This window comes from Methylobacterium sp. JK268, assembly GCF_054052225.1.
This window is the reverse complement of the sequence record NZ_JBSVZN010000002.1, coordinates 163543-220365: the sequence shown is the minus strand read 5'-3', so window position 1 is coordinate 220365 and position 56823 is coordinate 163543. Positions and strand designations below refer to the sequence as shown.

Here is a 56823-nt window from a genome sequence, read left to right as displayed (position 1 = left end):
GATCCCCTGGGCCTCGGCTCCGACCGGCATGTCGCCGAGCGCGGACAGCGACAGGCGGGCGGCGTTGAGCGGCTGGAGCAGGTCGTGGCTCGCGGCGGTGAGGAAGCGCGTCTTCGACCGGTTGGCCCGCTCCGCCTCCTCCTTGGCGGCGATCAGCGCCTGGTTCGAGCGCTCGAGGCTGCGCATCAGCGCCGTCAGCTCCTCGGTCCGGGCCCGCACCTGGCCCTCGAGGGTGATCGCCGTCTGGAACAGCGAGTAGGCGGTGCCCTGCTGGTCCATCGAGCGCTCGACCTGGGACATCAGGGCGGCGTTGATCCGCTCCAGCTTGCCGATGCGGCGCTTGAGGGCCGGCACGTCCTCGTCCGCCCCGGCGTCGAGCGTGTCGGCGCTCACGACAGCCCCCACCGCCCGCCCGCCCTGGGCGTCTCGCCGGGTGCGCCGGTCCGGACCGTCGGGATGCCGCAGGTCTGCGAGCAGGAACGCGGGCCCTGCGCCACGATGTGTCTCCCAGGGCCCGCCGCCGGAACGCCGCGGCGGGCGCGCCGAGTATGGCGACGGGCTCCGCGCGAGGCAAATGCGGCAGGGTGCGCAGGCGCAGCCGGTGCGGCGGCCGCGCCTGCGCTGGGGACGGGGCGGCGATCGCCCCCGCGATCGGCCGGCACGCCCCGAGGAGCGCGCCCGCCAGGATGCCGGCCCTCGTCCCGCCCGCGTCGCGGCGACGTTTCCCTCGACCGCTGATGGCGAGACGATACGGCCCGCCCGTCTCCGGCGGCCATTGGACCAAGGTGCGGGAGAGACCGCCGCCGCGGCCAGCGGCGCCGTTTCCGTACCAAAGCACAGTGTTGGAAGATCAATCTGCGTGGTATTTCTCCGTCAGTTCTTCAATTCGTCCCTCCGTAAAGTATAAACCCTTGGCATGGCGCGGCGAGCGCGACCGCTCCACGCACAGATCGGGAAAGTCGCGGTCCGATGGTGGGATTGACCGGTACGGGCAACCAAGTGTCTCCTCGCGAGGGCAGAGCTCCGGACGCGATGCCGGTGCCCAGCGAGAAGGGTTCGGGCATGCACCTGCTGATCGTCGACGATCACCCGCTGTTCCGCGAGGCGCTCACGAGCGCCGTGCGGCTGGCCTTCCCGGCGGCGGCGGTGGAGGAGGCCGACGGGATCGAGGCGGCCTGCGGAACGCTCACGCGGCTGCCGTCGGTCGATCTCACGCTCCTCGACCTCTCGATGCGCGGCGTCAACGGCTTCGACGGCCTGCTGGCGATCCGCACCCGCTTCCCGCGCATCCCGATCCTGGTCGTGTCGGGCCTCGACGATCCGCGCATCGTGCGCGAGGCGCTGGGCCACGGCGCGGCCGGCTTCGTGCCGAAGGCGGCCGGCAAGGCCGTGCTGACGCGGGCCATCACGGACGTGCTCAACGGGGCGATCTTCGTGCCCGACGGGGTCGGCGCCCAGGAGGGCGAGGCGCCGCGCAGCGGCAAGCGCCCGATCACCCAGCGCATCGCCGAGCTGACGCCCCAGCAGGTGCGCGTGCTGCTGATGATCCGGCAGGGCAAGCTCAACAAGCAGATCGCGCACGAACTCGGCGTCGGCGACTCGACCGTGAAGGCGCACGTCTCCGAGATCCTGCGCAAGCTCGGCGTCATCAGTCGGACGCAGATCGTGATCGAGACCGCCAACCTCGACTACGAGCACATCCTGGCCGACAGCGCGGCGGGGTGAGGGACCCGGTCCGGCGACCGCCTGCCGAATGCGCCGTCGCCCGCCCGACACCCGGCTCCGGCGACGCCGGATGTCCGATCGCACTCCCGCCGCGCCGCGCAGGCAAACCCGGCCTGCGCGTTTTCGTCTTATCCTAAGGTCTAAAAGCGGCTATTATCCCGAGCAACTAAACGGCCGGTCTTCGCCGGACTGGGCTTCGGGAGAAACGCCAGAATGACAGCCATCCAGAAACACGGGCCGTGGGCCCTCGTCGGCGCGCTCGGTGCCGCCGCTCTCGCCGTCGTCGCGACGAATCGCGGCGAGACGGTCAACGCTCTCTGGATCGTCGTCGCAGCCGTCTCGGTCTACCTCATCGCCTATCGCTACTACTCGTTATTCATCGCCGAGCGGGTGATGCAACTCGACCCCGCCCGCGCGACGCCGGCCGTCCGCCACAACGACGGGCTCGATTACGTCCCGACCGACAAGTACGTCCTGTTCGGCCACCATTTCGCGGCGATCGCGGGCGCCGGTCCGCTGGTCGGGCCCGTCCTCGCCGCGCAGATGGGCTACCTGCCGGGCCTGCTCTGGATCCTCGCCGGCGTGGTGCTCGCGGGCGCCGTCCAGGACTTCATCGTCCTGTTCGTGTCGATGCGCCGCGACGGCCGCTCCCTCGGCGAGTTGATCCGGGCCGAACTCGGCACCATCCCGGGCATCGTCGCGCTGTTCGGCACCTTCCTGATCATGGTCATCATCCTGGCGGTGCTCGCCCTCATCGTCGTGAAGGCGCTGGCCGAGAGCCCCTGGGGCACCTTCACGGTGATGGCGACGATCCCGATCGCGCTCCTGATGGGCGTCTACTCGCGCTGGATCCGGCCGGGCCGGATCGGCGAGGTCTCGATCCTCGGCTTCGTGCTGCTGATGCTGGCGATCGTCTTCGGCCAGACCGTCGCCGCCGATCCGACCCTGTCGGGGCTGTTCACCTTCACGGGCACGCAGCTCTGCTGGATGCTGATCGGCTACGGCTTCGTCGCCTCGATCCTGCCGGTCTGGCTGCTGCTCGCCCCGCGCGACTACCTCTCGACCTTCCTCAAGATCGGCACGATCGTGGCGCTGGCGCTCGGCATCCTGGTGCTCGCCCCGCATCTCCAGATGCCCGCGGTGACGAAGTTCGTCGACGGCACCGGCCCGGTCTGGTCGGGCTCGCTGTTCCCGTTCCTGTTCATCACCATCGCCTGCGGCTCGGTCTCGGGTTTCCACAGCCTGATCTCGTCGGGCACGACCCCGAAGCTCATCGACAACGAGGTCAATGCCCGCTTCATCGGCTACGGCGGCATGCTGATGGAATCCTTCGTCGCCGTGATGGCGCTGGTCTCGGCGAGCGTCATCGATCCGGGCGTCTACTTCAGCATGAACGCGCCCGCCGCGGTGGTCGGAACCACGCCGGAGACCGCCTCGGCGGCCGTCACCAAGATGGGCTTCGCGATCACCCCCGAGGCGATCCAGCAGACCGCCGCGGATGTCGGCGAGCACACGGTGATCTCGCGGGCCGGCGGCGCCCCGACGCTCGCCGTCGGGATGGCGCACATCATCTCCAGCGCCGTGGGCGGCAAGGCGATGATGGCCTTCTGGTACCATTTCGCGATCCTGTTCGAGGCGCTGTTCATCCTCACGGCCGTCGATGCCGGCACGCGGGCGGGGCGGTTCATGCTGCAGGACCTGATCGGCGTGGCGGTGCCGGCCTTCAAGGACACCGCCTCCTGGGGCCCGAGCATCGCGGCGACCGCGCTCTGCGTCGCCTTCTGGGGCTTCTTCCTCTACCAGGGCGTCACGGACCCGCTGGGCGGCGTCAACACCCTGTGGCCGCTCTTCGGCATCTCGAACCAGATGCTGGCGGCGATCGCGCTGACGCTCTGCACGGTCGTGATCTTCAAGATGAAGCGCGAGCGCTACGCCTTCGTCACCATCGTGCCGACGGTCTGGCTCGTGGCCTGCACGCTCACGGCGGGTCTCCAGAAGGTGTTCTCGGCGGATCCGCGCATCGGGTTCCTCTCGCACGCGGACCGCTACGCGAGCGCCGCCGCGGAGGGGAAGGTGCTCGCCCCGGCGAAGTCCCTCGACCAGATGAGCCAGATCGTCTTCAACGACCGCATCGACGCGGTGCTGGCGCTGCTCTTCGTGGCGGTGGTGGTGGCGATCGTGGCCTTCGGGGTGAAGTCCTGCGTGGCGGCCTACCGGGCTTCGACTTGGACGGCTCTCGAAAGCGACCCGGGCGTCATGCCCGCCCCGGCGGAGTAAGCCCTCGATGGCGGCGCAGAGCGAGGTCCTGCGGGAGCGCTGGGCGGCCCTCACCCGCTGCGTCTGCGACGGCGCGCGGCTGATGGTCGGCCAGGGCAACTACGACGCCTACGTGGCGCATATCCGCAGGACCCATCCCGACCAGCAGCCCATGAGCCAGACGGAGTTCTTCCGCGATCGCCAGAACGCCCGCTTCGGCGTCGGCAGCCGCGGCGGGTTCCGGTGCTGCTGAGTGGGACGGGATCCGCTTGATCGAAGCGGATCCCGTCCCACGACCTCGTGGGCGGAGCTCCGCTCCGCCATTCCGGGAGGAATGAAGCGGATTAGGGTTGATTTTCACCGGCGCGGCGGCCCCTGGCAAATGATACCAGGATTTCCCTCTGATGATGCCCCCCATTTCCCGGACGACTGCAGCGTCAGCGGAAGGAGATCCGGAAACCAGATGATGAAGCGCCACGAAGCGGCTCCGAATGTCAGCACCGTTGCAGACATAAGGACGCTTCGCGGATTCTAGCGCTGGTTTCCGGGTCGCATTCCGCCGACGCTGCATGCGCCCGGAAAAGGGGGAGACGCAACCCGGTTTCCATCCACGCGTGGGCTCGCGCCCCGAACCGTCAGCCCTCCCCTGCCGGGCAGCGCGAGGATGGCGCGCTGCAAGCAGAGCCATCCCCATCATCCGGCCTCCGTTCGGTCACGATTTCGTAAATCCGGCCTTAACCAGGGCTGAGCCGACAGCATGGCCGTACCGCGGGATCGTCACGGCTAGTTCGGGTGCAGCAATGCTAGGTTGATCGGGTCTTCCTCAGACCCGATTGCGTCCCGTGGCCACGCTCGCCCCCAGTCTTCCCGTCCTCGTCCCGTCGCGTCCTGCTCGGTCCCTGATCGGCGATCAGCCGCTGCGCGGCATCGTGCTGGTGATCCTGTCGACGGTCTTCCTGTCGAGCTCCGACGCGACCGCGAAGTACCTCGCGGGAGAGCTTCCGGCGATTGAGATCGCGTGGCTGCGCTACGCGGGGTTCATGGGCGTGATGCTCGCGGCGAACCTCCTGACCCGCGCCCGCGGCCGCTCGCCCTTCCGCAGCGCCCGGCCGGGACTGCAGGTGCTGCGCGGCGCCGCCCTCGTCGGCTCCGCGCTGCTGTTCCTCAGCGGCCTGCGCTATCTCCCGGTCGCCGAGGCCACGGCGATCAGCTTCGTGTCGCCGATCTTCGTGACCGCTCTGTCGATCCCGCTGCTGCGCGAGACTATCGGCCTGCGCCGATGGCTCGCCGCCCTGGTCGGACTCGTCGGCGTGCTGATCATCCTGCGGCCGGGGACCAGCGCGTTCCAGGCCGCCGCCCTGCTGCCGGTGGCCTCGGCCCTGTTCTGGGCGCTGGCCCTGGTGGCGACCCGCAAGATCAACGGCTACGACGCGCCCCAGACCACGATGACGTGGTCCGCCCTCACCGGCTTCGCGCTCCTGACCGTCCTGGTGCCGGCGGTCTGGGTGATGCCGGACCCGCATCAGATCGCGATCGGCGCGGCGATCGGCCTGGTCTCCACCACGGGCCACTGGATCGTGACGCTCGCCTACCGGCACGCGCCCGCCTCGACCCTGGTGCCCTTCTCCTACAGCCAGATCATCTGGGCCACCCTCATCGGCGCCCTTGCCTTCGGGTCGGTGCCGGACGCCTTCGTGGGCGCGGGCGTCCTTGTGATCGCGGCGAGCGGGCTCTACACCGCGCACCGCGAGCGGCTGCGGGGCGCCCGCGCGGCCTGACGCGTCCGGCGGCGCGGCCTCGCCCGCGCCGCACCCGGACAGCGTGAGGACATGGCGAGCATCATCCAGCGCATCGCGGCCGAACTCGGCGCGCAGGACTGGCAGGTCAAGGCGGCGGTGGACCTGCTCGACGGCGGATCCACGGTGCCGTTCATCGCGCGCTACCGCAAGGAAGCGACCGGCACCCTCGACGACGCGCAGCTGCGCACCCTGGAGGAGCGCCTGCGCTACCTGCGCGAGCTGGAGGAGCGCCGCCGGGCGATCCTCGACAGCGTGGAGGGCCAGGGCAAGCTCGACGACGCGCTGCGCGCGCAGATCCTCGCGGCCGAGACCAAGGCACGCCTGGAAGACCTCTACCTTCCTTACAAGCCCAAGCGCCGCACCAAGGCGCAGATCGCGCGCGAGGCCGGACTCGCGCCGCTGGCCGAGGCGCTGCTGACCGATCCCCGCCGCCCGCCCCTCGACCGCGCCGCGTCCTTCGTCGACCCCGACAAGGGCGTGCCCACGGCGGAGGCGGCGCTGGAGGGGGCTCGCGCGATCCTGGTCGAGCGCTTCGCCGAGGATGCGGAGCTGGTCGGTGTGCTCCGCGAGTTGGTCTGGAGCCGCGGGCGGCTCGTCTCCTCCCTGCGCGAGGGCAAGGGCGAGGCCGGCGCGAAGTTCGCCGACTATTTCGACTTCTCCGAACCCCTGACCCGCCTCCCCTCCCACCGGGTGCTCGCCCTGTTCCGGGGGGAGAAGGAGGAGGTGCTGGATCTGCGCCTCGACGAGAACCCGGCCGGTGCCCAGCCCGGCCAGCCGAGCCCCTGCGAGGGCCGCATCGCGCAGCGCCACGGCATCCGGGACGAGGGACGGCCCGGCGACCGCTGGCTCGCCGAGACGGTGCGCTTCGCGTGGCGCACCAAGCTGCGGCTCTCCATCGAGCTCGACCTGCGGGCGAGGCTCTGGGACGCGGCCGAGACGGAGGCGGTGCGCGTCTTCGCCGGCAACCTGCGCGACCTGCTGCTCGCCGCCCCGGCGGGCGCCCGCCCGACGCTCGGCCTCGATCCCGGCTTCCGCACCGGCGTCAAGGTCGCGGTGGTCGACGGGACCGGCAAGGTCGTCGCCACGGACACCATCTACCCGCACGAGCCGCGGCGCGACTGGGACCGGTCCCTCGCGACCTTGGCCCGGCTGTGCAAGGCGCACAGCGTCGACCTCGTGGCGATCGGGAACGGCACCGCCTCGCGCGAGACCGATCGGCTGGCGGGGGACCTGATCAAGGCGCATCCGGAGCTGCGCCTCACTAAGGCCATGGTGTCGGAGGCCGGCGCCTCGGTCTACTCGGCCTCCGCCTATGCGAGCCAGGAACTGCCGGGCCTCGACGTCTCCCTGCGCGGGGCGGTGTCGATCGCCCGCCGGCTGCAGGATCCGCTCGCCGAACTGGTCAAGATCGAGCCGCGCTCGATCGGCGTCGGCCAGTACCAGCACGACCTCGCCGAGGGGAAGCTGTCGCGCTCCCTCGACGCGGTGGTCGAGGATTGCGTGAACGGCGTCGGCGTCGACGTGAACACCGCCTCGGCGCCGCTCCTCGCCCGGGTCTCGGGCCTGACCGAGCGCGTGGCGCAGAACATCGTCGTCCACCGGGACGCGAACGGTCCCTTCCCCAGCCGCACCGCGCTGAAGAAGGTGGCGGGGCTCGGTCCCAAGGCCTTCGAGCTGTCGGCGGGTTTCCTGCGCATCACCGGGGGCGCCGATCCCCTCGACGCCTCGGGCGTGCACCCGGAGGCCTACCCGGTGGTACGCCGGATTCTTCAGGCGACGAGGAGCGACATCAAGGCGGTTATCGGCAACGGCGCGGTCTTGCGCGCCCTCGACCCCAAGGTCTTCACGGACGCGACCTTCGGCGTCCCTACCGTCACCGACATCCTGGCCGAATTGGAGAAGCCGGGCCGCGACCCGCGCCCGAGCTTCCGGACGGCGACCTTCCAGGAGGGCGTCGAGACGATCGGCGATCTCCGACCCGGGATGCTGCTGGAGGGCGTGGTGACGAACGTCGCGGCCTTCGGCGCCTTCGTGGACGTGGGCGTCCACCAGGACGGGCTCGTCCACATCTCGGCCCTGTCGACAAGCTTCGTGAAGGACCCGCGCGCCATGGTGAAGCCGGGCGACGTGGTGCGGGTGAAGGTGCTGGATGTCGACGTGCCGCGCAAGCGGATCGCCCTGACGATGCGCCTCGACGACCCGCTGGAGGCGCGGCCCTCCCGGGAGGGCGGCCGTCGCGACCAGCCGGTGCCGAAGGCGCCGCGCCCGGCGGCCCCGCCCGCGGGCGACGGGGCCCTGGCCGATGCGCTGCGGCGGGCGGGGCTCGACCGCACGCGGCGGTGAGGATCCCGGCCCAAATGCGTCGTCCTCGGCCGCACGCCCTCGGGCTCACCACCCGAGTTCGGCGTGAGATCCGAGGCGGACGAGCTGCAGGGTCTCCGGATCCGTCCTGCGATAGATCAGGACCGGATCGGGTTTGATGTGACAGTCCCGGTGATCCTTCCAGTCACCGGTCAGAGCATGATCGCGGAGGCGCGCCGGAAGCTTCGCGTCGTTCGCCAGTGCCTCGATGACGGGGAGGAGATCGGCGTCGAGCGTCGACCGATATCGGCCCCGCGCTTCCCTCTTCAGATCGCGGCGGAACTGGCCGGTTTGCTCAATCCGCCTCACGGATCGCCGCGCGGAGCTGGTCGAGAGTCACCGCTTCGAGATGGCCAGCCCGGGCGTCCCGCATTGCCGCGATCGTGGCCTCATTGGGCGCGAGGGGGTCGAACGGTAGGGCCTTCTCGCGCGCCACACGGGTGAGCAGCATGCGCACCGCATCGGACACGGTCAGTCCCATGGCAGCCAGAACGGCCGCAGCTTCATCCTTGACGACAGGGTCGATTCGCGTCTGAACCAGGGCGTTGGCGGGCATCGGGACGTCCTCGGCGTGCATGACATTGTAATGCACGCCGATCCCGGGAGCCAAGATGCCTCAGCGTCCGTCGCGCAGGTGCGCGGCGCGGCCGCGACGGCCGACCTTAGGGCAGCACCACCACCTTCGTGCCGACCTTGACCCGGCCGAAGAGGTCGATCACGTCCCGGTTGGTCATGCGGATGCAGCCCGACGAGACCGCCGCGCCGATCGTCTCCGGCTCGTTCGAGCCGTGGATCCGGTACAGCGAGGACCCGAGATAGAGGGCGCGGGCGCCGAGCGGGTTGTCCACGCCGCCGGCCATGAAGCGCGGCAGGTCGGGGCGGCGCCGGAGCATCTGCTCGGGCGGGCGCCAGGATGGCCATTCCTTCTTCATGGTCACGGTCTTGGTCCCCGACCAGGAGAAGCCGTCGCGGCCGACTCCGACCCCGTACTGGATCGCCTCCTGGTTCGGCAGGATGTAGTAGAGCCGGCGCTGGCTCGTGGAGATCACGACGGTTCCGGGCTTGTAGGGGCTGTTCCAGCCGATCGTCTGGCGCGGCACGGCCTGCTGGCGGAACACCGTCAGGAAGTCGGCGATCGGTCCGCTGTCCAGCAGGGTCGCGGCCCGTCCGGGCGCGGTGCCGGCCAGGGCCAGCAGGGCGGCGCCGCAGAGCGGCGCCAGGATGCGAGGCGTCATCGTCCCCCTCCCGTTGCGAGAGCGCCGCCGGAGCGGCGCGGATGGCCCCGGGGATGGCCGAGGGGAGTCGGCACGGTCAACCCGCCCAACGGCGACGCCCCGGCTTGTGACGCTTTCGCGCCACAGCCTCACGCCGCGCCGCCCGGCTCCGTCAGGAAGGCGACGAGGTCGCGGTTCACCGCCTCGGCCTCCTCGTGCTGGATCCAGTGCGTCGCCTCCGGGAAGGTCCGGATCCGGCCCGCGGCGCATCGCGCGAGGCTCAGGCGCGCGAGCTCCGGCTCGAGGGCCGTGTCGCGCTCGCCCCACAGGATCAGCACCGGCGGCTGCACCAGGGAGGGCGCCGGGCGGCGCGGCAGGCGCAGGGCGCGGTACCAGTTGAGCATGCCGGTCACGGCCCCGGGCTCGCCCCAGGCGCGGGCGTAGCGGTCGAGGGTGGCGTCATCGAACGTGCCGGGCCGGCTCGACGACACCAGGGCCCGCCGCAGCGGCGCGAAGTCCCCCGCGCGGAGCAGCGCCTCCGGCAGCCAGGGCAGCTGGAAGAAGCCCATGTAGCTGCTGCGCAGGATCTGGCTCGGCCGACGGCGCGCATAGGCGAAGAAGCTGTCGGGATGCGGCGCGTTCAGGATGGCGACGCGCTCGATGCGCTCCGGGTACTGGGCGGCCGCCCGCCACGCGACGATTCCCCCCCAATCGTGCCCCACCAGGCGCACGCGCGGACGGTCGAAGGCGTCCGCGAGCCCGATCACGTCGGCGGCGAGTTCGTCCACGTGGTAGGCGTCGAGCGGTCGGGGTTTCCCGCTCCCTCCGTAGCCGCGCTGGTCCGGGGCGACGACCTTCAGGCCCGCCGCCGCGAGCGGGCCGATCTGGCGGCGCCAGCCGTACCAGAACTCGGGGAATCCGTGCAGCAGCAGGGTGAGCGGACCGTCCGAGGGTCCCGCTTCCGCCAGATTCATCACGAGTCCGCGAACCCGGATCGTCCGGGTCGTCGCCTCCGGCAGATCTGTCAGCACCCCACCCTCCTCTGTGGCCACGCACCTTCTGCGGAACGATGCCTGAAGCATCCGGATCCGTCGCGCCGAACCCGCGCGCCCCTGCCCGAAGGCTGCTTGCGGGTCGTTCCAGCCGAATTTTGCCGCTGCATGGACCCGCATCCGCCGCGACGCTACCGAATGTTCATCACATCGCGTGTCTTCTCTGCATCATTGATCCCGAAAGACACGACGAGTGTTTCTGCGCACTTGCTTGACCAGCGGACGCTGCCGTATATCCAATCTTGCAAGCCGGCGATGGCGTCGCCGTCCTGCAGCCCTGTTTGGGCGTTTCCTCCCTAGACTTGGGCCACACCTTGGGTGTGGCCTTTTTTCTTGGCGGGGCTGCCGGACGGGGCGGAGCCGGACGCGCACGGGGCGCCCCTTGCGCCTTCATTCGAACAAAGGTAGAACATTCAAGGTCCCGCCGGCTGTGTGTTCCGGGTACAGGAGCGTCCCGGACCTTGCCGGCGCGGGCCCGCTCGGAGGACGGTCGCGGCTTGCCCCGGAGGCGCCGCGCGGTCAGGCCGAGCGCGGCAGCCCGAGAGAGATGGACGGCAAGGAGAGCGTGATGGCGGGCAGCGTGAACAAGGTGATCCTGGTGGGGAATCTCGGGCGCGACCCCGAGGTGCGGCGGCTGGCCTCCGGCGACCCGGTGGTCAATCTCCGGCTGGCCACCTCCGAATCCTGGAAGGACAAGGCGTCCGGAGAGCGCAAGGAGAAGACCGAGTGGCACTCGGTCGTCATCTACAACGAGAACCTGGCTCGCGTGGCCGAGCAGTACCTGCGCAAGGGCTCGAAGGTCTACGTCGAGGGCCAGCTGCAGACGCGCAAGTGGCAGGACCAGTCGGGCGTCGAGAAGTACACGACCGAGGTGGTGCTGCAGCGCTTCCGCGGCGAGCTGACGATCCTCGACGGCCGCGGCGGCGGCGAGGCGGGAGCCTCCGACGAGATGGGCGGCGGACAGGTCAGCCGCGGCGGCGATTTCGGGGGCAACGGCGGCGGCCGCTTCTCGGGCGGCGAGCGCCGTCCCGCCCCGGCCTCGTCCGGCGGCGGCCAGAAGCGCTACGACGACCTCGACGACGACATCCCGTTCTAGCCGCGGAAGGCCGGTGGCCGACCCTCCCCCCTCCGCGGGGGAGGGTTCATCCTGCGCGAGGGCCCGAACTCCGCCCCCACCCGGGTTGCGCGGAGCCGCGCCGACCCCCATCTAATATCCTGATTTTCCACGGTTTCCGGTGAGCCTTCCGCGGGTGGCGGCAGGGCCGGAAATCGGCTATTCCGAGGGCGGCCCTGTCGGCCCCGCGAGAGTGTGACCTTGGCAGAGAACGACGAGACCGGCGCGCCTCCGCCCGCCAGCGACATCAAGCCCGTTTCCATCACCGACGAGATGCGCCGCTCCTACCTCGATTACGCAATGAGCGTGATCGTGAGTCGGGCGCTGCCGGATGCCCGGGACGGGCTCAAGCCCGTGCACCGGCGCATCCTGTACTCGATGTACGAGAACGGCTACCTGCCGGACCGCAAGTACGTGAAGTCGGCGCGCATCGTCGGCGACGTGATGGGTCAGTACCACCCGCACGGCGACCAGTCGATCTACGACGCGCTGGTGCGCATGGCGCAGGACTTCGCCATGCGGATCATGCTCGTCGACGGGCAGGGCAATTTCGGCTCGGTCGACGGCGATCCCCCGGCGGCGATGCGCTATACGGAATCGCGCCTCGCCAAGCCCGCCATGGCGCTGCTCGAGGACATCGACAAGAACACCGTCGACTTCAACCCGAACTACGACGAGTCGAAGGACGAGCCGGCGGTCCTGCCCGCCCGCTTTCCTAACCTCCTCGTCAACGGCGCCGGCGGCATCGCGGTCGGCATGGCCACCAACATCCCGCCGCACAATCTGGGCGAGGTGATCGACGGCTGCATCGCCCTGATCGACGATCCCGCCCTGACGATCGAGGGGCTGAACGAGATCATCCCGGGACCGGACTTCCCGACCGGCGGCCTGATCCTCGGCCGCGCCGGGACCCGCGCCGCCTACCTGACCGGGCGCGGCTCCGTCGTGATGCGCGCCAAGTCGCACGTGGAGGAACTCCGCAAGGAGCGCGAGGCCCTGATCTTCACCGAGATCCCCTACCAGGTGAACAAGGCCTCCCTCGTCGAGAAGATCGCCGAACTGGTGCGCGACAAGCGCATCGAGGGCATCGCCGACCTGCGCGACGAATCCGACCGCGACGGCATGCGCATCGTGGTGGAGTTGAAGCGCGACGCCATGGCGGACGTCGTCCTCAACCAGCTCTACCGCTACACGCCGCTCCAGACCTCGTTCGGCTGCAACATGGTGGCGCTGAACGGGGGGCGGCCCGAACTCCTGAACCTCAAGGACCTGATCCAGGCCTTCATCGACTTCCGCGAGGAGGTCGTCTCCCGGCGCACCAAGTACCTGCTGCGCAAGGCCCGCGAGCGTGCCCACGTGCTGTGCGGCCTCGCCATCGCGGTCGCCAACATCGACGAGGTGATCCGGCTGATCCGGACGTCGCCGGACCCGAACAGCGCCCGCGAGGCGCTGATGGACCGCGACTGGCCGGCCTCCGAGATCGCGCCCCTGATCGCCCTCGTCGACGATCCGCGCCACCGGGTGGCCGATGACGGCACCTACCGGCTGTCCGAGGCGCAGGCCCGCGCCATCCTCGACCTGCGCCTGCAGCGCCTCACCGCCCTCGGGCGCGACGAGGTCGGCGACGAGCTGAAGCAGCTCGCCGACGAGATCGCCGATTACCTCGACATCCTGCGCTCGCGCGCCCGCATCATGGGCATCGTCAAGACCGAGCTCGCCGAGGTGAAGGCCGAGTTCGCCACCCCGCGCAAGACCGCGATCCAGGACTGGGACTCGAACGTCGAGGACGAGGACCTGATCCAGCGCGAGGACATGGTGGTGACCGTGTCCCATGCGGGCTACATCAAGCGCGTGCCGCTCTCGACCTACCGGGCGCAGCGCCGCGGCGGCAAGGGCCGCGCCGGGATGACGACCCGCGACGAGGATTTCGTCACCCGGCTGTTCGTGGCCAACACCCATACGCCGGTGCTGTTCTTCTCCTCGCAGGGACAGGCCTACAAGGAGAAGGTGTGGCGGCTGCCGCTCGCGGCGCCGAACGCCCGCGGCAAGGCGCTCGTCAACATCCTGCCCCTCGACGCCAACGGCGAGCGGATCACCACGATCATGCCGCTGCCCGAGGACGAGGCGTCCTGGGAAACCCTGGACGTGATGTTCGCGACGGCGAGCGGGAACGTGCGCCGGAACAAGCTCTCCGACTTCGTGCAGGTCAACCGCAACGGCAAGATCGCCATGAAGCTCGACGAGGGCGACCACATCGTCCACGTGGAGATCTGCACCGAGGCGGACGACGTCCTCCTCACCACGGCCGCCGGCCAGTGCATCCGCTTCCCCACCACGGATGTGCGCGTGTTCAAGGGCCGCGATTCGACTGGGGTGCGCGGGATCAATCTCGGATCCGGCGACCGGGTCATCTCGATGACGATCCTGCGCCACTTCGAGGCGACGCCGGAGGAGCGCCAGGCCTATCTGCGCCGCGCCAATGCCGACCGCCGCGCCACCGGGGAGGCGATCGAGCTGCCGGCCGCGCCGGAGGCCGATGCCGAGGAGACCGCGGCCTCGATCGACCTCGACCAGGACCGCTACATCGCCATGGGGGCGGCCGAGCAGTTCGTGCTGACCCTGTCCGAGCGCGGCTTCGGCAAGCGGACCTCGTCCTTCGAGTACCGGACCTCCGGCCGTGGGGGCAAGGGCATCAAGGCCATGGAGGTCAATGCCCGAAACGGCAGCCTCGTCGCCTCCTTCCCGGTCGAGCCCAGCGACCAGATCATGCTGGTGACCAATGGCGGCCAGCTGATCCGCGTGCCCGTCGACGACATCCGCATCGTCGGTCGCGCCTCGCAGGGCGTGACGGTGTTCAACACCGCCAAGGACGAGCGCGTCGTCTCGGTCGAGCACATCGAGGGTGAAGGAGAGGGCGAAGGTGAGGAGGAGGGCGAGGGGAACTAATCCCCTCGACTCTCCCATCCGGCCGATCAGCGCCGGGTCCGGGCTTCGCGGGAGCCCTGGCCCGGCGCTCGTCGTTCATGGGGCAGGCGCGTCGCGGGAAATGGTGCGGGCGAGCCGCCGGATCGAAATCGGCTCGCGGCACTGTCGGTCGGCCGGCGGAACCACGTCGGACGCAGCCTCTTCCGGGGCGCATACAGCGAGAGCGGAATGCGATCCGGAAACCCGCGCTCGACTCCGCGAAGCGACCGCCTGACAGCCACGTCTCTGGGAAACGGAGCCGCATTTCCTTCCGCTGACGCTGCCGTCGTCCGGAAAACGGGAGCCCGCCATGAAGCGGGGACTTCTCGGTTGCTTTCGACAGGGTCGACGGCGCCTGTGAAAACTCAACCCGTCGGCCCCGGATGCCGCCGCATCGCATCGATCTCGGGCAGGCCCGAGATCGATGGAGCCGTCGGCCATCTCGGCCGCGATGCCACGTCCAAGATCCGAGATCCCGGTCGTGGCGACCATTCAAGACTCGACTCACCCGTCATTGGAAATGACCGGTGGTGTTATGCCCCCTCCCCCGCCTTGCCGACGACCGCGAGTGCGAAGGCGTAGATCAGCGCCACCTCCTCCAGCCGGTCGAAGCGGCCCGCCGCGCCGCCGTGGCCCGCCTCCATGTTGATGCGCAGGAGCACCGGCCCGCCGCCGGTCATCGTGGCACGCAGCCGCGCAACCCATTTCGCCGGCTCCCAGTAGGTCACGCGCGGGTCGGTCAGGCCGCCCAGCGCCAGGATCGCCGGATAGGCCGTCGCCCGCAGGTTGTCGTAGGGCGAGTAGGCGAGGATGGTCTCGAAGGCCTTCGGGTCGGCGCCCGGATTGCCCCATTCGGGCCATTCGGGCGGGGTCAGCGGCAGGTCGCCGTCGAGCATCGTGTTCAGGACGTCGACGAAGGGCACGTCGGCGACGATGCCGGCGAACAGCTCCGGCGCCAAGTTGGCGACCGCCCCCATCAGCATGCCGCCGGCGCTGCCGCCATGGGCGACGATGCGGCCGGCCGCCGTGTAGCGGGCCTCGATCAGGGCGCGCGCGCAGGCGACGAAATCGGTGAAGGTGTTCGGCTTCTTCTCGCGCTTGCCGTCGAGGTACCAGCGCCAGCCCTTCTCGGTGCCGCCCCGGACATGGGCGATCGCGTAGACGAAGCCGCGGTCGATCAGGGAGAGCGGGTTGGTGCGGAAGCTCGCCGACATCAGCGTGCCGTAGGAGCCGTAGCCGTAGAGGAGCAGCGGCGCCGTCCCGTCGAGGGGCAGGTCGCGGCGATGCACGAGCGAGATCGGCACGCTCTCGCCGTCCGGCGCCGTCGCGAACAGCCGCCGCGTGACGTAGGACGCCGGATCGTGGCCGCTCGGCACCTCCTGACGCTTGCGCAGGCGCCGCGCCCGGGTGGTGACGTCGTAGTCGTAGGTCTCGGCCGGCGTGGTCAGCGACGAGTAGACGAAGCGGATCTCCGTCGTGTCGAAGGCGTGGCCCGGCAGCAGGCCGAGGGAATAGGCCTCCTCCGCGAAGGCGACGACGTGCTCCTCGCCGGAGGCCGCATCGCGTACGACCAGCCGCGGCCGGGCATTCTCCAGTTCGAGCCGCACGAGGTGATGCGCCAGCACGTGCTGGAAGCGGATCATCACGCCCGGACAATACGGGATGAGGTCGCGCCACTGCGTCCGGCCCGAATCGGCCAGCGGCGCGACCACGATCTTGAAGTCCTCCGCCCCGTCGGCGTTGGTGAGGATGAACAGTTCGTCGCCGCGATGCTCGACCGAGTAGATCAGCTTGTCGGTCCGAGTCTCGACGGTGCGGTAGGCGATGCCCGGCCGCGTCCGATCGACCAAGTGGACCTCGGAGGTCTCGTGATCGTTCGCCGTGATGGTCAGGAAGGCGCCCGACTGGGTCTGGTCGATCCCGACGAAGAAGCCCGGATCCGCCTCCTCGTAGACGGTCTGGTCCTCGCTCTGCGGGGTCCCGAGCCGGTGGAGCATGACCTTGGCCGGGCGGTGGTTCTCGTCCACGGCCACGTACCAGAAGCCCGCGCCGTCCGCGCTCCACACCGCCTCGCCGGTGGTGGCGATCACCGCCTCGTCGCGGTCCCGGCCCGTGGCGAGGTCGCGCAGGCGGATCGTGTAGAGTTCCGAGCCCTTGGTGTCGGCGCTCCAGGCCAGGAGCGCGTGGTCGTCGGAGTGGTCGGCCCCCGCGAGGTCGAAGAAGGCGTGCCCCTCCCCCTCCCGGTCGCCGTCGATCAGGATCTCCTCGCCCTCCCCGCCCAGGCGGTCGACCGGCATCGCCTCAATCCCGGAGGCGGGCCGGCGGCAGACCAGCGGGTGCTGTCCGCCCTCGCGGTGGCGGGTGTAGTAAGCGAACGGGCCGTCGATGTCGGGAACCGAGCCGTCATCCTCGCGGATGCGGCCGCGCATTTCGGCGACGAGGGCCTTGCGCAGGGCGGCGGTGCCGGCGAGCGCGGCCTGCGAATAGGCGTTCTCGGCCTCCAGATAGGCGCGGATATCCGCCGGCAGCGCGCCCGGGTCCTTCAGCACGTCCCGCCAGTTCTCGGCCTTCAGCCACGCGTAGGGATCGGTGACGGCGCGGCCGTGGACGGTGAAGTCGTGGGGCCGCGCGGGCGCCGCGGGGACGGGGAGCGTCGGGCGAAGGGAAGATGTCATGCAGGCCACCGGAAGGTCGCGTATTCCCGCCATGTGACGCCCCGCGGCGTCCGGGGCAAGGCGTGCGATGCCTGGGGAGTGGGCTAGTTTCATTTCCTAGCGAAGCGCCTCCAACCCAAACAAACAGCGAGGACGACCCCCCGGATCACAGCTGCCGAGATAAAGCAAAAGGTGACTAGTGCATTAAATGGAACGGCGAGATAGAACCACGGCGGCGCCACCGCGACGAAGAAGGCCTCTGGTGGGATGTCAGACGGAACCGTCTCTGTGATTCGAAGTGCGACTGGGATCGCCAACCAGAGTGCAATTACGATGACAAGGGCCGTGAGCCACGCGAGCGCCTCTGCCATCTTTGAACAACCTCTTACCTCTTGTAAGGCCCGCGCCTTCCTGTCTTTGCGTCTGCAGCTTCGACTAACACCACGACGTTCGACATTTTTGACAGTCAATCCACGAAGCCCACAGCCCTAGCCGGCGCGATGCACAGCTTCTGATGGATCCGGGCGACGATGTAATACATCGTGCGCAGCGCAAACGCCGGATTATGATGGCATCATTACCTTAGGGAACCAAGGACCCGAAGGTGCGTCTCGTCAGGCTGCCTCGGCCACCACCCGGGCGGCGTCCGACCGGATGCGCTCCATCATCGCGCGCGCGCCATTCGAGCGCTGCGCCGTCAGGTGCTCGGACAGGCCGAGCTGCTGGAACAGGCCGAGCGCGTCCGCCTCGGCCGCGTCCGCGGCCGTGCGGCCATCGAAGAAGGCGATCAGCACCGCGACCACGCCCTTGGTGATGTGCGCGTCGCTGTCGCCGAGGAAGTGCAGCCGCGGGGTACCCGAGGACCGGTCGACCCGCGTCTCGAGCCAGACCTGGCTGACGCAGCCGCGCACCTTGTTGGCCTCGCTGTGCGCCTCCGGCGCCATGGGCGGCAGCTTGCGGCCGAGCTCCATGAGGTATTGGTGACGGTCCTCCCACTCCTCCAGGAACGCGAAGTTGTCCACGATCTCGGCGATGGGCGGCAGCATGGCGGGCGGGAATCCTCAGGTCACGCCGGGATATAGGCGCGCGCGGGGCCGCCCGCCACCCGCCCCGTCAGGGCTCGGCCGGGAGCCGCAGTTCCAGAGGCGACGCCGCGGAGGCCTCGCCGCTGGCGGCGATCTCGGCCTGGGACGCGTAGGCGGCGATCAGGCGGGGACCGAGCTTCGGGGGCGCGGCCGTCGCCGTCGCCGCGCCGATGCCCCCGGAGATGATCCGGACCCGGGGCGGCTCGCCGGGCGACGACGCGGCCGGGATCAGCACGGAGGTGAAGGCGGTCGTGGTCTCGGCGGTCGCGTCGAGCCCCTCCGCCACCACCTCCGCCAGGATCATGCCCAGCGCGTTGGCGGTGCGGGGCCGCACCAGCGCCGTCTCCTCGGCGGAGACCTCGACGACGATGCGCCCCGCCCGGCGGAGCTGGGCGAGGCCGCGGGCGAGCCGCTGCAGGTAGTCGACGAGATCGATGCTGGCGATGGCCGGTGCCTCGTGCAGGTGCTGCTGCACGAGGGCGATGGCCCGCACGCGCTGTCCCAGCGCGTCGAAGGCGGGCCGGCATTCCCGCGGCGCCGCGCGGCCGTAGAGGCCGATGAGACTCACCATCACCTGGAGATTGTTGCGGACGCGGTGATACACCTCCGCCAGCAGGGCCTCCTTCTCGGCGGCGGCGTGGGCGGCGTGCTCCTCCGCCCGGCGACGGTCGGTGATGTCGAAGCAGGAGCCGCAATAGCCCTGGAACTGACCCTCCTCGAAGAGCGGCGTGCCCTGACCCAGCATCCAGCGGAAGTCGCCGTCGTGGCGGCGCAGGCGGTACTCGGCCGTGAAGCTGGTCCGGTCGCCGTGCGCGCTCGACAGCACCGCGTCGTGAGAGGCCCGGTCCTCCGGGTGCACTCCGTCCCGCCAGCCGTGGCCGAGTTCGTCCTCCACCGCGCGCCCGCGGAAGGTGAGCCAGGCGGGGTTGACGTAGATGCAGCGGGCCTGGGGGTCGGTGCGCCAGATCGGCAGCGGCGCGCCCTCCGCGAAGGCGCGGAAGGCCGGGCTGATCGCGGCCGGCGGACCCGGCTCGCCGGGCGACGATGTGTCTGCGGCCATGTGTGTTTCGCCCGTCCTGCCGAAGCTCTCCCGTTGAGGCCGTTCAACGTGCCGATGGCGGCCCCGTTCCGGCGGAGCCGCCCGGCCTCAGCGCTGATTCACGGCGAAACGGCCCGGACCGACGGCGGCGACGATCAAGAGGGCGCCGATGATCGACAGGTTCTTCAGCGCCTGGATCTGATTGGTCCTGACCGCCTCGCCGGTCATCGTCCAGAAATTGTGAAAGAACACGACCGTGAGAGCGGTGAAGGCCGCCAGCGCCACGGCGGCGGCCCTGGCGTAGAGGCCGAGCGCGATCAGCAGCCCGAGGCCGAGTTCGGCCGCGATGGTGAGGTAGGCGAGCACCTGCGGGACGGGTAGCCCCTTGCCGGCGAGCGCCGCGGTCACGCCTCCGGGGTTCATCAGCTTGCCGAAGCCGGACCAGAGGAACAGCGCCACGACGCAGATCCGCGCGACGAGGAGAACGGCATTAGTCATCGGACGGGCTCCCGGAATGTCCGGCGGGATAGAAGCCCGCCGTCGCTGCCGTCAAGCTCGCTCCGGGCTCAGTGCCCGCCGGTCCAGTCGGCGGGGTTCCCGCGCAGGCTGCGGGTCGGCACCGCCTCGCCGGTCTGGTAGCGCGAGAGGTCGGCGGCGCGGGCGGAGATCCAGTCGCTGTGGCGGCCGATCGGCGTCACCGCCGTGAAGCCGCCGCAGGCGGTGCGCACGCGGCCCTGCTGCGCGGCGCCGCTCGACCAGCTGACGACCCCCACGAGTTCGTAGCTCCCCGGACCGCCCTTGAGGATCGGCCCGCCGGAATCGCCCAGGCAGGCGCCGGCCCCGGCGGTCTCGGCGAGGCTGCGCCGGTCGGCCACCACCGTCACCGTGTTGGCGACCTGGAGGTCGCCGAGGGAGACGAGCCGCGCCTGGCGCAGCACCCGGGCGGTGCCGCGGCGGTTCTCCGCCACCACGCCGTAGCCCGCGATCGCCACCGGATCCCCCGCCGAGATGCCGCCGCCGCCCCGCGTGGGCAGCGGCTGGAAATCGGGACCCAGGCGCTCGCTGAGCTTCAGGATCGCCAGGTCGGTGCCGGGCTGATCCTCGGGCGTGGTGCCCGCCACGAAGTCGGGATGCATTGCCGCCGCGATCGCGCGCAGGCGCCGCTGGTGGAAACTCCGGTCGGTCACCACGACCCAGTACCCGGCCTTGTGCATCACGCAATGCGCGGCGGTCAGCACGAGGTCCTGATCGATGAGCGAGCCGGAGCACATCTCCCCGGTGGTGCTCTCGATGCGCACCACCGAGCCGCGCAACCCGTTCGGGTCCCGCTCGATCTCGCCGAGGACGACGGCCTTCGCGCTGCCGGTGCCCAGGAGGGCGCCGAGACCGGCGGCCAGAACGACTTTGGAGAGGAGAGATCTGAGTCGAATCGGGTCGAAGCGCATGGGTGAACTGTGGAGCCTCCGGCCACGCTCGACAAGGGAAGTCTCGCCGCCCCGCGCGGGTTCCCCTAGCTTGCACGAGGATCGTCAACGAAGTCGTGAGGCTTTGAGCACCGGAATGGGCAGGCAAACCCGGCCGGCTCCCCTAGAGACCAGTCACTCCCAGCGCGCGGCGACGCCCCATCGGGACAGGATCGCATCGAACCAGTCGCGCTGTGGTCCGACGAGCACACCTTGCGAGAATCCACCGCATCCGCCGGGGCCGCTCGTCCAGGTGGTGACCGCGACCACCCGCTCCCCCTCCCCGATCGGACCACCGGAATCGCCTTCGCAGGCGCCGGCCCGCCCGTCGGGCGCACGCAGCCAGACCAGGATCCGGCTCGGCCCGTAGGGCTCGACCACCGGGAGCGCAGCGAGGCGGAAGGTGCCGCTGCTGCGCGGATCGCCGGGCCGCGCGACCCCGTAGCCCCCGAGGCCGAGGGTCGCGCCGGGGCGCGGCCCGGCGCCGGAGAGCGGGGCCGGCGCGAAGCGGGCCGGGAGCGGCGCGGCGACGCGCATTAGGGCGAGATCCACGGAGCGGCGGCGCCCCGCGACGGCGCCCGCGTCGTAGCCGGGATGAACGGCGGTGTCGGCGACGGGCAGGAGGACCGGCTCGCCGGCCGCGTCGCGGAAGTGGATGCGATGCTCCAGGCGCGCGGCGGCGCAGTGGGCCGCCGTCAGAACGACCGTCGGCGCGAGCACGATCCCGCTGCAGACGCCGCCCCGCGAGGACAGAACCATCACGCTGGCGCGCGCCAGCCGGCCGTCGGGATCGTCCCGGCCACCCGCGACGGCACCGGCCGGCGACGGGGCCGCCCCCGCCAGCAGCGCGGCCCAGAGAATGCCGGCCGCAGGCCAGGACCCTTGTCCGAGACAGGTCATGATCGGCTATCCCTATCGTGTGGCTGGGGCGCCCCTCCGGCGTCGAGGACGTCTCCTGTCCGCGCCATCGAGGGCATGGGACGCACCCTCGCGGGTGCCGCCGCATCACCGAGGGGGCGTCTCGAACACGGAAGCGACGACCGTCTCCGGGACGAGGCACCCGGTGCAGACCGACGCGATGGCGCGCTGGGCGCGGGCCGTCACGCGGGCCTCGAAGGCGGCCCGGGCCGCCTCGGCCCGGCGCAGGCCCTCCGCGGCGTCCTCCGCACCCGAACCTTCCGCCCCCGGCCCGGCCACGACGGCGGGTTCGGGCTGCGGGCGGATCCGCAGGACGAGGGGCGCGCCGGCTTCCTGGCCGTGGGCGGCCCAGGCGGCGAGGATCCCGGTCAGCGCCAGCGCCGCGCGTTGCCCCCGCATCCCGCCCATGTGCCCGCCTCCGCCGATCCCGGCCACGCTCCGCGGAACACCTTAACCGATCGCTAACCCTGTCCGCGAGTGCGGGACGGGCGGTCGGCGGGGTCGAGCGCCCGGCATCATTCAGGCCGCATTCAGTGCTTCGCCGCGATTGTCCCGATCATGCGCCACGCGGATCTCATACCGTTCCTGGGAGCGGCCGGCCTCATCGGTGTGATGGGCTGGTACGCGCTCGCCCAGGACGCGGGCGAGACCGGGACCGTTGCGGCGCCGGCCCAGACGGTCCGGCTGTCGCAGGTCGCGCAGACCTGCCTGACGCCCGCGGACATGCGCGAGGCGGTGGCGGAGAAGCGCGTGGTCGAACCGGTGGCGGCGATCCGGGCCGCCCGCGCGGCGGTGCCGCGGGCCGACATCGTGAGGGCGAATCTCTGTCGCCGCGACGAGGCGCTGGTCTACATGCTGACCGCCTTGCGCCGCGACGGACAATTCGTGCACGTCATGGTGGATGCCCGGTCGGGGCAAGTGTCCGGCCAGTGGTGAACGTCCGGCCGGCCCGGCCGTCACGGATCAAGCGGAGCGAGGCTGATCGTGCGTCTGCTCGTCGTCGAGGATGATCGGGATCTCAACCGGCAGGTGGTGACCGCCCTGGAGCAGGCGGGCTACGCCGTGGACAAGGCCTTCGATGGCGAGGAGGGCGCCTATCTGGGCGAGACCGAGCCCTACGACTGCATCATCCTCGACATGGGCCTGCCCAAGCAGGACGGGGTCTCGGTGCTGTCGGGCTGGCGCCGGGCGCAGGTGAAGACCCCGGTGATCATCCTCACCGCCCGCGACCGCTGGAGCGACAAGGTCAACGGCTTCGACGCGGGGGCGGACGACTACGTCACCAAGCCCTTCCACATGGAGGAGCTGCTCGCCCGCGTGCGGGCGATCCTGCGCCGGGCGGCGGGCCACGCGTCGAGCCAGATCAGCGCCGGCCCGGTCACCCTCGACACCCGCTCGGGCCGCGTCTTCGTCGACGGCAGCCCGGTCAAGCTGACCTCACACGAGTACCGGCTGCTCTCCTACCTGATGCACCACACGGGCCGGGTGGTGTCGCGAGCGGAACTCACCGAGCACCTCTACGACCAGGATTTCGACCGGGATTCGAACACGATCGAGGTCTTCGTCGGGCGCCTGCGCAAGAAGCTCGCCGTCGATCTGATCCAGACCGTGCGGGGCCTCGGCTACCTGATCGAGTCCGGGGCCGGCCCGGCCGCGCCGTGAACGCGCCCGCCCGCGGCGTCGCCGGCAGCGTCGGCCCGGACGCGCAGGCCGCCGCGCCCGCCCGCGCGCCCCTGCTGCGGCCCTGGCGGCGGCGCTCGATCGCCGTGCGCCTCGCGGTCTCGGCGCTGCTGGCGAGCGCCCTGATCCTGCTCATCGCGGGCCTGATCCTGTCGACGCTCTACCGGGAGACCACCGAGCGCGCCTTCGACAGCCGCCTGATCGTCTACGCCAACGACCTCGCCACGAACCTCGTCTCGCCGGGAGACACGGAGGGCAAGGCGTTCGGGACGCTCGGCGACCCGCGCTTCGACCTGCCGCTCTCGGGCTGGTACTGGCAGGTGGGCCGCCCGAACGCCAAGCCGCGAGACCTGCGCACCTCGCGCTCCCTCGTCGGCGTGCCGCTGCCGCCCCCCGACAACGCGGTCGGCGAGGCCGGCGCCGGACAGCTGCGCAAGGGCTACGGCCGCGCCCAGGACGAGCGGCCCCTCCGCATCATCGAGCGGACCGTCGATCTCGGCGAGGAGGGCCGCTACATCGTGCGGGTGGCCGGCCCCTCCGACGAGATCGACTCGGACATGCGCCGCTTCACCATGGCGGTGACGACGACCTTCGCGATGCTCGGCCTCTCGCTCGGCCTCACCACCCTGCTGCAGATCCGCTTCGGCCTCGCGCCGCTGATCAAGCTCCGGGCGGCCCTCGGGGCGATCCGGCGCGGCGAGGCGGACCGGATCTCGGGCGAGTACCCGCGGGACATCGCCCCGCTCGCCGGCGAGGTGAACCTGCTCCTGGAGACCAACCGCGAGATCCTGGAGCGGGCGCGCACGCAGGTCGGCAACCTCGCCCATGCCCTGAAGACGCCGCTCAGCATCATCGTCAACGAGGTCGAGGCGGTGGACGCGTCGAGCGAACTCGCGGGCAAGATCCGCGAGCAGACCGCGATCATGCGCGACCAGGTGAACTACCACCTCGACCGCGCCCGGGCCGCCGCGCTGGTCGGGGCGCTCGGCACCTTCACGGACGTGGAGCCGGTGGTGGCCGCGCTGATCCGCACCTTCGGCAAGATCTACCGGGACAAGACGCTCGCCTTCGAGGCGACGGTCACGCCCGGCCTGCGGTTTCGCGGCGAGCGCCAGGATTTCGAGGAGATGATCGGCAACCTCGTCGACAACGCCTCGAAATGGGCGGCCTCGCGCGTGGCGGTCCGCGCGGAGGTGATCGGCCAGGGGGACTACCCGCACCTCATCGTGACGGTGGAGGATGACGGGCCGGGGTTGCCGCCGGAGGCGCGGGTCGCGGTGCTCGCTCGCGGCCGCCGCCTGGACGAGACCAAGCCGGGCTCGGGCCTCGGCCTGTCGATCGTCGCGGATCTCGCGACCCTCTATCGCGGGCGCCTGCGCCTCGAAGCGGCGAGCCTCGGCGGCCTGCGGGCGGTGGTGGAGATCCCGGGCGACGCCAGCCCGCGGACCTGACTCGAACGCTTCGGCAAGGCCTTGTCGTGCTCCGCGACGGGTCCATCCGTCGAACGCGCCTGGAGCGCACCTCAGCATGAGGCGTGTTGTGTCTTCTCAATCCGTTGAGCTGATACTCACGGCCCAGGGTGCTGACGCGTCGCTCCAATCGGGCAGACCCGAGATGACGGCTCCCTTGAGCATCTCGAAATTCCGGCCCTACTCCGCCGCCTCCGGGCGCAGCACCCGCGCGCGGTCGAGGGCGAGGGACAGGCCCCAGATGACGAGGCCGGCCACCGCCAGCGCGGCGCCCACGAGGCCGGTCGTCGGGAGCCCGTAGCCCCGCGCCAGGGCGAGGCCGGCGAGCCAGGGCCCGAGGGCGTTCGCGGTGTTGAAGGCCGAGTGGTTCAGGGCGGCGGCGAGGGTCTGGGCGTCCTCGGCGACGTCCATCAGGCGGGTCTGCAGGATGGTCGCGAGCCCGCCGCCGCAGCCGATCAGGAACACGACCAGTCCCAGGGTCCAGGGCGTTCCGGTCGCCGCCGGGTAGAGCGCCAGCGCCGCGGCGCTCCACACCAGGGTCAGGCCCGCCGCCGGCATCTGCGCCCGGTCCGCTGCCCAGGCGCAGGCGAGATTGCCGATCGTCAGGCCGAGGCCGAACAGGGCCAGGAAGAGCGGCACCATCCCGGGCGCGACGCCCGTGACGGTGAGGAGCGTCGAGGCGAGGTAGGTGTAGACCGCGAATAGCCCGCCGAACCCGACCGCGCCGGTGGCGAGCGTGAGCCAGACCTGTCCCCGGCGCAGCGCGCCGAGTTCGCGCAAGGCGCTCGCCCCGGCCTCGGGGGGGCCGAGCGGCGCCAGCAGGCGCACCAGGAGAGCGGTGAGGAGCGCGAGCCCGGCGACCAGGGCGAAGCTCCAGCGCCAGCCGGCCCACTGGCCGATCAGGTTTGCCAGCGGCACGCCGACGATCGTCGCCACCGTGAGGCCGGCGAGCACCCGCGCCACCGCCTGCGCCCGGCGGTCGGCCGGCACCAGGGAGGCGGCCACCAGGGCCGCGACGCCGAAATAGGCCCCGTGCGGCAGCCCGGCGAGGAACCGGAAGGCGAGCATCGCCGGGTAGCTCGGCGCCATCGCCGAGAGCAGGTTGCCGAACGCGAACAGGAGCATCAGGCCGACGAGCAGCGTCCGCCGGGCGATACGCGCGGCGAGCACCGCGATCACCGGAGCGCCGACCACGACGCCGAGTGCGTAGGCGCTGATCACGTGGCCCGCCGTCGGCGCGTCGATGCCGAGGTCGGGCGAGAAGTCCGGCACGAGGCTCATCGCGGCGAACTCGGTGGTGCCGATGGCGAAGCCGCCGGTCGCGAGCGCGACGAGCGCGAGGGCCGGGTGACGCGGCGCGGCGCCTTCGCCCGTCCGCCGGGCGGGACTGAGGAGAGACTCGGGCATGGGATGACGCATTCCGCTCGGGGGCCCCGACCCGTCTTCGGGCCGGCGCGGACGTACGGATAACGTTGCACCGCGGTGCGCGTTTCGCAACGCAGCATCGTCGGGCCGGGACGCAGCCTTGCAATCGGCGGGACGGACTCGGATCGGCCTCGCGTGACACCGTGTCGCCGCCGGTCCCGATCGTGCCGCCCGAGCGCGACCGCTAGACCGGCGGAATGACCGCGATCTGGTTCCTCTTCGCGCTGATGACGGCGGCGGCGGTTCTCGCCCTGCTCTGGCCGCTGTCGCGCCGGGGCGGCCCTGCCCTTCCGGAGGACGGCGCGGGCGCCGTCCTCGCGACGGAGACCGGCTTCTACGAGGATCAGCTGCGGGACATCGAGCGCGACGCCGCACGTGGCCTCCTCGCGCGTGGGGAAGCGGAGGCGGCCCGTGCGGAGGCGGCGCGGCGCCTGCTGCGGGCGAGCCGCACGCTCCGCCCCGCGGGCGAGGCGGCCGTGGGCGAACCCGCCCTGCGCCACCGCCGGGCCGCCTCGGCCTTCGCGCTCTCGACCGTGCCGCTGGTGGCGCTGATCGTCTACGGCCTCTACGGCTCGCCCGGGCTGCCGGCGCAGCCCCAAGCCGAGCGCCTCGCCGCCGGGCGGGACCCAGGCCAGGATCTGGCCGCCAGCATCGCGCAGATCGAGGGGCACCTCGCCAAGCAACCGAACGACGGTCGCGGCTGGGAGGTCTTGGCCCCGGTCTACCTGCGCCTCGGCCGCACCGAGGATGCCGTTAAGGCCTACGAATCCGCCCTGACCCTGCTCGGGGATGCGGCGCCGCGCCTCGCCGATTACGGCGAGGCGCTGGTCGCCGCGGGCGACGGCGTGGTCTCCGCCAAGGCGCGCGACGCCTTCGAGCGGTCGCTGAAGGCCGACCCGACCGGCGTAAAGCCGCGCTTCTACCTCGCCCGCGCCGCGGAGCAGGACGGCGACCACGACCTCGCCCTCACCCGCTATCGCGCGCTCGCGGAATCCTCCCCGCCCAACGCACCCTGGCTGCCGATGCTGCGCGACGCCATCCGCAGGCTCGACGGGAGCGCGCCCGCCGGCCCGGACAAGCCGGCCCTGTCGGACGAGCAACTCGGCGCGATCCGCGGTATGGTTGCGGGGCTCGACGAGCGGCTGACCGCCCAGGGCGGCAGCCCCGAGGAATGGGCGCGGCTGGTGCGCTCCTACGGCGTGCTCGGCGATCGCGCCAAGGCCGGCGCGGCCCTCGACCGGGCCCGGGCGGCGCTCGGGGACCGGGCCGGCCCCGTCGAGGCGGTGGCCAAGGACCTCGGCCTGTCCTCGCCTTGACGTTGCGGGAGCACGGGTCGCAGTGACACGCGACAATCTTCGGCTAGTCGAGGCGAGAGGAATGCGCGAAAACGCGCCAGGGCCCTGCGAATGCGACCGAAGTCCCGTTCTGGAGCCCTGGGGGAGGACCGCGCATGACGCGTAAGCAGCGCCGGCTGGTGTTCATTGGGACCTGCGGTGCGGTGCTGGCAGTGGCGCTCGGCCTGGTGCTCTGGGCGATGAGCGGGACGATCGTGTTCTTCCGCTCCCCCGGCGAGATCGCCCGCGAGGCGGTGGCACCCGGCATCCGCTTCCGCCTCGGCGGCCTGGTCCAGGACGGCTCGCTGACGCGCGGCCCCGACCACGAGGTCACCTTCACGGTGACCGACACCGCCTCCAGCGTGCCCGTCCACTACCGGGGCCTGCTTCCCGACCTGTTTCGCGAGGGGCAGGGCGTCGTCGCCGAGGGCGCGCTCGACTCGGCCGGCGTCTTCCGCGCCGACACGGTGCTCGCCAAGCACGACGAGACCTACATGCCCCGCGAGGTCGCGGACGCGCTCAAGAAGTCCGGCCGCTGGCAGGAGGGAACCGGGAAGGCTTCGACGCCCAGGACCGCAACCCCCCTCACGGCGAGCGGGGAACCGTCGCCGTCGCGGTGATCGCGCCTCCATGCGGCGAAACATCGTGGCGGCGCGCGGCTGCAACCGGACTACAACGCCGCGAGCGGGCCCGGCCGGGCCACGCCGCAATCCTGCGATGAGGCGACGCCCTTGCTGATCGAGGCTGGTCACTACGCGCTGGCGCTGGCGCTCGCCCTGTCCCTGGCGCAGGCGGTGATGCCGGTCTGGGCGGCCCGCGCCCGCGACCCGGTGCTGCGCGGCGTCGCGGTGCCGGCCGCGCTCGCGAGCTTCTGCTGCATCGCCTTCGCGTTCGTCGCGCTCACCCTCGCGCACGTGACGTCGGACTTCTCGGTCCAGAACGTCTTCGAGAATTCCCACTCCCTGAAGCCGCTGGTCTACAAGATCTCCGGCGTCTGGGGGAACCACGAGGGCTCGATGCTCCTCTGGGTGCTCATCCTGACGCTGTTCGGCGCGATCGTGGCGCTCGCCCGCGACGCGGTCCCGCCGGTGCTGCGGGCGAACACGCTCGGGGTGCAGGCGACCATCACCTTCGTGTTCCTGCTCTTCATCCTGACGACCTCGAACCCCTTCGCCCGCCTGTCGCCCGCGCCCGCCGAGGGACGCGACCTCAACCCGATCCTGCAGGACCCCGGCCTCGCGATCCACCCGCCGCTCCTCTACCTCGGCTATGTCGGCTTCTCGATCACCTTCGCCTTCGCCATCGCGGCCCTGCTGGAGGGGCGCATCGACGCGGTCTGGGCGCGGGCGGTGCGGCCCTGGACCCTGGTCGCGTGGTGCTTCCTGACGGTCGGCATCGCGATGGGGTCGTACTGGGCCTACTACGAACTCGGCTGGGGCGGCTGGTGGTTCTGGGACCCTGTCGAGAACGCCTCGCTGATGCCCTGGCTCGCCGGCACGGCGCTGATCCACTCGACCGTGGTCATGGAGAAACGCGACGCGCTCAAGGTCTGGACGGTCCTCCTCGCCATCCTGACCTTCTCGCTGTCGCTCCTCGGGACCTTCCTGGTGCGCTCGGGCGTGTTGACCTCGGTGCACACCTTCGCCACGGACCCGGCGCGCGGCACCTTCATCCTGGCGATCCTCGTCCTGTTCATCGGCGGTTCGCTCACCCTGTTCGCCTTCCGGGCGCCGGCCCTGCGGCAGGGCGGGATCTTCGCGCCGATCTCCCGCGAGGGCGCCCTCGTCCTCAACAACCTGTTCCTGTCAGCCGCCTGCGCCACGGTGCTGGTCGGCACCCTCTACCCGCTGGTACTCGAATCGCTCACCACCGAGAAGATCTCGGTGGGCGCGCCCTTCTTCAACCTCACCTTCCTGCCTCTGGCGGTGCCGCTGCTGCTGCTCGTGCCCTTCGGCCAGACCCTCGCCTGGAAGCGCGGCGACGTCGGGGCCGCGGCCCAGCGGCTGCTGATCGGGATCGGGGCCGGGATCCTGGTGACGCTCGCCCTCGTCGCCCTGCGGGGCGGCGGCCCCGTCGCGGCCCCCCTCGGGATCGGGCTCGGCGCCTACCTGATGGTCGGCGCCGCCATGGAGATCGCCACCCGCGCGCGGGGGAGTTCGCTCGGCCTGTCGCTGCGCCGGGCCGCGGGCCTGCCCCGCTCCGCCTGGGGCACGGCGCTGGCGCATGCGGGGGTGGGCCTGACCGTGATCGGCATCGCCGCCCAGGCCTGGAGCGTCGAGGCCCTCGCCACCGTGCCGCGCGGCGGCCGGATCACCGCCGGACCCTACACCGCGACGCTGTCGGGCGTGGTGCCGCGCACCGGTCCGAACTACACCGAGACCGTGGCGCAGCTCGCCATCACCGCCCCCGACGGCGGGCTGGTCGGCGCCCTCGATCCCGGCAAGCGCTTCTTCGGGGCCCGCAACATGGCGGTGAGCGAGGCGAGCCTGCTCACCATCGGCGCGAGCCAGGTCTACGCGAGCGTCGGCGAGACGCAGGCGGACGGGTCCGTCGGCATCCGCCTCTACTACAAGCCGCTGGTCCTGCTGATCTGGCTCGGCGCCGTGGTGATGGCGCTCGGCGGCGGCCTCTCGCTCACCGACCGGCGCTTCCGGATCGGCGCGCCGGCACGACGGCGCGCCCCGACGGCGGCCGCGGCCGTCCCGGCGGAATAGGCCGATGCGCCGCTTCGCCCTCGCCGCCCTCCTGGGTCTCCTCACCCTCGCGCCCGCCGCCCGCGCGGTGCAGCCGGACGAGGTGATGCCGGACCGCCAGCTCGAGGCCCGCGCCCGCTCGATCTCGTCCGGCCTGCGCTGCCTCGTCTGCCAGAACCAGTCCATCGACGATTCGGACGCGCCCCTCGCCCGCGACCTGCGCCTGATCGTGCGCGAGCGCCTGCGGCAGGGAGACGACGACCGGGCCGTGGTCGACTACGTGGTGCGGCGCTACGGCGAATTCGTGCTGCTGCGCCCGGTCCTGGCCTGGCACACGGCCCTGCTCTGGCTGACCCCGCCCGCCGTGCTGCTGCTCGGCGGCCTCGGGCTCTGGCAGCGCGCCCGCCGCCGCCGCCCCGCGCCCGGCGCCGAACTCTCGGCGGCCGAGGAGGCGGCGCTCGCCGAGATCATGAAGCGACGCTGAGGCCGCGGCCCGGCCCGGGCGCAGGCTCGTCCCAGACCACGCGGTTGCGGCCCCGACGCTTGGCCTCGTAGAGGGCGCGGTCGGCCCGCGCGAGCAAACCGTCGAAGGGGAGCCCGCCCCGGGCGGCGCCGACGCTGACCGTGACCCGCAGGTCCGGCGGCTCCGCCGGGCGCGAGGAGGCGACCGCCCGGCGGATCCGCTCGGCGACCGGCCCGGCCGCGACGTCGGCCGGCAGCAGGCAGACGAATTCCTCTCCGCCCAGGCGGCCCAGCACGGCGCGCGGCGGCAGAAGCGCGCGGGCGGCGGCGCAGAACCCGATGAGCACGGCGTCCCCCACCGCGTGCCCGTAGGTGTCGTTCACCCGCTTGAAGTGGTCGAGGTCGAACAGCAGCAGCGTCGCCCCGCCCGCGGCCAGGAGCGCGTCGCCGCCCTCCTCCAGCCCCCGCCTGTTGCGGACGCCCGTCAGCGGGTCCGTGAGGGCGCGCATGCGCTCGCCCCATTCGAGACGCTCCTTGGCGAGCGCCATGAACAGGAAGGCGGTGGCGACCGCGTAGAGCAGGGCCGCGAAGCACAGGATCGCCACCCAGGGGCTGTCGATCGGGTTCGGCACCGGGAGCGGCAGCGCGAGCGAGACCGGGATGCGGACGAGGTAGAGGAGGCTCTCGCTGCCCATCGCCAGCGCCGCGGGCCCCCGCGAGACGAGGCGCTCGCCGCGGCCCCGCCAGAGCTCGAATGCGGTGAGGCCGCAGAACAGGGAGGCGAGCGCCGACGCCAGGACGATCCGCGCGGTCATCGAGGCGTAGAAGGCCGGAACGAGGCAGCAGGCGGCCCACAGGAGCGGACCGGCGAGGAGCGCGGCGCCGGGCGTACCGCGCCCCTCGAAGCTGCGCGCCCCACTCCAGATCAGGCCGTAGCCCCCCAGGATGACCGCGTTGGCGAGACCGATCGACAGCAGATCGGGGATCTGGCCGCGGCCCGAGATGAGCGCGGAGCCCAGCGCCCCGAGCAGGTGCGCGGCGCCCCAATGCGCCAGGGCCGGCGTCTGGCGCGCTTGGCGCCACGACAAGAGGAACAAGAGGCCGACGATCAGCGTGACGAACATGGTCACGGCCATCAGCGTCGAAGCGTCAAGTCTCATTGAGTTGCACGAATCGACCCTTTGTTTTCACAGAAACGACGATTCTTCGCGAAAAACAATGGCTCTGATCACGACCGGAGGCGATGTTGCGGGGGCCGGGCGCCGCTGCGACCGCCGGCGCGCCGCGACACGACCTGAAATGCGACAGTGCCGACAACCATTTTGCAAGGCTCGCGGCGGAGAATGGACGCCGGCGGTCGGATCCGGGCCCGCGTTGGGGACGTCGCGGACGAGGACAGGTCGGGGGTACAGGGTGCAGACGTTCGGACAGGTCATCCCGCCACCCGCTCCACCCCGGGACCCGCCGGTCGTGCCGCTCCGCATCGCCGGCCGCTACCTGCTCCCGAACGGCGACGAGCACGCCTGCGAGACCCGCACCCTGTCGACCACGGAGGCCGACATCCTCGCCCCGTGGCCGGGGCTGCTCGGCGACCGGGTCACGATCTACCTCGATGCGATCGGCGCCATCACGGGCGTGATCCGCGCGCTCACCCCCACGGGCTTCACCGTCGGGATCGCGGTGACCCCTGAGCGGCGGGCCCGGATCGCGGCCCGTCTCGACTGGCTCGCCGCGCGGGCGAACGGCGTGATCGAGCAGCGCGGCGACGCCCGCATCGTGCCGGTCACCAAGGCCGTGCAGGTGAAGCTGCCGGACGGCGCGCTGATCGCCGGGACGCTGATCGACCTGTCGATGTCGGGCGCCGCGGTCTCGCTCGAGGCGCAGCCCGCCGTTGGGGCGGTGGTGACGGTGGGCAAGCGCTTCGCGACGGTGGTGAGGCACCTCGACGGCGGGATCGCGGTCCTCTTCAAGCTCCCGTTCCGGCCCGAGACCTTCAACGAGCAGGTCGTCCTCTGAGGCCCGCTCCGCCCGACAGGCCGTAGCCCAGCGGGGGCAAGACACGGTATGAGGGGCGCGCGACGACCTGCCGAGGTTCCGTCGGGGCGCTTCACGGGAGGCGAGGATTTTTTCCGACAGTGCTTGGGGAACGGGTCTCGGCCTGTTCGCCGTCGTGTTCCTGGTCTTCGCGAACGGATTCTTCGTGGCGGCCGAATTCGCCCTCGTGGCGGTGCGGCGCAGCCGGATCCAGGAACTCGTGGCGGAGAAGCGGACCAACGCCGTCGCGCTGCAGCGGGCGACCGATCACCTCGACGCGCATCTCGCCGCGACGCAGCTCGGTATCACGATCTCGTCGCTCGCCCTCGGCTGGGTCGGCGAACCCGCGCTGGCGCATCTCGTGGAGCCGCTCCTCGCCTGGCTTCCCGCGCCGTTCGGCGCCGCGAGCGCGCACGCGATCGCCGTGGCGGCGTCCTTCGTGGTGATCACAGCCCTGCACATCGTCCTGGGGGAGTTGGCGCCCAAGAGCCTCGCCCTGCAGCGCAGCGAGCGGACGGCCCTGGCGGTGGTGCGGCCGCTGCGCCTGTTCCTCATCGTGTTCCGGCCGGCCATCGCCTTCCTCAACGGGCTCGGCAACGGCGTCCTGCGCCTGTTCGGCCTGCAGCCCGGGACGGGGGAGGATTCCCTGCACTCGCCCGCGGAACTGACGCTCCTCGTCGCCGCCAGCCAGGAGGCGGGGCTGATCCAGGAGGCGCAGCAGGAGGCGGTGGCCCGCATCTTCGGCATCGGCGAGCGGCGCATCCGGGACATCATGACCCCCCGCCACGAGGTCGACTGGATCGACGTGGAGGAGCCCCGGGCGGAGATCCTGGAGCGGGTGCGCGCTTGCCGGCACGAGGCGCTGGTGGCGAGCCGCGGCGAGATCCACGAGATCGTCGGGATCCTTCGCAAGCAGGACCTCCTCAACAGCCTCCTCGACGGCGCCGATCCGGAGATCCCGGCCCTGATCCGCGAGCCGATCGTGGTGCACGAGGCGATGCCGATCCTGCGGGTGCTGGAGACCTTCAAGGCCAAGCCCGTGCGCATGGCGATCGTGGTCGACGAGTACGGCAACCTCGAAGGGCTCGTGACGCAGACCGACCTCCTGGAGGCCATCGCGGGCGACATCCCGGACGCCGAGGACGAGGAGCCGATGGTGGTGGAGCGGCAGGACGGCTCGCTGCTGATCGACGGCATGATGCCGGCCGTGGAGGCCTTCGAGCGCCTCGGCTTCAGCGACCCGCCCGACACCGACGACTACTCGACCCTGGCGGGCTACGTGATCTCCGAACTCGGCCGCATCCCGAGCGCGGGCGACGCCTTCGAGCGCCAGGGCTGGCGCTTCGAAGTGGTCGACATGGACGGCCGCCGCGTCGACAAGGTCCTGGCCGAGCGGCCGAGTTCATGAGGGCCGGGCGCTTGCATCCCGTCATCCCACGCCTATGTTGGCGCGCGAGTGCAACGGCGCGGCTTCCCCAGGGATGCGGCCGTCGCTCCACGGGCGCGATACGTGAAAGGTTTCGAGAATGACTTCACTGGGCCGAACCGTTCTTGTGGCGGGACTCGTCGCCGCCATGCCGCTGCTCGGGACCGCCGCGGCGGAGGCGAAGCCGAAGGCCGCCGAGCGCACGCTCAGCGCGGTGGACACCGATTCCGACGGCACCATCGACCTCGCCGAGGCGAAGGCTGCCGCCTCCAAGGTCTTCGACGCCGCCGAGAAGGACGGGGACGCCACGGTCGATGCCAAGGAGCTGAAGGGCCGGCTCAGCCGTAAGGAGCTGAAGGCCGCCGATCCGGACAACGACGGCACGCTCACCAAGGACGAGTACCTCGCCCTGGTCGAGGCCCGCTTCAAGGCCGCCGACCCGGACGGAGACGGCAAGATCGACGCCAAGGAACTCGCCACGCCGGCCGGCAAGGCCCTCTCGCGCCTCCTGAAGTGAGGCGGAGGCGCCGGGCGGTCCGAACGCCCGGCGCTACCCGGCGACGGCACACCCCGCCGCCCGGACCGCGCACTCCGCCGGGCGCGTCAGTCGCAGCGCTCGCTGCGGACGGTCTTGGAATCGCCGAACTCGTTCTCCTTGCGAACGGTCTTCGTCTCGCAGCCGCCGACGGTTCCGGTGGTCTCGACGGAGCGCTTCTCGATCACGGTCGAGCGCTCGACCGGCGCGTCGCGGCGAATGACGGTGACGTCCTCGGCGAGCGCCGGGACCGCCGCGAGGCCGGTCAGGATCGCCAGGGTGAGGGTCGGGACGCGCATGGCAGCCTCCAGGCTCGAGTGTGATGTCCGCCAGAACGTCGGGTCGGCGGCGACGGTTCCGGCCAAGTCGCGAGGACGATCCCGCCCGCCGCGAAGAAAAACTTGCCCGCCTCTCCGAAAAGAGCCCGAATCGTCCGTCATCCCGCGGGTCGGCCCTCACAGGGAGGCATTCGGGTGAACCACGCCGCACCGCTCGACCGTTCGGCTCAGGGCGTCGAGGACCGCTCGACCTTGGCCGCCCCCGCCCTGATCCCGCATCACGTTTGGTTCTGGGTGGCGATCCTGGGCCTCAGCGGGGCCGCGGGCGTGGTCTACGACGCGCTGTTCAGCAACGGGATCCCGGTCGTCGCGGCGGTGTACGGCCTGTGCATCGGCGGCAGCGGCCTGATCCTGGAACGCGGCGTCCTGGTCCCGCGGCTCCAGGCCCGATGCCGGCGGATGCCGACCTTCCTGTACGTTCCCCTCGCCGAACTCGCCTACGTGGCGATGATCGCGATCGGTCACGCGGCCGGCGGCCTCGTCGTGTGGGCGACAGGGCTCAGCCACGAGCGCTTCGTCGACGCGGTGATCCCGTCGCCGCGTGCCCTCGTCTACGCGCTGGCGGTCTCGGCCCTGCTCGTCTTCGTGGTGCGGATGCGCGACCTGATCGGGGCCGAGGTCTTCGTGAACCTGATGGTCGGGCGCTACCACCGCCCGGTCGAGGAGGAGCGCATCTTCCTGTTCGTCGACGTGGTCGGGTCCACGGCCTACGCGGAGGCGAACGGCGACCTGAAGGCCCAGGCCTTCCTCGCCGCCATCTTCGCGGCCATCGCCGAGCCGGTGCGCCGCTGCCAGGGCTCCACCGACGACTTCATCGGCGACATGGCGATGATCACGTGGCCGATGGCGCGGGGCCTGCAGGGGGCGCGCTGCGTCGCCTGCATCTTCGCCATCCGGGAGGCGCTGGCCCGGGAGGCGCCGGCCTGGAGCGAGCGCTTCGGCGTGGTGCCGGAGGTGCGCGCCGCCCTGCACGGCGGCTCCGTCGTGACGGCGGAGGTCGGCGTGGACCGGCACAAGATCGCGTATTTCGGCGACGCCGTGAACGTGACGGCCCGGGTCGAAACCCTCTGCCGCACCCTCGACGCGCCGGTGCTGATCTCCTCCGACCTGCTCGAATTGCTGCCGCACCTGCCCGCGGGCGTGCGCGCGCGCCCGCTCGGGCGGCACGCGCTGCGCGGGCGCGACCAGGCGCTCGCCGTGGCCGCGCTGGAGCGGGACCCGGAGCGCGGGGCCTGAGGGCCGGCGGGAACGCGGCCGAGCTCCGCGCGTTCCCGCTGCGTCTGGAGAGCCGCGATGCCGACGATCCGCAAGCAATCGACCTATGACGGGCGCTGCTCGGTCTTCGTCGGCGCGGCCCTGGTCATCAGCGACCTGACCGAACCGGAGGCGGACGCCCTCGTGGCCGCCTTCCGGCGCCTCGCGGCGGCTCCCAGCGGCGAGCGCGCGTCGGCGTGACGCGGGCGCGCCGTCCCGGCGGATCGCATTCATTATCTTTTGTGAAAACATTTCCCCGTGCCGTGTCACGCGTACGGTCTAGGTAGATCTTCCTCGCCGTTCCGTGCTGCCGTGCAGGCAGGCACGGTGGACGCAGCGGGTTGTTCCGATCCGAAAGCATCTCCCGAACCGCGCGTAGTCTCTCTTGCGCATCCGATGCCGCACCGCAACGACGCTTCCGAACTTCCCGCTGTGAAGCGAAGGTTGCCTGACCCGAATTAACATGAGTTGCGACACTGCGTCCACGCGACCCCAACGCCGCCGAAGCTGGGAATACAATGAAGAGTCCTTCTTCAAACCACTTGCGTGAAAGCCTAAGAAGCAATAGTCGGGATAACTGGAGGAGACGGACCGGGCCCGCCGCAGCAGCGTTCTAGGTCGGGACTATCTTCGTCTCAGCCGTGGGCAACGCCATTGCGAGGATCGGCATGATGAGTGAGAGTGGGGCTACGACGGATTTCATTGAGCTAGCGGCCGATATCGTTTCCGCGTTCGTGAGCAAAAATTCGGTTCCGATGACGGAGTTGCCGGGTCTGATCTCCTCCGTGCACGAGACGCTGGGTCGCCTCGGAAAGGATACGACGGAAGAGAAGCCGGAGCCCCTGGTCCCGGCCGTGCCGATTAAGAAGTCGATCACGCCCGAATATCTGATTTGCCTCGAAGATGGAAAGAAATTCAAGTCATTGAAGCGGCATCTCCGTAGCCGTTACAGCATGACACCGGACGACTACCGGACGCGCTGGAATCTTCCATCCGACTATCCGATGGTGGCGCCCAACTACGCGGCGGCCCGGTCCGAACTGGCGAAGACCATGGGTCTCGGGCAGCAACGGCGCCGCACCGGGGGCGCGCGGCGCGACGGATGATCGCCGGGCGGAGAGCAATCCGCGGCGATGTAGGTTTTTAATCCCAATCTGGGCGCGATCGGTCGCCGACGAGGCAGTTCGTCGGCGTCCTCGCCTGCGCCTTGTTCAGGAGCGGGCGCGCGCCGCGCTCGGCGACCTCGCGCACGATCTTGGCGCGGATCGCCTCGGCGAACTGAGCCCGGTCGCGCACCGGGATCATGAAGCTGCCGGTACCGCCGATGACGCAGTCCCGGTAGTAGACGTCGAGGTCCCGGATGTCCCAGGGACCGCTCGGCTCGCGGATCATCAGGGGCAGCCCGTTGATGACGATCCCCCGCGCCACGGCGTCGTCCCGCGCCGCGGTGACGGCGCGCCCCTGGTTGTTGGGCCCGTCGCCGGAGACGTCGATCACCCGGCGCAGGGGCGCGAACCCGGTGTTGCCGAGGAGCCCGACCGCGAAATCGAGGGCGCTGGCGATCGACGTCCAGGTGGAGCGGCGCGGCGGCCTGCGGTCGAGTTCCGCCGCGAAGGCCAGAGCCTCGTCCGCGCTGCCGATCAGCGTCCAGGGCACGACCACCCGCTGGTTCCCGACGCCCGCCCACTCGACGTAGGTCACGGCGATGCGTCCGACCTGGCCCTGCGCGATGGCGCCGTGCACGTCCCGCGACCGGAACGCCTCCACGTATCCGCCCCGCTGCAGGATCTGCTCCTCGGCCGTCATCGACAGCGAGACGTCCACGGCGAGGACCAGGGCGACATCCACCTCGACGGGTCCCTCGGCGCCGCGGCCGGCGCCCTCACAGAGAGACAGGATCAGGCAGGCGAGGATCCAGCGCCGCATCGGTGTCTCCCGCGGCCGGCCGGGGCCGCCGGGCCAGTCGGGGGAGCATCGGCGCTGGCCGGAACGCGCGCAAGGCGGGGCTGCGGCGTTGCGCTGATCGGTCCCGGGCGGAAAGACGCCTGTGGATGCTGTCCCGGCCGCCCGACCGGTTAGCCGAGCGGCAGTCGCTTGCGGCCAGGATCCGGCGCGGAAGGAGCCCGCATGGCCGCGCCGCGCAGCATCGCCGATCTCGCCTTCTGGCCGGCCGTGGTCAGCGGCCTCGCCAGCCTGTGGGCCGGCCGGCCGGCGTTGGCCGTCGGCGGACTGGTGCTGGCGGGCGTGCTGCTGCACCGGCTCGGGCGCGGGGGCCGGTTCCGCCGCCGGGCGCGCCGGCTCGCCGCCCGTCACGCGGCGGTGCTGGCGCTGCGCCGTCGCCAGGAGAGCTACGTCGACGCCTACGACAACCTGATCCTCGACGGTTGGGAGCGGGAGCGCGCCTACTACGTCGCCCGCACCCTGGCGCCGCGGCTGGAGGCGGAGGGCTACGGGGATCTCGTGGCCAAGCGCCACGCCGACCTCCTGGCGATCGTCGAGGAGGCCGCGCGCGCCGAGGCGGCGCCGAAGGAGGATCTGCCCGAGGACGGCATCGCCTACGAGCGCTTCTGCGCGGCCCTGCTCGCCCGCGCCGGCTGGGAGGCGCGCCCGACCCGCGCCTCCGGCGACCAGGGCGCCGACGTGATCGCCGAGCAGGACGGCGTGCGCCTCGTCCTGCAATGCAAGCGCTACACGAAGCCCGTCGGCAATGGCGCGGTGCAGGAGGTGGTGGCGGCCAGGAGCTACTGGAGCGCGGATTGGGCGGCGGTGGTGTCGAATGCCGGCTTCACGCCCGCCGCCCGCAAGCTCGCCGGGGCGACCGACGTGCTGCTGCTGCACCACGACGACTTGCCGGACCTGCGGCTCCGGTGAGGGGACGGCCGGCGGGGCGGCTCACTCGTCCGTGCGCAAAGCCTGCCCGGTATCGATCGGCAGCGTCCGGAAGCCCTTGAGCTCCTCCCCGCTCGGCAGCGCCCGCACTTCCCAGCCGCCGCCCAGCGCCCGGATCAGCGAGACCGAGTTGGTGAAGCGGTTGAGCAGGATCTGCAGCGCCGAGACCTCGTTGTTCAGGGCCAGCGCCTGGGCGGTGACCACGGTCGTGTAGTTCTGCGTGCCGGCGCGGTACTCGTTGAGCGCGATCTCCACCGCCTTGCGCGACGATTGCACGGCGATGTCCTGCGCGGCCTGCTGCCGGGTGAGGATGCGCTGGCCGGCGAGCCCGTCCTCGACCTGCTGGAAGCCGGTGAGCACGGTCTGGCGGTAGTTGGCGACGGCGGAGTCGTAGGCGGCCCGCGCGGCCTGAAGGGCGGCGGTGCGGGCGCCCCCGTCGAACAGGGTCTGGCTGCCATTCGCCGCCACGGACCAGAAGGTGTTCGCCGCCGAGAAGAAGTTGCGGGCCGGATCGCCCGCGATGCCGCCATTCGCCGAGAGCGTGACCGTCGGATAGAAGGCCGCGACCGCGACGCCGATCTGCTCGCTCTGCGACTGGACCGACCGCTCGGCCTGCGCCACGTCGGGCCGGCGTTCGAGGAGGTCGGAGGGCAGGCTGACCGGCACCGCCGGGGGGCGCGGGGCGAGCCGCGCGCCGCGGATCGACAATTCGGCCGGCGGGCGGCCGATCAGCACCGCGATCGCGTGTTCCAGCGTCGCCCGCTGCAGGCCGACCGCGATGGCCTGGGCCTGCGTGGTCTGGAGCTGCGTCTGCGCGGTGATCACGTCGGAGCGGGCCGCGACCCCGGCCGCGTACTGGTTCTCGACGATGGACAGGGAGCGCTTGTAGGCCTCGACCGTCTGGTCGAGGAGGCGCTGCAGCGATTCCTGGTAGCGCAGTTCGAAGTAGGAGGTGGCGAGCTGCGCCTGGTTGGAGAGGCGCACCGCCGCGATGTCGGCCGCGCTCGCCTGCGCGGCGGCGACGTCGCTCTCGATCTGCCTCCGGATCCGCCCGAACAGATCGAGCTCCCAGCTCGCGGTCCCCTCCAGCGTGAGCGTGGTGCGCTCGATGCCGCCACTGCGGGAGCGGACGATGCCCGGAGCGCCGATCACGGTCGGAAAGAGCTGCGCCCGCGCCTCCTGCACCAGCGCCCGCGATTGGCGATAGGCGGCCACCGCGCTGCGGAGCGTCTGATTGTCGACGTCGATGAGGCGGATCAGGCGGTCGAGGGTCGGGTCGCGATAGACGCGCCACCAATCGCCGCGATCGGCGTCGTCGGCGGGCCGGGCCGGGCGCCAGTTGCGACCCGGCATCGCGGTCGCCCGCGCCCCGCCCTCCTTGAAGGCGAGCGGCGTCTCGGCGGAGGGACGCGAGTAGTCCGGCCCCACCAGGCAGCCGGCGAGCAGCAGGGCCGGCAGCGCGGCCGCGGCGACGCGGACGGGGAGCACGGTCATTCGGCAGCCGGGGCGGGGAGCGGCGCGGCGCCGGAGGGGCGGCGCATGACGCGCAGCCGCAGCCGGTCGAGGACGAGGTAGACGACGGGCGTGGTGTAGAGGGTCAGGACCTGGCTCACGATGAGGCCGCCCACGATGGCGATGCCGAGCGGGCGCCGCAATTCCGACCCCTCGCCGCCGTCGAGGATCAACGGCAGCGCGCCGAGCAGCGCCGCGAGCGTTGTCATCAGGATCGGCCGAAAGCGCAAGAGGCAGGCCTGCGTGATCGCCTCGCGCGGCCCGATTCCGCGCCTGCGCTGCGCGTCGAGGGCGAAATCGATCATCATGATCGCGTTCTTCTTGACGATACCGATCAGCAGGAAGATCGCGATGAGCGCGATCACCCCGAACTCCTCCCCCATCGCCATGAGGGCGAGAATCGCCCCGATCCCGGCCGAGGGCAGGGTCGACAGGATGGTGATCGGGTGGACGAAGCTCTCGTAGAGGATGCCGAGCACCGCGTAGACGGTCAGGAGCGCGGCCAGGATCAGGAGCGGCTGGCGGGACGACGAGGCCTGGAACGTCTTGGCCGCGCCCGCGAATTCGCCGTGGATGGTCGCCGGCATGCGCAAGGCGGCCATGTGCCCCTCGATCGCCGCGGTGGCGTCGCCCAGCGTCTTGCCCGGGGCGAGATTGAACGAGATCGTCGTGGCCACGAACAGGCCCTGGTGGCTGACCTGCACGGGCGCCGTCCCGGTCTCGAACCGCGAGAAGGCCGAGAGCGGCACCATCGTCTCCTTGGCGCTGCTCACCGCCGCGGCGGAGGAGGCGCCGCCCTTGCCCGCGATGGCGTTGGTGGCCGCGTTGCGGGCCGAATCGGTAGCGACGCTCGCGGCGGCGCTGGTCGGGTCGGTGGGAGCGGTCTGGGCGCTCGCGACGGTGCCCGCCACCGCGTTCGTGCTCGCCGAGCCGCGCGCCTTCGCGCCCGAGGTCGAGACGTAGATCTGCTTGAGCGTCTCGGGATTGCCGAGGTAGCGCGGCGCGATCTCCATCACCACCCGGTACTGGTTGAGGGCGTTGTAGATGGTCGAGACCTGGCGCTGGCCGAAAGCGTCGTAGAGCGTGTTGTCGATCACGTCCGGCGTCAGCCCGTAGCGGTAGGCGGTCGGGCGGTCGATGACGAGCCGGCTCTCGAGCCCCCCCTGCTGCTGGTCCGAGGTCACGTCCGTGAAGAGCGGGTCCTTCGCGAGCGCCTCCTGCAGCTTCGGCGCCCAGGCGTAGAGCTCGTCGCTGGTGTCGCCCTGCAGGGTGTACTGATACTGCGAGAAGCTCTGGCGCCCGCCGACCATGAAGTCCTGGCGCGGGAACAGGTAGAGCCGAGCGCCCGGGATGGCCGCGAGAAGCGGGCGCAGCCGCCCCATCACGTCGGAGATCGGCGCGCGGGTGCCCCGATCCTTCAGCCCCACGAATACGCTGGCCGAGTTGGTGCCCCGGCCGCCCGTGAAGCCGACGACGCTCTCGACCGCCGGGTCCGCCCGGACGATGTCCGTCGCCTGCTTGAGCTTGGTGCTCATCGACTGGAACGAGATCCGCTGGTCGGCCTGGATGCCGCCCATCATCTGGCCCGTGTCCTGCTGCGGGAAGAAGCCCTTGGGCACGATCACGAACAGCCAGACGTTGAGCGCGATGGCCCCGACCATCACCAGCATCACCAGGGCGCCGTGGCGCAGCGCCCAGCCGAGGCTGCGTCCGTAGCCGCGCTGGACGAGGTCGAACCCGGCCTCCAGCCCCCGCGCCAGGAGGTTGGGGCGACGCCCGTGCGGCTCCGGCGTGAGCAGCCGGGCGCACATCATCGGGGTGGTGGTTAGCGACAGCACCAGCGAGATCAGGATCGCGAGCGTCAGGACGACGGCGAATTCCTGGAAGAACCGGCCGATCAGGCCGCCCATCAGCAGGATCGGCATGAACACCGCGACGAGCGACAGGCTCATCGACAGCACCGTGAAGCCGACCTCCTGCGCCCCGAGCAGGGCCGCCTCCAGGCGCGGCCTGCCTTCCTCGATGTGGCGCTGGATGTTCTCCAGGACCACGATGGCGTCGTCGACCACGAAGCCCGCCGCGATGATCAGCGCCATCAGCGAGATGTTGTCGAGGCTGTAATTGCACAGATACATCGCCGCGAAGGTGCCGACGAGCGAGATCGGCACCGCCACGGCGGGGATCAGCGTCGCCCGGCCCGAGCGCAGGAACAGGAACACCACCAGGATGACCAGCACGACCGAGATCATCAGGGTGCGCTCGGCCTCGCGCAGGGAGGCCCGGATGGTCAGGCTGCGGTCGCCGGTGACCACAAGGTCGATGTCCCCGGGCAGAGCCGCCTTGATCTGCGGCAGGGCCGCCTTGAGCCGGTCCACCGCCTCGACGATGTTGCCGCCCGGCTGCTTGTAGACGATCAGCAGCACGCCGGGCTGACCGTTGATGAGGCCGAGATTGCGCCGGTCCTCGACCCCGTCGATGACCTGGCCGACATCGCTCAGGCGCACCGCCGCCCCGTTGCGGTAGGCGACGACGAGATCCTGGTAGTCGGCCGCGACCCGGCCCTGGTCGTTGGCGTAGAGCTGGTAGCGGCGGGTGACCGTCTCGATGGCGCCCTTCGGCGAATTGGCGTTGGCGCCGGCGATCGCCGCCCGGATGCCTTCGAGCCCGATGCCGTAGTGGAACAGGGCGCCGGGTTCGAGTTCGACGCGCACCGCCGGCAGCGACGAGCCGTTGGCGTCGACGTTGCCGATGCCTTCGAGCTGCGAGAGCTTCTGCTGCACCACGGTCGCGGCGCTGTCGTAGAGGGCCGAGGGCGTGAGCGTCTTCGAGGTCAGGCCGACGATCAGGATCGGCGCGTCGGCGGGATTGAACTTGCGGTAGGTGGGATTCTGGCGGAGCGCGGTTGGCAGATCGGCCCGCGCCGCGTTGATCGCCGCCTGCACGTCGCGGGCGGCGCCGTTGATGTCGCGGTCGAGCGAGAACTGGAGCACGATCCGGGTCTGCCCGGTCGAGCTCGTGGACGTCATCTGGTCGACATCGGCGATCGAGCCGAGGCGCCGCTCCAGGGGCGCCGCCACCGTGGCGGCCATGGTGTCGGGCGAGGCGCCGGCCATCTGCGCCTGGACGAGGATGGTCGGGAAATCGACCTGCGGCAGCGGCGCCACCGGCAGCTTGGTGAAGGCGAAGATCCCGGCGAGCAGCACGCCGATGGTGAGGAGCGTGGTCGCCACCGGGCGCAGGATGAAGGGGCGGGAGAGGTTCATGGAACCGCCCCCGCCCGGTCGATGACGGGGCGGGCCGCCATCACGGCAGCGCCTCGCCGGGCGCGAGGCCGGCGCTCCGCCTTCCGCTGAGGCGTCGGGCGAGCCGGTCGAAGGCGAGGTAGATCACCGGCGTCGTGTAGAGCGTCAGCACCTGGCTCACGATCAGGCCGCCCGCGATGGAGATGCCGAGCGGCTGGCGCAGCTCCGCCCCGGTCCCGGTGCCGACGATCATCGGCACCGCCGCGAACAGGGCCGCGAAGGTCGTCATCATGATCGGGCGGAAGCGCAGGAGGCAGGCCTCGTAGATCGCGTCCCGCGGGCTCCGGCCCTCCTCGCGCTCCGCCTGAAGCGCGAAGTCGATCATCATGATGGCGTTCTTCTTCACGATGCCGATCAGCAGCACGATGCCGATGATGCCGATGATGTCGAGATCGAGCCCGAACAGCATCAGTCCGGCGAGCGCCCCGATGCCCGCCGAGGGCAGGGTCGACAGGATCGTGATCGGGTGGACGAAGCTCTCGTAGAGCACGCCGAGCACGATGTAGACCGTGACGATCGCGGCGAGCACCAGGAACAGCGTGTTGCTGAGCGAGGATTCGAAGGCGAGCGCCGAGCCCTGGAAGATCAGCTGGAAGCTGTCGGGGAGCCCGACCTCCGCCTTCGCCGCCTGGATCGCCGCCACGGCCGGGCCGAGCGAGGCGCCGGGCGCGAGGTTGAACGAGATCGTGGTGGCCGGGAACTGGCCGAGATGGCTGATCAGCAGGGGCGCACGCTTCTCGGTCACGGTGGCGACCGCCGAGAGCGGCACCTGTCCGTTCTGCGCCGTCGAGGACGGCAGGTAGATCGCGTTGAGCGAGCCGAGCGTGCGGTGGAGGTCGGGATCGGCCTCCAGGATCACCCGGTACTGGTTCGACTGCGTGAAGATCGTCGAGATGATCCGCTGCCCGAACGCGTCGTAGAGGGCGTTGTCGACCGAGGCCGGGGTGATGCCGTAGCGGCCCGCGGTGGCGCGGTCGATGGTGATGGTGGCGGAGAGCCCGCTCGCCTGCCGGTCGCTCGCCACGTCCGCGAGGTCGGGGATGGCCCGCAGCCGGTCGACGAAGCGCGGCACCCAGGCGTCGAAGGCGGTGAGGTCCGGGTTCTCCAGGATGAACTGGTACTGGGTCGGGCTCACCGCCGTGTCGATGGTGAGGTCCTGCACCGGCTGCATGTACAGGGTGATGCCCGCGGTCCCGGCCGTGCGGGCCGAGATCCGCCGGATGATCGCGCTCGCGGTCTCGGTGCGTTCCTCGCGCGGGCGCAGGTTGATGAGGAAGCGGCCCGAATTCAGCGTCACGTTCTGGCCGTCCACCCCGATGAAGGAGGACAGGCCGACCACGTCCGGATCCTTCAGGATCTCGGCGGCGAGGCGTTCCTGCCGCTCGGCCATCGCGCCATAGGAGACGCTCTGGTCCGCCTGGCTGATGCCCTGGATCAGCCCGGTATCCTGGACCGGGAAGAAGCCCTTCGGGATGATGATGTAGAGGTGGACCGTCAGGGCCAGCGTGCCGATGGCGACGAGCAGCGTGAGCCACTGGTGGTTGAGGACGCCGCGCAGCGTGCGGGCGTAGAGGTCCATGCCGGCCTGCGCCATCCGCGCGCCCGTCCGGGCGAGCCAGCCGGGCCGGCGGGCGCGGGGCGGCGCGTGGTGCAGGAGCCGGGCGCAGAGCATCGGCACGAGGCTCAGGGACACGATGCCCGAGATCACGATCGTCGCGGCGAGCGTGATGGCGAATTCGTGGAACAGCCGGCCCACCACCTCGCTCATGAACAGGAGCGGGATCAGCACCGCGAGCAGCGAGACCGTGAGCGAGATGATCGTGAAGCCGATCTCCTGCGAGCCCTTGAGGGCCGCTTCGAGGGGCGAGGCCCCCTCCTCCACGTGGCGGGCGATGTTCTCGATCACCACGATGGCGTCGTCGACGACGAAGCCCGTCGCGATGGTGAGCGCCATCAGCGAGAGGTTGTCGAGGGAGAAGCCCCACAGGTCCATCACGGCGAGCGCACCCACGAGGGAGAGCGGCACCGAGAGGCTCGGGATCAGGGTCGCGGGCAGGGAGCGCAGGAACAGAAAGATCACCAGCACGACGAGCGCGATGGCGAGCAGGAGCTCCATCTGCACGTCGTGCACCGAGGCCCGGATGGTGACGGTCCGGTCGGTGAGCGGCGTCACCTGGATGGCGGCCGGCAGCGTCGCCTGCAGCTGGGGCAGCAGCGCCTTGATCCGGTCCACCACCGCGATGACGTTGGCGCCGGGCTGCCGCTGGATGTTGACGATGATCGCGGGCGTCGCGTCCGTCCAGGCGCCGAGCTTGGTGTTCTCCGGCCCCTCGACCACGTCGGCCACCGCCGAGAGCTTCACCGGCGCACCGTTGCGGTAGGCGATGACCGCGTCCCGGTAGACGGCGGGGTCGCGGATCTGGTCGTTGGCGTTGATGGCGAAGGACTGGGTCGGCCCGTCGATCGTCCCCTTCGGCGTGTTGACGTTGAGGTTCGAGATCGTGGTGCGCAGATCGTCGATGTTGAGCCCGTAGGCCGCGAGCGACCGCGAGTTGAAGCGCACCCGTACGGAGGGGCGCTGGCCGCCCGCCATGCTGACGAGGCCGACGCCCGCCACCTGCGAGATCTTCTGGGCGAGCCGGGTCTCGGCGAGGTCGCGCACGTCGGTGAGCGCGAGCGTCTTCGAGGTGAGCGCCAGCGTCAGGATCGGCGCGTCGGCCGGGTTGACCTTGGCGTAGATGGGCGGCGCCGGGAGGTCGCTCGGCAGCAGGTTGCCGGCCGCGTTGATCGCCGCCTGGACCTCCTGCGTGGCGATGTCGAGGGGCAGGTCGAGGCTGAACTGCAGGGTGATGACCGAGGCGCCCGCGGAGGATTGCGAGGTCATCTGGTTGAGGTTGGCGAGCTGCCCGAATTGGCGCTCCAGGGGCGCGGTGACGGCCGAGGTCATCACCTCGGGGCTCGCGCCCGGGTAGAAGGTCTGGACCTGGATCGTCGGGTAATCGACCGAGGGCAGCGCCGAGAGCGGCAGGTTCAGGTAGGACAAGAGGCCGGTGAGCAGGATCGCCAGCATCACGAGCGTGGTGGCGACCGGCCGCAGGATGAAGAGCCGGGAGGGGTTCATGCGACCCTCCGACGGTCGCGCCGGTCAAGCCCCTCCCCCCTCTGTGGGGGAGGGTTCGGGCGCGGATGAATGGCCGTCACGGCGCCGCTCACGGATTCTGCTGGCGGCGGTGCCGGCGCGGGCGCTCGCCGTCGGCCGGAGGCGTCTCGTTCTCGGCCCGCGGCCCCGCCGCAGCCGGCGCTCCCGACGCCTCGCCGCCGCCCGCCTTCACCTCGCTGCCGTCGCGGCCCGTCACCTTCACCTCGGCTCCGTCGCGGAGGCGGTCGGTGCCGTCGACCACCACCTGATCGCCCTCCTTGAGGCCGGCCGACACGACGGTGCGATTGCCGTCCGTCTCGCCGGTCGTGATCGGGCGCACCGCGACCTTGCTGTCGTCGCCGAGGAGGTAGACGAAGGTGCCGGGCGTGCCGCGCAGCACGGCCGATGCCGGGACGATCGGCGCGCCCTTGACGGTGTCGAGGAGGAGCTTGGCGTTGACGAACTGGTTGGGGAACAGCCGGTCGTCCTTGTTGGGGAACAGCGCGCGCAGCTTCACGGTCCCGGTCGTCACGTCGATCTGATTGTCGACGGTGTCGAGTGTGCCGCCGGCCAGCTCGGTCGTGTCGCTGCGGTCGAAGATGCGCACCGGCAGCTTCGCCCCGCTGCGCAGACGATCCATCACCCGCGCCAGCACGTCCTCCGGCAGCGTGAACAGTACCGAGATCGGCTGCAGCTGCGTCACCACCACGATGCTGGTGGACGCAGCCGTCACGTAGTTGCCCTGGTCGATCTGGCGCAGGCCGACCCGGCCGTCGACCGGCGAAGTGATGCGCCCGTACTGGATGTTCAGCTTCTGCTGGTCGATCTGCGCCTGGTCCGAGGCGACCACGCCCTCGTACTGCTTGACCGTGGCGGCCTGGGTGTCGACGTTCTGCTTCGAGATCGAGTCCTGCCGGTTCAGGGTCTGGTAGCGGACGAGGTCGAGGCGCGCGTTCTGGAGCAGCGCCTGGTCGCGCTGCAGCTGGCCCTGGTACTGGGCGAGCAGCGCCTCGTAGGGCCGCACGTCGATCTGCGCCAGGAAGTCGCCGGCCTTGACGAGCTGGCCCTCGCGGAAGCCGATCTGCGTCAGGTAGCCGCTCACCTGCGACTTCACCGTTACCGTGGCGAGGGGCGTGACCGTGCCGAGGCCGGAGAGGGTCACGGGCATCTCGCCCTTCGCCACGGTGGCGACACCTACCGCCTGCGGCCCCTCCCCGCCTCCGAAATGTCGCCCGCCCCGGCGGCCCGCGTCGGACTTGCCGGCCTGCTTGACCGGGAAGGGCAGCCCGTTCGGAAGGTAGGTCCGGTAGCCCCAGGCGCCCGCGGCGCCGAGCGCGATCAGCAGCAGGAGCCAGAACGGCCACCGGCGCCGTCGGCGCGGTCCGGTCTCGACGGCCTCGTCGGTGCGAATGGGAGACAGTTCGTTCATGACCTCGACCGCACCTCTCGCGCCCCCCGGCGACCCCCGCCTCCCGCACCCCGTGGTTGCGTGCCCCGCACGTGGATGTAGGGCGCCCGCCGCGCCACTCCGCTGCGTCACGCCATCGCCCTGACCATCCGCCAGAGCAATGCGACGCCAGTACGGCCGCGATGTTGCGCCATGATTGCTGAACGGGAGGCTCTCGACGGCAGGCAGGCGCGCCTCAGCGCGGGTCCCGCTCCTCGACGAGGCGCCGCAGCACCAGCACGTCCCGCGCGATGGTCCGATACGCCTCGTCCACCGGCCGCACCGGCACCGCGAGGCGCAGACCCGCGCCGGAGGCCGCGATCAGGCAGGCGAGGATGAAGCAGGTGCGGACGGACATCGGCACGGTCATGCCCGAGGTGGGCGGGAGCCGCAAGCAGCCGCTTCGAAGCGGCATGTCCGAAAAGACGTACGACCGGGCCGGCCTTCGGTCGCTGCACCAGGCGAGGGGGCGGAGCCCGGCGCAGCGACCGCGGCCAGCCCGGCCGCACATCCAGACCCTACCCGCGGGGTGATGATTGTCAACAAACGTCACTTCACAGGCCGCCCATCGCCTGCACCCCATGTGCGGTTTCGCACGCGGCGAGCGCGTGCTAGCCATTTCGCCCTTGCCGAACCCTCCTCCAACCTGTCGACGGCCCAGGATGAACCCGATCTTCGCCGATCTGCCGACCACGGTGTTCGAGGTGATGTCCGCGCTCGCCCGCGAGACCGGCGCGGTGAATCTCGGCCAGGGCTTTCCCGACGATCCCGGACCGGAGGACGTCCGGCGCAGGGCCGCCGAGGCGGTGATCGAGGGCTGGAACCAGTACCCGCCGATGATGGGCCTGCCCGAACTCCGGGAGGCGGTCGCCGCCCATTACGCCCTCTGGCAGGACCTGTCCGTCGACCCGACCGCCGAGGTGATGATCACCTCGGGCGCCACCGAGGCGCTGGCGGGCGCCCTGATGGCCCTGGTGACGCCCGGCGACGAGGTGGTGCTGTTCGCGCCGATGTACGACGCCTACCTGCCGCTGGTGCGCCGCGCGGGCGGGGTACCGCGGATCGTCCGGCTCACGCCGCCGCATTTCCGGCTGACGGAAGCCGCGCTGGCGCAGGCCTTCTCGCCGCGCACCCGGGTGGTGCTGTTCAACAACCCGCTGAACCCGACCGCCACGGTCTTCCCCGAGCAGGATCTGGCGCTCCTCGCCGCCTATTGCCGCCGCTTCGACGCAGTCGCGGTCTGCGACGAGGTCTGGGAGCACGTGGTCTTCGACGGGCACCGGCACCGGCCGCTGATGGCGCTGCCGGGCATGCGCGAGCGGACCGTGAAGATCGGGTCGGCGGGCAAGATCTTCTCGCTCACCGGCTGGAAGGTCGGCTTCGTGCTGGCCGCGCCGCCGCTGATGCGGGTGCTCGCCAAGGCCCACCAGTTCCTCACCTTCACGACGCCCCCGAACCTGCAGGCGGCCGTGGCCTACGGCCTCTGCAAGGACGACGCGTATTTCGAGGAGATGCGGGCCGGGCTCGCCCGGTCGCGCGACCGGTTCGCCGGGGGCCTGCGCGACCTCGGCTTCCCGGTCCTGCCCGCTGCCGGCACCTACTTCCTCAACATCGATATCGCGCCGCTTGGTGAGGCGGACGACGTCGCCTTCTGCGAGCGGCTGGTGCGGCGGCACGGAGTCGCGGCGATCCCGGTGAGCGCCTTCTACGCCGAGGATCCGGTGCGCAACGTGGTGCGGTTCTGCTTCGCCAAGCGTGACGACACCCTCGACCGGGCCCTGGAGCGCCTGCGGGGCGTCGGAGGGCGGGGGGCGTGATGCGCGCCCTCCTTGTGCCCGCGCGGGACCACGACCACATGCCGGGGCATGACGCGATCCCATACGCTTCGGAGCCCCGCGATGGACTTCACGCAGACGGCCGGCCGCTTCACCGCCGGGACGATGCCGTTCCGGTCCGCCCGGCCGGTCAACCGCGATACCGAGCAGGTCCTGGCGCGCCTGGAGGTCCTGGCCAACCTCCTCGATGCGGCCTTCGTCATTCCGGGGCTCAACCGGCGGGTGGGAATCGACGCGATCATCGGTCTCGTGCCGGTGATCGGCGACGCGATCACGACCGTGATCTCGTCCTACATCATCCTGGAGGCGAAGCGCCTCGGCGTGCCCCGCTGGCTGATCGCCCGGATGACCGCGAACGTGGCCTTCCACGGCGTGGTCGGGGTGGTGCCGGTGTTCGGCGACATCGTCGACGCGGCGTTCCGGGCGAATCTCCGCAATGTACGCCTGCTGCGCCGGCACCTGGAGCGGAGCGGCGCCGTGCGGCCGAGCACCATCGAGGGCAGCGCCACGCGAGTCGACTGAGCCGCGACGGGGAGCCCGCATGAACGAGCGTCCCCGCCCGGCCGAGTACGACACCGTCCCGGTCACATCGCCGGCCGCGGCGCCGGTCGTCCTCCCCTTGCCGGAGGTCGGCGCGCGCCGGCTCTCACCGCTGAACCAGCGCCGCCTCGCCAATTTCCGCGCGAACCGGCGCGGCGCGTGGTCGCTGCTGATCTTCTGCGTCCTGTTCGTGGTCAGCCTGTTCGCCGACTTCATCGCGAACGACAGGCCGATCCTGGTCTCCTACAAGGGCGAGATCCTCGCCCCGATCTTCGTCGATTATCCCGAGGAGAAGTTCGGCGGGTTCCTGGCCCGCACGGATTACCGGGACCCGGTGATCAAGAAGGAGATCGCGGAGAACGGCTGGGCGATCTGGCCGCCGATCCGCTTCTCCTACGACACGCACAACCTCGATCTTCCTGTGCCGGCGCCCGCGCCGCCGACCTGGCTCCTCACCGACGCGCAGTGCCGCCCGATGGCCGAGAAGGCCGGCGGCAGCGGCTGCGGCGCCATCGAGTGGAACTGGCTCGGCACGGACGACCAAGGCCGCGACGTGGTGGCGCGGCTGATCTACGGCTTTCGCATCTCGGTCCTGTTCGGCCTGATCCTGTCCCTGATCTCGTCGGTGGTGGGCGTGCTGGCGGGCGCCGTGCAGGGCTATTTCGGCGGCTGGATCGACCTCGTGTTCCAGCGCGTGATCGAGATCTGGACCGCCATCCCCTCGCTCTACCTGCTGATCATCATCTCGTCGATCATCACGCCGAGCTTCTTCGTGCTGCTCGGCATCCTGCTGCTGTTCTCCTGGGTGTCGCTGGTCGGCGTGGTGCGGGCGGAGTTCCTGCGGGCGCGCAACTTCGAATACGTGAGGGCTGCCCGCGCGCTCGGCCTGTCGAACGCCCGGATCATGTTCCGCCACCTGCTGCCCAACGCCATGGTGGCGACGCTGACCTTCCTGCCCTTCGTGCTGAACGGCTCGATCACCACCCTGACCTCGTTGGACTTCCTGGGCTTCGGCCTGCCGCCCGGATCGCCCTCGCTGGGCGAGCTGCTGGCGCAGGGCAAGGCGAACCTGCAGGCGCCCTGGCTCGGGCTGACCGGCTTCGCGGTGATCGCCGTGATGCTGAGCCTGCTGATCTTCGCCGGCGAGGCGGTGCGCGACGCCTTCGATCCGCGCAAGACCTTCCGGTAGCGAGGTCCTTCCCGGGGAGCGGGCTTCGCGCGATCGAGCCGTAGTCCCGCCGGCGGCACAGGGCCTACCGCGCCGCCACCACCTGGCCGTCCTCGATCGTCACCTGCCGGTCCATGCGGGCGGCGAGGTCGAAATTGTGGGTGGCGATCAGCGCGGCGACGCCCGAGGCGCGCACCAGCGAGACCAGCACCCCGAAGACGTGTCCGGCGGTCTGCGGGTCGAGGTTGCCGGTCGGCTCGTCGGCGAGGAGCAGGCGCGGGCCATTCGCGACCGCGCGGGCGATCGCCACCCGCTGCTGTTCGCCGCCCGAGAGTTCGGCCGGACGGTGCTCCAGCCGATGCTTGAGGCCGAGGAAGGCCAGCAGCTCCGCCGCCCGCGCGCGCGCCTCGCGGGCCCCGAGGCCGCGGATGAGCTGGGGCAGCGCCACGTTCTCCAGGGCCGAGAATTCCGGCAGCAGGTGGTGGGCCTGGTAGACGAAGCCCATCTCCTCGCGGCGCATGCGGGTGCGCGCGGCGTCGTCCATGCGGGCGCTCGGCTGCCCGCCGACATAGACCTCGCCGCCGTCCGGCCGCTCCAGCAGCCCCGCCACGTGCAGCAGCGTCGACTTGCCGGTGCCGGAAGGGGCGACCAGGGCCACGATCTCGCCCGGCCAGATCGCGAGATCCGCGCCCCGGAGGATGTCGAGGCTGCCCTCGCCCTGCGCGTAGCGACGCTCGACCCGCGACAGGAACAGGGCGGGGACGGGCTGCCGGGGATTCGAGGCGTCCATGGCGGTTCAGACCCTGCGGGGCGACGCGGCTGCGGCGGGACGAACGGCGGACCGGAAGGACATGGACGCGACACCCTTGCTGCGTGCCCGGAGGGGGAGCGCGTCGCCCCTCGGCCGCACACGCGAAACGCGAACCCTCACCGGGTTCGCCTCAGCCGTAGCGCAGCGCCTGGACGGGGTCGAGCCGCGCCGCGCGCCAGGACGGATAGAGCGTGGCGAGGAGCGACAGGACCAGCGACATCACCACCACGGCCACGACCTCGCTCGGATTGATCTCGCTCGGGATCTCCGAGAGGAAGCGCACGGTGGGATCCCAGGCGTTCGGCAGCAGGGTGCGCTGGATGACCGTGATGTTGGCGGCCACCAGGATCCCGAGCAGGAAGCCCACGACGGTCCCGGAGAAGCCGATCGACGCGCCGGTGATCAGGAACACCCGCATGATCGTGCCGCGCGTCGCCCCCATCGTGCGCAGGATGGCGATGTCGCTCGACTTGTCCTTCACCAGCATGATGAGGCTCGACACGATGTTCAGGGCCGCCACCAGCACGATCAGGGTCAGGATGATGAACATCACGTTGCGCTCGACCTCGAGCGCCGAGAAGAAGGTCCGGTTGCGCTGGCGCCAGTCGGTGAGCACGATCGGCCGCTCGGCCGCGAGGTCGAGGGCGGAGCGCAGGTCGCCGACCGCGTCCGCGTTGTCGAGGAACACCTCGATCACCGTGACGTCTCCGTCGCGGTTGAAATAGGCCTGGGCCTCGGCGAGCGGCATGTACACGAAGGTCGCGTCGAACTCCGACATGCCGACCTCGAAGATGGCCGCCACGTTGTAGCCCTTGGTCCGCGGCGCGGTGCCGAAGGGCGTGGTGGCGCCCTTGGGCGTGACCAGCGTGATGGTGTCGCCGACCTGCAGCCCGAGCGATTCCGCCAGCCGCCGGCCGATCGCCACGCCGCTGCCCGTGTCGAAGCCCTCCAGCGTGCCGCCCCGGATGTTGCCGGCGATGGCCTTGATCCGGTTCAGGTCCTGGGCGCGGACGCCGCGCACCAGCACGCCCGAGCCGCCATAGGGCGATGCCGCGAAGGCCTGACCCTCGACCATCGGCAGGGCGAGCCGCACGCCCGCCACCTTCGACAAGCGCTCGGAGAGGTCCGCGTAATCCGTCAGCGGCTTGTCGATCGGCGCGACGAAGATGTGGCCGTTGATGCCGACGATCTTCGAGAGGAGCTCCTTGCGGAACCCGCTCATCACCGAGAGGACGATGATCAGCGTCGCCACCCCCAGCATGATGCCGAGGAACGAGAAAAGGGCGATCGCCGAGACGAAGCCCTCCTTGCGGCGAGTGCGCAGGTAGCGGCCCGCGATGGTCCACTCGAAGGGGGCGAAGGGCGCGGTGCCGGACCCCGAGGATCGAAGGGTGGGGAACGCGAGACGCGCACGGAGGGCCGCGATCATGGCAGGCTCCGGGAGACACGCACTCTCCCCTCCACCGCTGCAGATACGGTTATGAGGGGAAAAGAAGCGCGCCTTCCGTCTCCCGAGTGGGCTTGCAGATTCGCACTTCGGGTGGTGCGCAGACCCTCTCCCCGCGTGCGGGGAGAGGGCCGCGACGACCTTGTCGTCGGCGCGGCGAGGCGGCGCACCGATCGCGGAGCGATCGGCCCGAGGGTGAGGGGGCGCTTTCGGAGGAGCCACATGCGGAACCGCCCCCTCACCCTCGCCCTGCGGGCTCGCTGCGGACCCGACGAGGGGTCCGCAGCCCTCTCCCCGCACGCGGGGAGAGGAGAAACCCGCGCCTCCTCCGGCGTAGTGTGAGTGAATAAGCCCGAGTGGGAGAGGGGTCGGGGGATCGAAGATGCCGCTTGAGGGTGGCTCGGCCTCGGCAAGACGTCTGAACCGTTCCGCTGGCAGCTCAACGGGTCAGGCCAATCCTGAAGCCCCACCCTCACCCCTACCCCTCTCCCACGCGGGAGCGGGGATCCCGCGCCTTTTCGAGACGCGCCCGAGCGACGAGAGCGATGCGCCTTGCGAGATGTCACGGCACGTACAGCGAACGACTGGATGTCGCGGAGACGATCGTGTGCAGCCAGGGAAGCGGTCCGCGCCCGCACCATCGCCGCGCTCAACCGGACGCCCCGCGCCGCAGGCGCGCCGCGAGCGCGTCGGGCGCCACCGTCTCGCGCTCGCCCGTCGCGCGGCGCTTGAGTTCGATCTGACCCTCGGCAAGCCCCTTCGGGCCGACGATCACCTGCCAGGGCAGGCCGATCAGGTCGGCGGTGGCGAACTTCGCCCCCGGGCGCTCGTCGCGGTCGTCGTAGAGCACGGAGAGCCCCGCCGCCTCCACGTCCTCCTGGATCTTGGCGCAGGCCGCGTCGGTGGCGGCGTCGCCGGTCTTCAGGTTCAAGAGCGCCACGTCGAAGGGCGCCACCGCGTCCGGCCACACGATGCCGGCCTCGTCGTGGCCCGCCTCGATGATCGCCGCCACGAGCCGGCTCGGCCCGATCCCGTAGGAGCCCATATGCACCGGCCGCTCCTGCCCGTCGGGCCCGGTCACCCGCGCGCCCATCGGCTCGGAATACTTGGTGCCGAAGTAGAAGATGTGGCCGACCTCGATGCCGCGGGCGGCCATCCGCGCCTCCTCGGCCACCGCCGCGAAGGCGTCGGGCTCGTGCATCTCGGAGGTCGCGGCGTAGCGCGAGGTCCAGTGATCGACCGTCGCCTGCAGGCCCGCGACGTCGTCGAAATCGGTGGAGGCCGGCGGGATCGGAAAATCCAGGTAGGCGCGGTCGCAGAAGACCTCGCTCTCGCCCGTCTGGGCCAGGATGATGAATTCGTGGCTGAGGTTCCCGCCGATCGGGCCGGTCTCGGCGCGCATCGGGATCGCCTTGAGCCCGAGCCGCGCGAAAGTGCGCAGATAGGCCACGAACATCTTGTTGTAGGCGTGCCGGGCCCCGGCCTCGTCGAGATCGAAGGAATAGGCGTCCTTCATCAGGAACTCCCGCGACCGCATGGTGCCGAAGCGTGGCCGCACCTCATCCCGGAACTTCCACTGGATGTGGTAGAGGTTCTTCGGCAGGTCCTTGTAGGAGCGCACGCCCGCGCGGAAGATCGCGGTGATCATCTCCTCGTTGGTGGGCCCGAACAGCATCTCGCGCTCGTGCCGGTCGCGGATGCGCAGCATCTCCTTGCCGTAGGCGTCGTAGCGGCCGGATTCGCGCCAGAGATCCGCCGACTGGATGGTCGGCATCAGGAGCTCGATCGCCCCGCTGCGGTTCTGCTCGGCCCGGATCACCTCCGTCACCCGGTTGAGCACGCGCAGGCCGAGGGGCAGCCAGGCGTAGATGCCCGCCGCCTCCTGGCGGATCATGCCGGCGCGGAGCATCAGCCGGTGGGAGACGATCTCCGCCTCCTTCGGGGTCTCACGCAGGATGGGCAGGAAGTAGCGGCTGAGACGCATGCGGGACCTTGACGGGCACGAGGGCGCGCGAGGCGCGGGGCCACGACTCGCCCGGGCACACAACACATTGCCCTGCCAAAACACAAGCGGCGCGTCGTCCCGGCCCGCGAGGCGGTGGCGCAACCATCGGTTTACTGATTCGCCTCCGGCGGACGCCGCTGCGCGCTCCACGCGCAATGGGGAAGAGGTCTCCTGCCGGCATGCAAAAAATCGCATCATTGCGCCTCGAAAGGCGTGACAATGCGAATTCTTCTTCCTATAAGCGGCCTGCGAAGCGCGCAGGACGGCAGAAAACGCCGACACGCACGGTCCGAGTCTCGGGAGGAAGAGTCAGCTGCAACACCCACCGGGGTGAAACAGAAGAGCGAGGCTGACGAAAACATCCAGAAGCTTTTAAAGCAAGGCTTGCGAGCCTTGCTTTTTTTATGCACGGCGGAGGCACGTCTGACAGCGTC

The 56823-nt window shown here is 70.9% G+C and carries 48 protein-coding genes (1 of these 48 only partly in view); 24 read left to right on the top strand and 24 right to left on the bottom strand.

Annotation, left to right across the window (positions count from 1 at the left end):
• Positions 1 to 300 carry the 5' end (the start) of a hybrid sensor histidine kinase/response regulator gene (locus ACW9J6_RS02960; protein ID WP_457115115.1) on the bottom strand. Its footprint begins 966 nt before the window's first position, so only the first 300 of its 1266 coding nucleotides appear in the window; its start codon is at positions 298 to 300; its stop codon lies beyond the left edge, outside the window.
• Between the two features lie 762 nt (positions 301 to 1062).
• Between ACW9J6_RS02960 and ACW9J6_RS02955 the strand changes: the two genes are divergently transcribed.
• The 5 genes from ACW9J6_RS02955 (at position 1063) to ACW9J6_RS02935 (ending at position 8123) form a co-directional block, all read left to right on the top strand.
• Positions 1063 to 1725, top strand: coding sequence for a response regulator (locus ACW9J6_RS02955; protein ID WP_457115114.1), 663 nt, complete (start codon positions 1063 to 1065; stop codon positions 1723 to 1725).
• A 213-nt stretch (positions 1726 to 1938) separates the two neighbouring features.
• Positions 1939 to 4002, top strand: a complete 2064-nt coding sequence (locus ACW9J6_RS02950; RefSeq protein WP_457114929.1) for a carbon starvation CstA family protein — start codon at positions 1939 to 1941, stop codon at positions 4000 to 4002.
• A 7-nt stretch (positions 4003 to 4009) separates the two neighbouring features.
• Complete coding sequence (locus ACW9J6_RS02945) at positions 4010 to 4234, top strand: YbdD/YjiX family protein (protein ID WP_457114928.1); 225 nt, start codon at positions 4010 to 4012, stop codon at positions 4232 to 4234.
• A 589-nt stretch (positions 4235 to 4823) separates the two neighbouring features.
• A complete protein-coding gene (locus tag ACW9J6_RS02940) occupies positions 4824 to 5759 on the top strand; it encodes a DMT family transporter (protein WP_457114927.1) in 936 nt (311 codons plus the stop codon).
• A 51-nt stretch (positions 5760 to 5810) separates the two neighbouring features.
• The gene (locus tag ACW9J6_RS02935; RefSeq protein ID WP_457114926.1) at positions 5811 to 8123 is read left to right on the top strand and encodes a Tex family protein; all 2313 of its coding nucleotides are present in this window, start codon (positions 5811 to 5813) and stop codon (positions 8121 to 8123) included.
• A gap of 45 nt (positions 8124 to 8168) precedes the next feature.
• On the opposite strand, the gene ACW9J6_RS02930 is transcribed toward ACW9J6_RS02935, so the two are convergent.
• From ACW9J6_RS02930 to ACW9J6_RS02915, 4 genes are all read right to left on the bottom strand, one after another.
• Positions 8169 to 8450 (bottom strand): type II toxin-antitoxin system YafQ family toxin, encoded by a 282-nt coding sequence (locus ACW9J6_RS02930; RefSeq protein WP_457114925.1) that lies wholly within the window; start codon positions 8448 to 8450, stop codon positions 8169 to 8171.
• Complete coding sequence (locus ACW9J6_RS02925) at positions 8437 to 8697, bottom strand: type II toxin-antitoxin system RelB/DinJ family antitoxin (RefSeq protein WP_457114924.1); 261 nt, start codon at positions 8695 to 8697, stop codon at positions 8437 to 8439. The genes ACW9J6_RS02930 and ACW9J6_RS02925 overlap by 14 nt, the downstream gene beginning before the upstream one ends.
• Before the next feature lie 106 nt (positions 8698 to 8803).
• Positions 8804 to 9376 (bottom strand): L,D-transpeptidase, encoded by a 573-nt coding sequence (locus tag ACW9J6_RS02920; protein WP_457114923.1) that lies wholly within the window; start codon positions 9374 to 9376, stop codon positions 8804 to 8806.
• Between the two features lie 128 nt (positions 9377 to 9504).
• The gene (locus tag ACW9J6_RS02915) at positions 9505 to 10386 is read right to left on the bottom strand and encodes an alpha/beta fold hydrolase (protein ID WP_457114922.1); all 882 of its coding nucleotides are present in this window, start codon (positions 10384 to 10386) and stop codon (positions 9505 to 9507) included.
• Between the two features lie 589 nt (positions 10387 to 10975).
• Between ACW9J6_RS02915 and ssb the strand changes: the two genes are divergently transcribed.
• Entirely contained in the window at positions 10976 to 11503 is a 528-nt protein-coding gene (ssb, locus tag ACW9J6_RS02910; RefSeq protein WP_457115113.1) for a single-stranded DNA-binding protein, read from the top strand.
• 219 nt (positions 11504 to 11722) lie between these two features.
• A complete protein-coding gene (gene gyrA, locus ACW9J6_RS02905; RefSeq protein WP_457114921.1) occupies positions 11723 to 14467 on the top strand; it encodes a DNA gyrase subunit A in 2745 nt (914 codons plus the stop codon).
• Between the two features lie 551 nt (positions 14468 to 15018).
• On the opposite strand, the gene ACW9J6_RS02900 is transcribed toward gyrA, so the two are convergent.
• The 7 genes from ACW9J6_RS02900 to ACW9J6_RS02870 all read right to left on the bottom strand — a co-directional run bounded on the left by ACW9J6_RS02900 (position 15019) and on the right by ACW9J6_RS02870 (position 22052).
• A complete protein-coding gene (locus ACW9J6_RS02900; RefSeq protein WP_457114920.1) occupies positions 15019 to 17160 on the bottom strand; it encodes a S9 family peptidase in 2142 nt (713 codons plus the stop codon).
• A 593-nt stretch (positions 17161 to 17753) separates the two neighbouring features.
• A complete protein-coding gene (locus tag ACW9J6_RS02895) occupies positions 17754 to 18185 on the bottom strand; it encodes a SufE family protein (protein WP_457114919.1) in 432 nt (143 codons plus the stop codon).
• Positions 18186 to 18252: 67 nt separating this feature from the next.
• Positions 18253 to 19284, bottom strand: coding sequence for a PAS domain S-box protein (locus ACW9J6_RS02890; protein WP_457114918.1), 1032 nt, complete (start codon positions 19282 to 19284; stop codon positions 18253 to 18255).
• A gap of 87 nt (positions 19285 to 19371) precedes the next feature.
• Positions 19372 to 19761, bottom strand: a complete 390-nt coding sequence (locus ACW9J6_RS02885) for a DoxX family protein (protein WP_457114917.1) — start codon at positions 19759 to 19761, stop codon at positions 19372 to 19374.
• Between the two features lie 68 nt (positions 19762 to 19829).
• Complete coding sequence (locus ACW9J6_RS02880; protein WP_457114916.1) at positions 19830 to 20708, bottom strand: S1 family peptidase; 879 nt, start codon at positions 20706 to 20708, stop codon at positions 19830 to 19832.
• Positions 20709 to 20861: 153 nt separating this feature from the next.
• Complete coding sequence (locus ACW9J6_RS02875; protein ID WP_457114915.1) at positions 20862 to 21626, bottom strand: S1 family peptidase; 765 nt, start codon at positions 21624 to 21626, stop codon at positions 20862 to 20864.
• A 105-nt stretch (positions 21627 to 21731) separates the two neighbouring features.
• Positions 21732 to 22052: a hypothetical protein gene (locus ACW9J6_RS02870; RefSeq protein WP_457114914.1), complete on the bottom strand. Its 321-nt coding sequence runs from the start codon at positions 22050 to 22052 to the stop codon at positions 21732 to 21734.
• 150 nt (positions 22053 to 22202) lie between these two features.
• Here ACW9J6_RS02870 and ACW9J6_RS02865 point away from each other — a divergent pair, with 150 nt between their 5' ends.
• From ACW9J6_RS02865 to ACW9J6_RS02855, 3 genes are read left to right on the top strand one after another with little or no spacing between them, the layout of a single operon-like run.
• A complete protein-coding gene (locus ACW9J6_RS02865) occupies positions 22203 to 22580 on the top strand; it encodes a PepSY domain-containing protein (RefSeq protein WP_457114913.1) in 378 nt (125 codons plus the stop codon).
• A gap of 48 nt (positions 22581 to 22628) precedes the next feature.
• On the top strand, positions 22629 to 23306 hold the full coding sequence (locus tag ACW9J6_RS02860; protein WP_457114912.1) for a response regulator transcription factor: 678 nt from the start codon (positions 22629 to 22631) through the stop codon (positions 23304 to 23306).
• Positions 23303 to 24775 (top strand): sensor histidine kinase, encoded by a 1473-nt coding sequence (locus tag ACW9J6_RS02855; protein WP_457114911.1) that lies wholly within the window; start codon positions 23303 to 23305, stop codon positions 24773 to 24775. Before ACW9J6_RS02860 ends, ACW9J6_RS02855 begins: the two co-directional genes overlap by 4 nt.
• Before the next feature lie 198 nt (positions 24776 to 24973).
• Here ACW9J6_RS02855 and ACW9J6_RS02850 read toward each other — a convergent pair whose 3' ends face one another.
• On the bottom strand, positions 24974 to 26200 hold the full coding sequence (locus ACW9J6_RS02850; protein ID WP_457114910.1) for an MFS transporter: 1227 nt from the start codon (positions 26198 to 26200) through the stop codon (positions 24974 to 24976).
• A gap of 215 nt (positions 26201 to 26415) precedes the next feature.
• Between ACW9J6_RS02850 and ccmI the strand changes: the two genes are divergently transcribed.
• From ccmI to ACW9J6_RS02830, 4 genes are all read left to right on the top strand, one after another.
• Positions 26416 to 27534 carry a c-type cytochrome biogenesis protein CcmI gene (gene ccmI, locus ACW9J6_RS02845; protein ID WP_457114909.1) on the top strand — a complete coding sequence of 373 codons (1119 nt, stop codon included), beginning with the start codon at positions 26416 to 26418 and terminating at the stop codon, positions 27532 to 27534.
• 134 nt (positions 27535 to 27668) lie between these two features.
• On the top strand, positions 27669 to 28172 hold the full coding sequence (gene ccmE / locus ACW9J6_RS02840; RefSeq protein ID WP_457114908.1) for a cytochrome c maturation protein CcmE: 504 nt from the start codon (positions 27669 to 27671) through the stop codon (positions 28170 to 28172).
• A gap of 111 nt (positions 28173 to 28283) precedes the next feature.
• Entirely contained in the window at positions 28284 to 30266 is a 1983-nt protein-coding gene (locus ACW9J6_RS02835; RefSeq protein WP_457114907.1) for a heme lyase CcmF/NrfE family subunit, read from the top strand.
• A 4-nt stretch (positions 30267 to 30270) separates the two neighbouring features.
• Positions 30271 to 30729, top strand: a complete 459-nt coding sequence (locus ACW9J6_RS02830) for a cytochrome c-type biogenesis protein (protein ID WP_457114906.1) — start codon at positions 30271 to 30273, stop codon at positions 30727 to 30729.
• Here ACW9J6_RS02830 and ACW9J6_RS02825 read toward each other — a convergent pair.
• A complete protein-coding gene (locus ACW9J6_RS02825; protein WP_457114905.1) occupies positions 30713 to 31867 on the bottom strand; it encodes a diguanylate cyclase in 1155 nt (384 codons plus the stop codon). The two genes, ACW9J6_RS02830 and ACW9J6_RS02825, sit on opposite strands and share 17 nt — an antisense overlap.
• 310 nt (positions 31868 to 32177) lie before the next feature.
• On the opposite strand from ACW9J6_RS02825, the gene ACW9J6_RS02820 reads away from it, so the two are divergent.
• From ACW9J6_RS02820 to ACW9J6_RS02810, 3 genes are all read left to right on the top strand, one after another.
• Complete coding sequence (locus tag ACW9J6_RS02820; protein WP_457114904.1) at positions 32178 to 32723, top strand: PilZ domain-containing protein; 546 nt, start codon at positions 32178 to 32180, stop codon at positions 32721 to 32723.
• A 106-nt stretch (positions 32724 to 32829) separates the two neighbouring features.
• Positions 32830 to 34149 (top strand): hemolysin family protein, encoded by a 1320-nt coding sequence (locus ACW9J6_RS02815; RefSeq protein ID WP_457115112.1) that lies wholly within the window; start codon positions 32830 to 32832, stop codon positions 34147 to 34149.
• 166 nt (positions 34150 to 34315) lie between these two features.
• Positions 34316 to 34684: an EF-hand domain-containing protein gene (locus ACW9J6_RS02810; protein WP_457115111.1), complete on the top strand. Its 369-nt coding sequence runs from the start codon at positions 34316 to 34318 to the stop codon at positions 34682 to 34684.
• Positions 34685 to 34770: 86 nt separating this feature from the next.
• Here ACW9J6_RS02810 and ACW9J6_RS02805 read toward each other — a convergent pair whose 3' ends face one another.
• Positions 34771 to 35001 carry a hypothetical protein gene (locus ACW9J6_RS02805; protein WP_457114903.1) on the bottom strand — a complete coding sequence of 77 codons (231 nt, stop codon included), beginning with the start codon at positions 34999 to 35001 and terminating at the stop codon, positions 34771 to 34773.
• A gap of 246 nt (positions 35002 to 35247) precedes the next feature.
• On the opposite strand from ACW9J6_RS02805, the gene ACW9J6_RS02800 reads away from it, so the two are divergent.
• The 3 genes from ACW9J6_RS02800 to ACW9J6_RS02790 all read left to right on the top strand — a co-directional run bounded on the left by ACW9J6_RS02800 (position 35248) and on the right by ACW9J6_RS02790 (position 37400).
• Positions 35248 to 36276: an adenylate/guanylate cyclase domain-containing protein gene (locus ACW9J6_RS02800; protein ID WP_457115110.1), complete on the top strand. Its 1029-nt coding sequence runs from the start codon at positions 35248 to 35250 to the stop codon at positions 36274 to 36276.
• 57 nt (positions 36277 to 36333) lie between these two features.
• The gene (locus ACW9J6_RS02795) at positions 36334 to 36495 is read left to right on the top strand and encodes a hypothetical protein (RefSeq protein ID WP_457114902.1); all 162 of its coding nucleotides are present in this window, start codon (positions 36334 to 36336) and stop codon (positions 36493 to 36495) included.
• Between the two features lie 470 nt (positions 36496 to 36965).
• Complete coding sequence (locus ACW9J6_RS02790) at positions 36966 to 37400, top strand: MucR family transcriptional regulator (protein ID WP_457115109.1); 435 nt, start codon at positions 36966 to 36968, stop codon at positions 37398 to 37400.
• Positions 37401 to 37437: 37 nt separating this feature from the next.
• On the opposite strand, the gene ACW9J6_RS02785 is transcribed toward ACW9J6_RS02790, so the two are convergent.
• Positions 37438 to 38220 carry a DUF1194 domain-containing protein gene (locus tag ACW9J6_RS02785; RefSeq protein ID WP_457114901.1) on the bottom strand — a complete coding sequence of 261 codons (783 nt, stop codon included), beginning with the start codon at positions 38218 to 38220 and terminating at the stop codon, positions 37438 to 37440.
• A 201-nt stretch (positions 38221 to 38421) separates the two neighbouring features.
• Here ACW9J6_RS02785 and ACW9J6_RS02780 point away from each other — a divergent pair, with 201 nt between their 5' ends.
• Positions 38422 to 39165, top strand: a complete 744-nt coding sequence (locus ACW9J6_RS02780; RefSeq protein WP_457114900.1) for a restriction endonuclease — start codon at positions 38422 to 38424, stop codon at positions 39163 to 39165.
• 21 nt (positions 39166 to 39186) lie between these two features.
• Here the strand turns inward: ACW9J6_RS02780 and ACW9J6_RS02775 are convergent, their stop codons facing one another.
• From ACW9J6_RS02775 to ACW9J6_RS02755, 5 genes are all read right to left on the bottom strand, one after another.
• The gene (locus tag ACW9J6_RS02775) at positions 39187 to 40677 is read right to left on the bottom strand and encodes an efflux transporter outer membrane subunit (RefSeq protein ID WP_457114899.1); all 1491 of its coding nucleotides are present in this window, start codon (positions 40675 to 40677) and stop codon (positions 39187 to 39189) included.
• Entirely contained in the window at positions 40674 to 43958 is a 3285-nt protein-coding gene (locus ACW9J6_RS02770; protein WP_457114898.1) for an efflux RND transporter permease subunit, read from the bottom strand. The genes ACW9J6_RS02775 and ACW9J6_RS02770 overlap by 4 nt, the downstream gene beginning before the upstream one ends.
• A 40-nt stretch (positions 43959 to 43998) precedes the next feature.
• Complete coding sequence (locus ACW9J6_RS02765; protein WP_457114897.1) at positions 43999 to 47118, bottom strand: multidrug efflux RND transporter permease subunit; 3120 nt, start codon at positions 47116 to 47118, stop codon at positions 43999 to 44001.
• Positions 47119 to 47206: 88 nt separating this feature from the next.
• Positions 47207 to 48565 (bottom strand): MdtA/MuxA family multidrug efflux RND transporter periplasmic adaptor subunit, encoded by a 1359-nt coding sequence (locus tag ACW9J6_RS02760; protein WP_457114896.1) that lies wholly within the window; start codon positions 48563 to 48565, stop codon positions 47207 to 47209.
• A 214-nt stretch (positions 48566 to 48779) separates the two neighbouring features.
• Positions 48780 to 48941 (bottom strand): hypothetical protein, encoded by a 162-nt coding sequence (locus tag ACW9J6_RS02755; RefSeq protein ID WP_457114895.1) that lies wholly within the window; start codon positions 48939 to 48941, stop codon positions 48780 to 48782.
• Positions 48942 to 49245: 304 nt separating this feature from the next.
• Here ACW9J6_RS02755 and ACW9J6_RS02750 point away from each other — a divergent pair, with 304 nt between their 5' ends.
• From ACW9J6_RS02750 to ACW9J6_RS02740, 3 genes are all read left to right on the top strand, one after another.
• A complete protein-coding gene (locus ACW9J6_RS02750; protein ID WP_457114894.1) occupies positions 49246 to 50400 on the top strand; it encodes an aminotransferase in 1155 nt (384 codons plus the stop codon).
• A gap of 81 nt (positions 50401 to 50481) precedes the next feature.
• A complete protein-coding gene (locus tag ACW9J6_RS02745) occupies positions 50482 to 50940 on the top strand; it encodes a DUF4112 domain-containing protein (RefSeq protein ID WP_457114893.1) in 459 nt (152 codons plus the stop codon).
• Positions 50941 to 50959: 19 nt separating this feature from the next.
• Positions 50960 to 52147 (top strand): ABC transporter permease, encoded by a 1188-nt coding sequence (locus ACW9J6_RS02740; protein WP_457114892.1) that lies wholly within the window; start codon positions 50960 to 50962, stop codon positions 52145 to 52147.
• Between the two features lie 64 nt (positions 52148 to 52211).
• On the opposite strand, the gene ACW9J6_RS02735 is transcribed toward ACW9J6_RS02740, so the two are convergent.
• From ACW9J6_RS02735 to proS, 3 genes are all read right to left on the bottom strand, one after another.
• Positions 52212 to 52916 carry an ABC transporter ATP-binding protein gene (locus tag ACW9J6_RS02735; RefSeq protein ID WP_457114891.1) on the bottom strand — a complete coding sequence of 235 codons (705 nt, stop codon included), beginning with the start codon at positions 52914 to 52916 and terminating at the stop codon, positions 52212 to 52214.
• Positions 52917 to 53067: 151 nt separating this feature from the next.
• Positions 53068 to 54366 (bottom strand): lipoprotein-releasing ABC transporter permease subunit, encoded by a 1299-nt coding sequence (locus ACW9J6_RS02730; protein WP_457114890.1) that lies wholly within the window; start codon positions 54364 to 54366, stop codon positions 53068 to 53070.
• 667 nt (positions 54367 to 55033) lie between these two features.
• Positions 55034 to 56368, bottom strand: a complete 1335-nt coding sequence (proS, locus tag ACW9J6_RS02725) for a proline--tRNA ligase (protein WP_457114889.1) — start codon at positions 56366 to 56368, stop codon at positions 55034 to 55036.
• Between the last annotated feature and the right edge of the window lie 455 nt (positions 56369 to 56823).

What these genes read in the sequence shown, in the direction of transcription:
- ACW9J6_RS02775 (WP_457114899.1), bottom strand. Translation starts at nt 40,677, where the DNA reads ATGACCGTGCTCCCCGTCCGCGTCGCCGCGGCCGCGCTGCCGGCCCTG.
- ACW9J6_RS02735 (WP_457114891.1), bottom strand. Translation starts at nt 52,916, where the DNA reads ATGGACGCCTCGAATCCCCGGCAGCCCGTCCCCGCCCTGTTCCTGTCG.
- ACW9J6_RS02850 (WP_457114910.1), bottom strand. Translation starts at nt 26,200, where the DNA reads ATGCCCGAGTCTCTCCTCAGTCCCGCCCGGCGGACGGGCGAAGGCGCC.
- ACW9J6_RS02865 (WP_457114913.1), top strand. Translation starts at nt 22,203, where the DNA reads ATGCGCCACGCGGATCTCATACCGTTCCTGGGAGCGGCCGGCCTCATC.
- ACW9J6_RS02750 (WP_457114894.1), top strand. Translation starts at nt 49,246, where the DNA reads ATGAACCCGATCTTCGCCGATCTGCCGACCACGGTGTTCGAGGTGATG.
- ACW9J6_RS02810 (WP_457115111.1), top strand. Translation starts at nt 34,316, where the DNA reads ATGCCGCTGCTCGGGACCGCCGCGGCGGAGGCGAAGCCGAAGGCCGCC.
- ACW9J6_RS02830 (WP_457114906.1), top strand. Translation starts at nt 30,271, where the DNA reads ATGCGCCGCTTCGCCCTCGCCGCCCTCCTGGGTCTCCTCACCCTCGCG.
- ssb (WP_457115113.1), top strand. Translation starts at nt 10,976, where the DNA reads ATGGCGGGCAGCGTGAACAAGGTGATCCTGGTGGGGAATCTCGGGCGC.
- ACW9J6_RS02795 (WP_457114902.1), top strand. Translation starts at nt 36,334, where the DNA reads ATGCCGACGATCCGCAAGCAATCGACCTATGACGGGCGCTGCTCGGTC.
- ACW9J6_RS02805 (WP_457114903.1), bottom strand. Translation starts at nt 35,001, where the DNA reads ATGCGCGTCCCGACCCTCACCCTGGCGATCCTGACCGGCCTCGCGGCG.
- ACW9J6_RS02730 (WP_457114890.1), bottom strand. Translation starts at nt 54,366, where the DNA reads ATGATCGCGGCCCTCCGTGCGCGTCTCGCGTTCCCCACCCTTCGATCC.
- ACW9J6_RS02870 (WP_457114914.1), bottom strand. Translation starts at nt 22,052, where the DNA reads ATGGGCGGGATGCGGGGGCAACGCGCGGCGCTGGCGCTGACCGGGATC.
- ACW9J6_RS02945 (WP_457114928.1), top strand. Translation starts at nt 4,010, where the DNA reads ATGGCGGCGCAGAGCGAGGTCCTGCGGGAGCGCTGGGCGGCCCTCACC.
- ACW9J6_RS02760 (WP_457114896.1), bottom strand. Translation starts at nt 48,565, where the DNA reads ATGAACGAACTGTCTCCCATTCGCACCGACGAGGCCGTCGAGACCGGA.
- ACW9J6_RS02740 (WP_457114892.1), top strand. Translation starts at nt 50,960, where the DNA reads ATGAACGAGCGTCCCCGCCCGGCCGAGTACGACACCGTCCCGGTCACA.
- ACW9J6_RS02885 (WP_457114917.1), bottom strand. Translation starts at nt 19,761, where the DNA reads ATGACTAATGCCGTTCTCCTCGTCGCGCGGATCTGCGTCGTGGCGCTG.
- ACW9J6_RS02825 (WP_457114905.1), bottom strand. Translation starts at nt 31,867, where the DNA reads ATGAGACTTGACGCTTCGACGCTGATGGCCGTGACCATGTTCGTCACG.
- ACW9J6_RS02790 (WP_457115109.1), top strand. Translation starts at nt 36,966, where the DNA reads ATGAGTGAGAGTGGGGCTACGACGGATTTCATTGAGCTAGCGGCCGAT.
- ACW9J6_RS02890 (WP_457114918.1), bottom strand. Translation starts at nt 19,284, where the DNA reads ATGGCCGCAGACACATCGTCGCCCGGCGAGCCGGGTCCGCCGGCCGCG.
- ACW9J6_RS02920 (WP_457114923.1), bottom strand. Translation starts at nt 9,376, where the DNA reads ATGACGCCTCGCATCCTGGCGCCGCTCTGCGGCGCCGCCCTGCTGGCC.
- ACW9J6_RS02895 (WP_457114919.1), bottom strand. Translation starts at nt 18,185, where the DNA reads ATGCTGCCGCCCATCGCCGAGATCGTGGACAACTTCGCGTTCCTGGAG.
- ACW9J6_RS02780 (WP_457114900.1), top strand. Translation starts at nt 38,422, where the DNA reads ATGGCCGCGCCGCGCAGCATCGCCGATCTCGCCTTCTGGCCGGCCGTG.
- ACW9J6_RS02745 (WP_457114893.1), top strand. Translation starts at nt 50,482, where the DNA reads ATGGACTTCACGCAGACGGCCGGCCGCTTCACCGCCGGGACGATGCCG.
- ccmI (WP_457114909.1), top strand. Translation starts at nt 26,416, where the DNA reads ATGACCGCGATCTGGTTCCTCTTCGCGCTGATGACGGCGGCGGCGGTT.
- ACW9J6_RS02755 (WP_457114895.1), bottom strand. Translation starts at nt 48,941, where the DNA reads ATGTCCGTCCGCACCTGCTTCATCCTCGCCTGCCTGATCGCGGCCTCC.
- ccmE (WP_457114908.1), top strand. Translation starts at nt 27,669, where the DNA reads ATGACGCGTAAGCAGCGCCGGCTGGTGTTCATTGGGACCTGCGGTGCG.
- ACW9J6_RS02880 (WP_457114916.1), bottom strand. Translation starts at nt 20,708, where the DNA reads ATGCGCTTCGACCCGATTCGACTCAGATCTCTCCTCTCCAAAGTCGTT.
- proS (WP_457114889.1), bottom strand. Translation starts at nt 56,368, where the DNA reads ATGCGTCTCAGCCGCTACTTCCTGCCCATCCTGCGTGAGACCCCGAAG.
- ACW9J6_RS02935 (WP_457114926.1), top strand. Translation starts at nt 5,811, where the DNA reads ATGGCGAGCATCATCCAGCGCATCGCGGCCGAACTCGGCGCGCAGGAC.
- ACW9J6_RS02770 (WP_457114898.1), bottom strand. Translation starts at nt 43,958, where the DNA reads ATGAACCTCTCCCGCCCCTTCATCCTGCGCCCGGTGGCGACCACGCTC.
- ACW9J6_RS02785 (WP_457114901.1), bottom strand. Translation starts at nt 38,220, where the DNA reads ATGCGGCGCTGGATCCTCGCCTGCCTGATCCTGTCTCTCTGTGAGGGC.
- ACW9J6_RS02765 (WP_457114897.1), bottom strand. Translation starts at nt 47,118, where the DNA reads ATGAACCCCTCCCGGCTCTTCATCCTGCGGCCGGTCGCCACCACGCTC.
- ACW9J6_RS02900 (WP_457114920.1), bottom strand. Translation starts at nt 17,160, where the DNA reads ATGACATCTTCCCTTCGCCCGACGCTCCCCGTCCCCGCGGCGCCCGCG.
- ACW9J6_RS02875 (WP_457114915.1), bottom strand. Translation starts at nt 21,626, where the DNA reads ATGACCTGTCTCGGACAAGGGTCCTGGCCTGCGGCCGGCATTCTCTGG.
- ACW9J6_RS02950 (WP_457114929.1), top strand. Translation starts at nt 1,939, where the DNA reads ATGACAGCCATCCAGAAACACGGGCCGTGGGCCCTCGTCGGCGCGCTC.
- ACW9J6_RS02955 (WP_457115114.1), top strand. Translation starts at nt 1,063, where the DNA reads ATGCACCTGCTGATCGTCGACGATCACCCGCTGTTCCGCGAGGCGCTC.
- ACW9J6_RS02925 (WP_457114924.1), bottom strand. Translation starts at nt 8,697, where the DNA reads ATGCCCGCCAACGCCCTGGTTCAGACGCGAATCGACCCTGTCGTCAAG.